Below are 56,827 nucleotides of genomic sequence, written 5' to 3'. Positions count from 1 at the left end.
GCTGGAAGCCGCGAAGGAACGCGATATACCGGTAGAGATCGACGCGTATGGCGTCGCGGAGTTCGACACGCAATTTCCGCGTTATCAGGTCGTGCTTCTCGGACCGCAAGTCAAATACATGTTAAACACGCTGTCAGAAAAGGCCGCCGCTCAGGGTATTCCGGTGCAACCCATCAACCCGATGGACTACGGAATGCAACGTGGCAATGAGGTACTGGACTATGCATTGTCGCTCATAGAAGCGGCGCATTAAAAAGGTGTTCTTATGAGTTCCTTATATCAATCAATGATTACGGTTATTGAGCAAAGCATTACGCCGCTGGCCGGTCGCCTCGGGCAACAGAAGTACGTTATCGCTATTCGCGACGGTTTTACCGCCGCACTGCCGTTTATGATCATCGGCTCGTTTATGCTGGTGTTTATCTTCCCGCCGTTTTCCGCCGACACCACCGTCGGTTTCGCCCGCGCGTGGCTCGATTTCTCCACCGAATACCGCGCGCAACTGATGCTGCCGTTTAACCTCAGCATGGGGGTAATGACCTTCTTTATCTCCGTCGGGATCGGCGCAAGTCTGGGTCGCCAGTTTAACCTTGACCCGGTGATGACCGGTCTACTGGCGTTTATGGCGTTCCTGCTGGTTGCCGCACCGTATGCAGATGGCAAAATCTCCACGCAGTATCTCTCCGGCCAGGGCATTTTCACCGCGCTGCTGACCTCGATTTACTCCACCCGCGTTTACGCCTGGCTTAAGCAGCACAACATCACCATTCGTCTGCCAAAAGAGGTGCCGACCGGCGTTGCCCGTTCGTTTGAAATCCTCATTCCGGTGCTGGTGATTATTGGTACGCTGCATCCGCTGAACCTGTTTATTGAAGCGCAAACCGGCATGATCCTGCCGCAGGCGATTATGCACGTGCTGGAACCGCTGGTCTCCGCGTCCGATTCCCTGCCTGCCATTCTGCTTTCCGTGCTGCTGTGCCAGATCTTCTGGTTCGCCGGTATCCACGGTTCGCTGATTGTCACCGGCATCATGAACCCGTTCTGGATGGCAAACCTCTCCGCCAACCAGGCCGCACTGGCTGCGGGCGCTGCGCTGCCGCACGTTTATCTGCAAGGTTTCTGGGATCACTACCTGCTGATTGGCGGCGTCGGTTCCACCCTACCGCTGGCGTTCCTGCTGCTGCGTAGCCGCGTCGCACATCTGCGCACCATCGGCAAAATGGGCGTCGTACCGAGCTTCTTTAACATCAACGAACCGATTCTGTTCGGCGCGCCGATCATCATGAACCCGATGCTGTTTGTGCCGTTTGTTTGTGTGCCGTTGGTGAACGCCGTGCTGGCTTACACCGCCACCAAAATGGGCCTGTTGGCGCAAGTGGTCTCCCTGACGCCGTGGACAACGCCTGCACCTATCGGTGCGTCCTGGGCGGCGAACTGGGCCTTTAGCCCGGTGGTGATGTGCCTGATTTGTATGGTGATGTCCGCCCTGATGTATCTGCCGTTCCTGCGTGCTTACGAGCATTCATTAATGAAAGCAGAAGAAGAAAAAGCGCAGAGCACCGCACCGATGACGGAAACCGTCCGCAGTAACTAAGCCGTAACGCATTAGCAGTAACGAAAAGGAGTCGGTAATGAAATACGTATTTCCCGCAAACTTCTGGTGGGGCAGCGCCAGCTCTGCGCTGCAAACCGAAGGGGAAAGCCAGCAAGGCGGTAAAAGCGCCACCACATGGGATGCCTGGTATGCCAGCCAGCCGTGGCGCTTTCACCAGCAGATTGGGCCGCAAGAGACCTCGACGTTTTATCGCCACTGGCGCCAGGACATCGCGCTGTTAAAGCAGCTCAAGCACAACAGCTTTCGCACCTCGATCAGTTGGTCACGGCTGATCCCGGATGGCGACGGTGAAGTGAACCCGCAAGCGGTGGCGTTCTACAACGAGGTCATCGACGAGCTGCTGGCGCAGGGTATTACGCCGTTTATCACGCTGTTTCACTTCGATATGCCGATGGTGATGCAGGAAAAAGGCGGCTGGGAAAGCCGGGAAGTGGTGCAGGCTTTCAGCCGCTACGCGCAAATCTGTTTCGAGCTGTTTGGTGATCGGGTACATCACTGGTTCACCTTTAACGAGCCGATTGTGCCGGTAGAAGGCGGTTATCTGTACGATTTCCATTACCCGAACGTGGTGGATTTTAAACGTGCGGCCACGGTGGCGTACCACACAGTTTTAGCGCATGCCAGCGCGGTAAGAGCGTTTCGCGCCGGGTTTTACGCCGGTGAGATTGGCATTGTCTTGAACCTGACGCCGTCCTATCCACGTTCGCAGCACCCGGCGGATGTGAAAGCGGCGCACCATGCCGATTTGCTGTTCAATCGCAGTTTTCTCGACCCGGTACTGCGCGGCGAGTATCCCGCTGATCTGGTGGCGCTGCTGAAAGAGTATGACCAGTTGCCCGCCTGCCAGCCGGACGATATCGCGCTGATTGCAGAAGGGAAAATCGACCTGCTCGGCATTAACTATTACCAGCCACGGCGGGTAAAGTGCCGGGACAGCGCGGTCAATCCCGATGCGCCGTTTATGCCGGAGTGGTTGTTTGATTATTACGAAATGCCAGGGCGCAAAATGAACCCGTATCGCGGGTGGGAAATTTATGAGCCGGGTATTTACGATATTCTCACCAACTTACGCGTCAATTACGGTAACCCACGCTGTTTTATTTCCGAAAACGGTATGGGCGTCGAGAACGAACAGCGTTTTATTGAAGATGGGCAAATAAACGATAGCTATCGTATTACGTTTGTTCGCGATCATCTTATCTGGCTTCATAAAGGTATTAGCGAAGGGTGTCATTGCCTTGGCTACCATATGTGGACATTTATTGATAACTGGTCATGGTGTAATGCCTACAAAAACCGCTACGGTTTTGTGCAATTAGATCTGGCAACGCAAAAACGTACCATTAAGAAAAGTGGAGAGTGGTTTGCCGCCACCGCTGAAAATAATGGTTTTACTCAGGATTAAATGACAATGATTGAACTCGAAGAAGCGGTAATGGAAATTATCGTCAATGCCGGACAGTCACGCAGCCTGTGCTTTGAAGCGCTGCGCGCGGCAAGGGCAGGCAATCTTGACGAAGCGCGCCAGTTGCTGAAGGAGGCGGATGGCTACTCGCGCCAGGCGCATCACATGCAAACTAAATTAATCGAACAGGATGCGGGCGAAGCCCGGCAACCGATGACATTAATTATGGTACACGCGCAGGATCATTTAATGACGTCATTATTAGCGCGTGAGTTATCTGAAGAGATAATTCAGCTTCACACTTTATATCAGCAATAATTAACGGAGAAATTGATTACGGTAAATCTTAATTAAGCTGTACCCGCATTTATAAAATAAAAGCAGTTCGTAATGGTGATGGCAATAATCTCTGCCCGGTCACCCGGGATGGTTATTGTCTGAGAATAACTTACTAAATTGAGATAACCATGAGAATTAATAAAAAACTTCCAGTGGCGCTGGCGGTTGCGGCCACCCTTTGCTCTGGTTCCGTCTTCGCACAAGAATTTACCCAAGAGCAAATCGATGCCATCGTCGCCAAGGCGGTGGATAAAGCGCTGGCGGAACGCCAGGCGAAAATGGACGCCGCGATTGATAAAAAAGCGGATGTGGTGGTGGAACCACAAAGCGCGGCGCAAACCCCGGATTTGGCGGTGCCCTACGGCGTGAAATTTAGCGGCTACGCCCGTTATGGCGCGCACTTCCAGTCTGGCGATCAGAAATATGTTGGCGTTGATGGCTCCTATAATGGCGCGTCGGCGATTGGTCGTCTGGGCAACGAAGGCAACGGCGGTGAATTCCAGCTCTCCAAAGCCTTTAAAGGTGACAATGGCGCTATCTGGGACGTCAACGTGATGTTCGATCACTGGGGCGACGAAGTTAACCTGAAAAAAGCCTATGCCGGGGTGACCAACCTGCTGGCATCCAACCCGAACGCCTACTTCTGGGCGGGACGTGATTTCCACCAGCGTCCACAACAGGGCATCAACGACTACTTCTGGATGAACCACGACGGCCAGGGCGCCGGGGTGAAAAACTTCGATATCGGCGGCGTGCAGTTTGATGTCGCGGCTGTTGGTTCGGTGGCATCCTGTAGCCCGGAAGTGCTGGAAGATGAAGCCAACCCGTCACGCATCACCTGTACTGGCGGCTCCAACGTCGGCGATAAAGGTAACTATGCGGTGACCTCCAAAATCCACGGCATGAAAGTCGGCCCGCTGGATCTGGAAATCTACGCTAACTACGGTTTTGATTCGAAAGCGATTGAAAGCGATGCCCGTCTGAAAGCCTGGCAAGGTGGCGCGGTGCTGAGCCATACCTACGACCACGGCATTAACAAACTGATCGCGCGCTACTCCGATAACGCGGATAATAGCGTATTCAACAAAACCGACGATCTGACGGCGATTTACGCCAGCTTCGAAGGCAGCTACAAATTCTCCCGCCAGACGCAGGTGGACTATCTGCTCGCGTACCACGACTACGACAACAGTGCCAACAAAGCGGATAACCGTCGCAACTATGGCGCGATTGTTCGCCCGATGCACTGGTGGAACGATGTGCACTCCACCTGGCTGGAACTGGGCTATCAACGCGTAGATTATGATGACGGCGGCGATAACCACGGCTGGAAAGCGACGCTGTCGCAGAACATCTCTATTGCCATGGGACCGGAGTTCCGCCCGATGCTGCGCTTCTACGTGACTGGCGGCGAAGTGGATAACAAACGCACCGCACGCGTGAATGGCACCAACGACTCCACGCTCGATTCGTTCAACATCGGCGCGATGTGGGAAGCCTGGTGGTAAGGTAACAAAACCGGAGGCGGTCCCCCCTCATGCCGCCTCCGGTTAAACTCTGTACATGTGTTATGATGCGCGGCCTTACGATAAGTCATCAGCATCACAGAGTTGGGTTAGCACATGGGTTCGAGCAAGAAAGGGATGTTTTACGTCCTGGCTGCCGCCGTTTTATGGGGCAGCTCCGGGGTTTGCGCGCAGTACATTATGCAGAAAAGTCATATCTCCTCGCCGTGGCTGACCATGACGCGACTGCTGTTCACCGGGGTAATTCTGCTTACGCTGTCATTTGTCCACAGCGACAAAATTTTCACTATCTGGAAAAACCGTAAAGACGCCGTTAGCCTGCTGATTTTCTCGCTGTTTGGCGCGCTAACCGTGCAGCTCACTTTCCTGCTGACGATTGAAAAATCCAACGCCGCCACCGCGACGGTACTGCAATTCCTCTCGCCGACGATTATCGTGGCGTGGTTCGCCCTGGTGCGCAAAGCGCGGCCAACAATGCCAGTGGCGCTGGCGATCATCACTTCGCTTATTGGTACTTTTTTACTGGTGACGCACGGCAATCTGACGTCGCTGTCTATTTCGCCTGAAGCGCTGCTGTGGGGCATTGTCTCGGCCTTTGCCGCCGCGTTTTACACAACCTATCCCTCAACGCTCATCGCCCGTTACGGCACGTTGCCGATTGTCGGCTGGAGTATGTTGCTGGCGGGATTGATGCTGACGCCGTTCTTTGGCGGGCAGGGAAATGATGTTGTGGTGAATGGCCGCCTGCTGATGGCCTTTTTCTACCTGGTGGTGATTGGCACCGCGCTGACGTTTAGCCTCTATCTGAAAGGCGCGCAGATGATTGGCGGGTCGAAAGCCAGCATTCTGAGCTGCGCCGAACCGCTGAGCAGCGCCCTGCTGTCGGTGGCGCTGCTCGGCGTGGCGTTTTCGCTGCCGGACTGGCTCGGCACGTTGCTGATTGTCTCGTCGGTATTGCTGATTTCCTGGGATTCGCGGCGCAAAATCCGCGCCGCCTGAACCGGGCTAGCCTTTCACCCGCACCTTCGCCGCCACCAGCATCGCCGTTAACAGCATCAGGCTGCCGGAAAGCACCAGTGGCGAGAGCAAACCGTAATGATCCAGCGCGAAGCCGCCAATCGCCGCGCCGCAGGTGTTGGCAAGCTGGATCACCGCCACCTGAATGGAACCGGCTTTTTCTGCCTGATCGGCAAGCGTGCGAGTGATCCACGTTGACCAGCCCACCGGGATCAGCGCGAAACCCAGCCCCCAGATAATGGCGATGCCCGCCGCAACCACCTTATCGCTACCCCACAGAATCAGCACCAGGGCGCTAATCGCCAGCGTTAACGGTGCCAGCGCTAACACCAGTTTTACTGAGCGTTTCATCACCACCGACGAGAACGACGTGCCGACAAAGCTGGCGATACCGAAGCTCAGTAGCACTAATGTCAGCCCATCGACATCAAACCCGGCGAGATTCATATAAACCGGGCGAATATAGGTGAAGAACGAGAACTGCCCGGCGAACACCATAAAAATGGCGATCATCCCGGCCAGTACACCGGGGCGTTTGAGCAGGCCGAACATGTTCTCGTGGTGCTCGGTTTTCCCCGGCAGCGACGGCAATGCCTGCCACACCCAGATGATGCAGACCGCGCCCATCAGCGCCGCGCCGTTAAACACATTGCGCCAGCCGATAATGCCGCCGAGAAAACTGCCGAGCGGGGCGGCGATCACCAGCGCAATCGACACCGCGCCAAAAATCACCGACAGCGCTTTTGGCACGACGCGCATCGGCACCAGCCGCATGGTCAGCGACGCCGACATCGCCCAGAAACCGCCGAGAGCCAGGCCAAGACAGGCGCGGCCCAGCAGCAGCAGGGTGAAGTTGGTGGCGAACGACACCAGCAAACAGGAAAGCGTAAGCAGCACCGCGAACGCGATCACCACATAGCGGCGGTCGGCGGCACGGATAACCGTGGTGATAAACAGGCTGGCGAACATGGCGACAAACGCCGTCACGGTGACGGTTTGCCCGGCCAGACCTTCCGAAACGCCCAGATCCAGCGCCATTGGCGTGAGCAGGCTGACCGGCAAAAACTCCACGGTAATCAGGCAGGCCACGCAAAACGCCACGGCGAAAACCGCCGACCAGTTCGGGCGGTTTACCGCATCCGTTGAAGAGGGCGTCACAGATTGCTCACTCATTGGTTACCTGCTTAGTTTTTATTCGTGAAAGTCGCGCAGTGTAACATTCAAAATGTGTGACGCAATTAACAATTTGGCAACTCTGTGGCGGCGATGAACGCAACCGCCTGGCCGAAAGCGCGCCCACCCATGTGTATATGGCGACGCAGAATCGCGGCATAACGGCGGCGGGTGTTATGCCGCGCCACCGGTGCCGTGCGCTATTTAACCCGTGCGTTACGCGCCGCCGTTGCCAGGCCAACAATCCACTCCTGGTGAGCATTGATCATCGGGTTTGGCACCGCGCTCGCCAGTTGCTGCGCCGGAACGCCGGTTTGCGATTCCTGGGTCAGGATGCGCACGCGGTTACCGGGTAAATCTTCAAACAACCAGGCGTGAAGCGCATCCAGCCGCGAATTTTCCGCCCTCCACCCAGCCATACCACGCGATACGCGCGGCTTGGCCTTCAAGCGGCGGAACATATTCACACACCTGCGCCTCGACCGGAAAACCAAAAGTGGTGAAACGAAAGCGGGCACTGGCGCTTAATAACGGGCCGCTCCCATCATGGAAACGGATATCTTGCGCGTTGCTGTAGTAAGTCGGCCACAGGCGGGTGTCATTGAGTTGCGCCCAGATATCGTGTGCCGTTAGCCCGGCGACAATGATTTCGTTGGAGGCAAAATTATCGGTGGTGCCTGGCAGGTAATCTTGCGGCCAGACAATGGCGCTTTGCGTCAGGGATTGCGTCATGGTGTACCTCGTCATGGATGAACGAGGCCACTTTGCGCCGCGCGGTGTTATAAATCTAATGACTATCGTTGATGAACATCATCACGCTACGTGATATCAATGCAGCCAGTGAACACCTTCTTCGGGCATAAATAGCGCGTTATAGCGTATTTGAAAGTTGTTGAGATCGGCTCTGTCCGGTTCCAGTTCGCGCAGAAACCCTTGCGCCAGACGGATTTGCACATCGGTGACAGGGGCTGCCAGCCGCGCTTTTTGCAGCAACCGGTGCCAGTAAACCAGGTTTTGTTCGCTACTGTCGACAATAGACACTTGCCAGATAAGTAACACCTGGGTGGCATTTTGCAGGTGCGCTTCGTCCGGGCGCGTCAGGTAGCTCAAGTATTCGTTACCGGCGCTTTTGCCCATCTGGTCGATCATCGATTCCACCGGCACGGGCTGAATGTTGAGTCGGTCGGTGAGGCGGCGAATCGCACGACGAGAATCAGAGGTTAATACCCTGAAACCAATCACAAAAACCACCACCAGCGTTGCCAACATCAACCAAACCATAACCGCTCCCGAAGCGCAAAAGAGGCTCATCATACGGGGAAATTAGCCGCTACGGACAGCCGTAAATGCGATAATCTTTATTATCGCTCTGGCTGGTCACTATCATGAATAACGATATCAGAAACCTCGATCTTAACCTGTTGAAAACGCTGGATGCCCTGCTTGATGAACGCAATGTCACGCGCGCTGCCGCCCGCCTTTCGCTGACGCAACCGGCGGTAAGTGGCATGTTGACGCGCCTGCGTGATTATTTTGCCGACCCGCTGTTTATCCGTGCGCCGCATGGCATGGTGCCCACGCCTCGGGCGCAGGCTTTGGCGGCGCCGGTCAAACAGATCCTGGCGGATATTGACCACTTGCTGAAACCCACCGCCTTTGACCCACTCAGCGCCACGTTTATCTGGACGCTGGCGGCGACGGACTACGCGCTGAAAGTGGTGATCGTGCCGTTTATTGCGGAGCTGAAAAAGCACGCGCCGGGGATCCGCATCCGCGTTGAACCCGTGGAGCCGCAGCGGCTGGTAAGCCAGCTTGAGCGCGGCGAATTGGATGCGGCGTTAATGACACCGCACAGCACGCCGGAAGCGCTGCACAGCCGGGCGCTGTTTGAGGAACGTTTTGTCTGCATGATGCGCGCCGACCATCCGGATGCGGCGCAAAACACGCTGACACTTGAACGCTTCTGCGCGCTGGAGCATGCGCTGGTAGCGTGGGATGGCGAACGTTTTCGCGGCGTGGCGGATAATGCGTTGGCCGCCATCGGCAAAAGCCGCCGCGTGGGCGTGTCGGTGAATAATTTCCTGATCCTGCCAGAGATATTAACCATCAGCGATATGATTGCCGTGGTGCCGCAGCGCCTTGCCAGCCTGACGCCGGGCATGTGTATACGTGAAGCGCCTTTGCCGATACCGGGATTTACCAAAACCCTGGCCTGGCACGAACGCAGCCACCGCGATCCGGCGCATCAGTGGCTACGCAACCTGCTGTTCGACATCAGCCAGCGTTAAGCGTGGCGATTACTCAAAGAACAGACCGAGTTTGTTAAACACGCCCGGATCGGTCTGGTGGCGGATAATCTGCACCACATCTTCCAGCTTATCGATCTGGCTTATCATCTGTTCCAGCCGCTGGTCATTCGCCACCTGGAGCCAGATGCGGCTCTGCTCGCCGCTTTGTAGCGGTAGACACAGAATGCCTTCCACGTTGAACGCGCGGCGGGCAAACAGCCCACAGACATGCGTCATCACGCCCGGATGGTTGCGCACGGTGAGTTCGAGAATGACGTTATCAGTTGTTTGCATGGCTTATTCCCCCACCATTTCTGTATTCGCCGCGCCCGGCGGCACCATCGGGTAAACTTTTTCTTGCGGGTCGATACGCACATGCACCAGCGCAGGCCCCGGACGAGATATAACCTCCTGCAACGCAGCCTGCGGGTCAGATTCAGCGTTTAAATCGCAGGTATGCAGGCCAAAGCCAGCGGCAATCTGCATGAAGTTGATCATACCGGGATACGTTGCGGCAAACACACCGGACTTGTAGAACAGGCTCTGTTGCTGATGCACCAGCCCCAGCGCTTCGTTATTCATCAGGATGATTTTCACATCCAGATTATTTTCCGCAGCGGTGGCCATCTCCTGGATGTTCATCATCAAACTGCCATCACCGGAAAAGCAGATGATTTTACGCTCCGGGTTCGCCAGCGCCGCGCCAATCGCCGCAGGCAGGCCAAAGCCCATGGTGCCCAGCCCGCCAGAAGTCAGCCACTGTCGCGGACGGTTCAGCGGGTAGGCTTGCGCCGTCCACATCTGATGCTGGCCGACATCGGTGGTGATAATCGCACTGTCATCCACGCAGGCAGCGACCGCATTGATCAAACCGTAATGGGTGAGCGGGTCGCCCGCTTGTGGGATCGCGCCGGGAAACTCTTTTTGCAGCTGCTCCACGGTGTTGCGCCAGGCGTGGCGGGAATGGGCTTCGACTTGCGGGATCAGCGCATCGAGCACTTCACCAACGTCGCCCTGAATTGCCACATGCGCCTGCTTCACTTTGCCTAACTCCGCACGGTCGATATCCACATGAATAATTTTGGCATTCGGGCAGAACTGTTCGGTTTTGCCAATCGCCCGATCATCAAAACGTGCGCCAAGCACCACCAGCAGATCCGCTTCCTGCAAAATATAATTGGTGCTGCGCGCACCGTGCATTCCCAGCATACCTAGCGACAACGGGTGCTGTTTCGGTAACATGCCGAGCGCCATCAGCGTCATGGTGGTGGGCATATTGGCTTTTTCTGCCAGGTGGCGGATTTGCTGCGGCGCGTTAATGACACCACCGCCCAGGTACAGCACCGGGCGCTCGGCGGCGTTGATCATCGCGGCGGCAGCGTGAACATCCTGGGCGTTCCAGGCGGGCGCTGGCGCTTTATGACCCGGTTCCGGCAGCTCGCTGAGGGTGATTTCCGCTGTCTGCACATCTTTAGGAATATCTATCCACACCGGGCCAGGGCGACCAGACTGCGCAATGCGAAACGCATCGCAAATCACCTGCGGCAGTTCGCTGATATCGCGGACCAAATAGTTGTGTTTCGTGATGGGGATAGAGATGCCGTAAGTGTCCACTTCCTGGAATGCATCGGTGCCAATCATCGAGGCCGGAACCTGGCCGGTGATGCAAATCAGCGGGATGGAATCGAGACGCGCGTCGGCAATGGCGGTCACCAGGTTGGTCGCCCCCGGCCCGCTACACGCCAGACAAACCGCCGGTTTGCCCTGCGTACGTGCCATGCCCTGCGCAATGAAGCCCGCGCCCTGCTCGTGACGCGCCAGCACATGGCGGATCTGTTTGCTTTGGCTTAGCGCGTCATATAACGGCAAAACAGTGCCGCCGGGGATGCCGGTAACGGTGGTGATGCCCTGACGCTCCAGTAAATGAACAATCAGCTGCGCGCCTGTGTAGCGCGTGGATTGCGATGTGCTGCCCGAACTTGCCATGCTCCAGTCCTTTTATTCTGAGCCGGCTTTCCAGGAGAGGCTTAAACGAAAAACCCCGCCCGGTTTGCGCCGGCGGGGTTTTGGAATCGTGTGTTGTTCCGGACCCTACGGCGCATTGCCGACGACCACCACCACACGCACGACGACCACCGCGGCGTTATGCGCGGTTTTTAGTAGGTTCATCGGTTTGGTGGAAGCGTTCATTAGGGGCCTGTCTGTTGTGTTATTAACGAGATTTATACAAACACAGGAATCATTCGCCGACAACTGCTTTTTACGCACCCGCAGAAAACTGCGCAGCCGATCACGTTTATTTGTCTGGCATCTGAAAACAAAAAACCCCGCCGGAGCGAGGTTTTTGTCAGCATTTTCGCGGTTGGTGGCCGCAAAACACACTGCGTTACGTCAACCACGCAACTATACGACGAATCCTGCGGATGCGCAATTTTCACGCGATTTTTCCCGCATTGAGTATGGATCAATGTATAAAATTCCGCCAATTAATACTGTATATATAAACAGTATTAATATATAATGACCTTGCGAACCAGCGTGAGGGGCCGCGTTCAACGGCGCAAGAATTCCTGGCTGAAACGGGTGGTGCCGTCAGTGCCTTAACCCCTCAAGAGCACACTGCGTTACGCCAACAACAAGGCTGACAACAGGTAGCGGAAAGGTACGTCAGCCGGTGCTCCTTGACCAGAGGAGAAAGCGTATGGGCGGAATGGAGATGTTTATACTGATCCTGAAACTCATTGTTGCCTTGTTGCAACTGCTTGAAGCTGTCCTGAAGTTTTTGCGGTAATTCAGGTTCAAGTCGCACCAAAGAGGGGCGGGAAACCGCCCCTCTTTTACACCTCTCACTCTGGCGCTGGCTCGCGTGTTTTCATTTGCTGTAGTTGGTTGTAAATATACGCCGTGTGGGCAATCGCCTGACGTGGAATGGCCTGCCCAATCTCGTATTGCATCAGCAGATGAACCAACTGCGGCGCGTCGATAACCGGAATGTTCAACGCGCGGGCGCTATCGAGAAGCCCGGATACCGCGTCTTTGCCCTGCTGTTTAAACAGAATATGCGGCAACGCGATGTTCTGCTGTTCATAACGCAGAAGAACCACCCGTGATGCGGCATCATTCAGCACCACATCCGCCAGCTTTAACACCTCCCCGGGCTGCGGTACGTCGACGGGCATCGGCGGCGGGCTCATCATCAGGCTTCTGCGGTACGATTTGATATGTGGATCGCCTTCGGTATCTTTGTTTTCCCGGCGCACCTCCTCAAGGCTCATCCTTTGCGTCTTGATAAACAGATATTTTTGCAGGCCGAAATCGAGCGCCGTCCAGACAGCAAGCAATATCAACATGTGGTGAAAGATGTCGCTAACCAGGTTACGCAGCACCTGCGGTAAGCGCATCAGCAGGCTTGCCGCCAGGTGGAGTATTTCGTTGATATGCGGATAAACCGCGCTGTAGCTGGCATAGACAATAGTTAAGAATTTCAGCAGGCTGCTCACCAACTCTGCAAGCTCTCTGGAGGAGAACATTTGCTGAATTTTTTGTAACGGGTTGAGGCGTTCAAATTTCGGCATCGCCGATTCGGGCGCGATGAGAAAGCCAAATTGCAGCCAGTTTCCTAATAACCTTGCTCCTATCGCCACGCCCAGAACAGGCGCCAGGAAAATACTCAACTCCACTGCCAGCAACTGCGTCAACCGCTTTGCCGCTGTAATAAATGGCAGCGTCATGAAGCTCAGCGCAACAACGAAGAGCTGTTGCAGGCGAGCGATTCCGCGCTCCATCATCATAAAAATGAATTCCATCGCCAGCGTGATCAGCAGCAGCAACGGCACTCCTTCATTTTTAAAAACATTCCCTTTCTTACGCTCATCACGGATTTTTTTCGGTGTAGGTTGCTCGTTTTTTTCCGCCATCGCTTAATCCACTTTCAGGTTAAGCGTGGAAGAAATCATCGGGACGACGCGCGCAGGTTGCAATAATTGCTGCTCAGCGAGATGCAGCAATGTCGGGATATACACCACCAGAAAGGACAAACCGATAATAATTTTTAACGGGATGGTCACGGTGGTGACCTGCATTTTCGGGCTGTAAAGGCTCAGAATCGCCACGCTAAATTCGATCATCAGCATCAGCACCGCAAAAGGCGCGCTGTAAATAACAATAAAAGAGAATATGTCTGCGAGAAAATCTAACCACTGTTTAAAGGTTACCGCTGTGTCAGTGAAGAAAAGTTTATCGATCGGCCAGAAGGTATAGCTGCGCCAGAGAATATCTATAAGATAAGCGAAACCGTGAAAATGAATAAAAATCAGTAAAAAAATACTTTTAAAGACATAGCCAAAAAATGATCCGTTGTTGGTTATTGCCGGATTAATTTGCTCACCCATTTGTCCGCCGCTCTGATTATCAAACAGAACCCCGACGCTTTCAAATAACCAGAAAGGCACAACCAACAGAAAGCCTAAAAAAATACCCAGCAACGACTCTTTTATCATCATGATAATAAACATGATGCCTTTGATATTGCCCAAATCGGCTTGCGCATAAAAGGTGGTCGCGGGAATAAAAGTAAACACCAGCGCGATACTGTAGAGCACCGCACCTCTGATCTCCTTGAAAGAGAAAGCAATAATAATAGCCATGCAGGGATAAATGCGCGCACAGGCACTCACCAGAGCCATTAACGCCTCTCCTAACCAGTCGAAAGAGACAAACGTCATTGCCAGGCTCTTATTTGGCTGATTAAGTCAAAACAGTTAATACTTAATTGCACTGTTTTTTGCAGCATCCAGTGACCGGAAAAAGCCAGAGTGACGCCAACAGCCACCATTTTCAATGCAAAAGGTAATGTTGCATCCTGTAATTGCATCACCGATTGCAGCAGCGCAATGATAATACCCGCCACCACTGCGGTCACCACCGGAGGAACCGATATCAACATTGCCAGCACTAATCCCTGCTTGAGCAGTTCGACAATATACATATTTATTCTCATCGCTAAATGTAGCTGTAAAATAACCCTTCGAGTAAACGACCCCACCCTTCAATTAAAACAAAAAGCAGTAACTTAAGTGGAACAGCAATAAACATTGGCGCCACCATCTGCATTCCCAGTGCCATCAGTACTGTCGATACAACGAGGTCTATCACTAAAAAAGGAATATAGATTAAAAAGCCAATTTTAAACCCGGACTGTAATTCCGAAAGGACAAACGCACTTAATATCAGCGCCGGGTTATCGCGCGTTATTGGGTTACTCGCCTGATCTTTCCACAGCTTTTTTGCCGCTTCCGTTAAACGAACATGGGTATCTACATCAATATTGCGCTGTAAAAAATTTTGCAGCGGCGCAATTACCGTCGGATAGTGAGCATAAATCGCGGCGACATCTATTTTGTCCGGTGAGATTTGTCGCACGCGCTGGGTCATCTCATTAAACACCGGCCCCATAATAAACAGCGTTGCGGCAAGCGAGATGCTGTAGATCACCATGTTGCCAGGCACCTGCTGTATGCCCAACGCGTTGCGAACGATCAGCAAGACAACGGAAATTTTAAGAAACGAGGTGGAGATAATCATCAGCAAGGGCAACAACGTCAGCGCCGCGATAAACAGCGCCAGCGCCGCGGGATTGATCTGCTGAATATCCATCAGAAATGCTCCATGCGGGTAATTTGCAGCCCCAGCACGCCTTCAACATCCACCAAAGTACCTTGCGCCAACGGGCGCTCGCCATAATAAATCGCCGCCTGACCGGGGGTAAAATCCGTGAATGTCAGTATCGAACCCGCCCGCAGCGACTGCAGCGCGTCGAGCGTTAACGTTAGCGTTCCGGCACGCAGCGTTACCCGCAGGGGAACAGAGGAAAGATCCGGCATTTCATGAGGTTGTGACGGGATCTCGCGCGGCAAAGACACCGGGGGAAGCGTCGCGTCCGGGTGCGGAAATGCCGTATCAACAGGGGTGAATTCCATTTCAATCTCCTTATGGGAAACAATCGTAAAGCAATGCGCCAGCGGGGCGCATTGCTGTAAAGAGAAACACTGTGTGCCGATTTGCAGTTGCCCTGATCCTGCCGGGTTAAAGAGCCGGTTTTCTGGCAGCACAATATCGCCAACGCGCAGTTGCCGTAACGCGGCTGCCGCAAGCTCCGTTGAGGCCAGGATCAACGGGAAAGAGAGTAAAAAATGCTTATTTTGCGGCGTAGGGGAAAAGTGCCACGCCGAATGCTGAAGCAAGCGAAGTAATGTTACCGGCGACAGGGCCATTAACCCTTTTTCGTGTCGCTCGCTGTTTTTTATTTCCATCCAACAATAAATTTCCGGCTCATGGCTTTCCTCAGCAGGTTGTAAGTAACCCACTATATTTTTAATTTCCTGACTGAGCGCGGCGTTATATACATCCCAGTACCACTGTGCCGAGGCATTATTATTTTCGGCTAATAACGGACAAAGCGATAACAGGTTCAGCAAAGGCTCCGCATTATAAAGGCGTAATTTACCGTATTGACTGGCAAAACAGATCGGTTTATTTGGCAGTCGTTCTCCCGCCTGCAACGGAAAGAGACGTAACTGCCCTTGCTGACCATGACATTGAAAATTCAATATCGGTTGTCGATCCAGATATTGCCGGGCAATGACCTCATCTTTACTGACAGGAGGAAATAACAGCGCAGTTTTATTCATCAATAATGACTCGTTGGCCAACACTAAATGGCATGCAGATATTCAAGGATAAAACGAAACTTTTCCTGCCGTTTTCTTTTCCCGACAACCAACTGAAAATGCGCAGCGACCTTATCGCACTGGCGCAGATAATCTGTTTCTTGCTGCTTAATTCGCAATATGGCGTCCTGCTGTTGTTGCACCATTCCCTGTTCTTTTTCAAGCCATTTTCGCATATCCATTAACGATAACACGCGCTGTGTATTTTTATCGTTCATCGCGGAAAAATATTCACGATTAAATTGAGAAATGTGTTGTGAATGCCTATTAAGCGCGTCGAGTTGTTGCGCCATTTTTACCTTTTCTCGCTGTTGTTTTAACCACGCCAATTCTGTTTTTACCGTCCGGTAATGATAAAGCGATAATAACTGGTGCAGTAGCATAGTTAATCTTAACGATTCATCTGCGCTGTTTTCATTCTCTTCGTTATAAAACACCTTGCGGACCCGGCGCATTTTCCACGACCTCACGTAATCGATTTAAGGTTATTTCAGGCGCGCGCGGCGCGCGTAATGATTGTTTGAGAATATTATCCAGTGCCGGTTTAACCGCAACCGCGTAATCGGTAAAGGGATCGCTGCCGGTCTGGTATTCTCCAAGGCGAATTAACATTTCGACATCGGCATAGGCCGTCATTAATTGCCTTATATGTGTGGCAATAGTTTGCTGTTCAGTTCCCGTAATAGCATTCATGACCCGGCTCAGGCTGGCAGCCACATCAATGGCCGGATAAAGCCCCTGTTCGGCCAGTTTGCGCGAAAGGATAATATGCCCGTCCACTAAAGAGCGCACTTCATCGGCAATAGGGTCTTGCATCGAATCTTGTTCAACCAGCACCGAATACAGCGCGGTGATGGTGCCTTGCCGGGTACGCCCACTGCGTTCAACCAGCCGCGAGAGCAAGTTGTAAACCGAAGGAGGAAAGCCATTGCGCCCCGGCGGTTCACCATTAGCAAGCCCGATTTCACGTTGTGCGCGGGCAAGACGTGTCAGTGAATCAACAATTAATAATGTGGATTCCCCTTGCTGGCGAAACCCTTCGGCGATGGCGGTGGCAGTAAACGCAGCGCGCACACGCTCCATGCTGCTGCGATCCGAGGTGGCACAAACCAGCACCGTGCGCTGGCGTAGCGCTTCATCAAGCTCCCTGTCCATAAACTCACGCAGCTCGCGCCCGCGTTCACCCGTCAGGCAAAACACGATAGTGTCGCAAGGGATGTTTCGCGCCAGCTCCGCCAGCAGCGTTGTTTTACCGCATCCCGCCCCGGCAAATATCCCCGCCCGCTGGCCTGCGCCCAGCGTCAGCAAACCGTCGATACTGCTTAGCCCGGTGTAGAGCGGCGTCTCAATACACAGGCGATCGGTCGCCAGCGTGACGTTATGCATCACCGGTACAGATCGCGCGGTTAAGGTGTCGACAAAAGCGGCCTGACCCTGCCCACCAAGAGCACGACCAAACCCATCAAATACGCACCCTTTCAGCGCTGGCGAGACCTGAATGCTGTGGGGCAAGCCTAAAGGATGGACCTCTGAACCTGGCTTAATGCCTTCCAGCGTATCCAGTGCGGCAAGTGAAACCTCTTGCGAATCAAAGCCAATCACTTCAGCCATAATCGGCTCGCCCGACGTGCGCGGCAAAAGACATAAGTCTCCTAACCGCGCGCCCGGAAGATGACACTGTAAAACGATGCCGCTGATCCCGGTCACATAGCCGACAATGTGTACCGGCTCTGTCTGCTCAAGCTGGCGTTGTGTGGCCTGCTGCCAACGGGCAAGTTCCTCTTGCCAGCCGTCGCTCACCAGGGCACCTCGAACCGCGTTTCACCCTGAAAGATCAGCTTTTCTTCGTTAATGGCGAGAAGTTTGATGCCATTAATCTCATCATTGATAAACACCCTCAGCCCTTTGTCGGTCACGATATAGGGGGATTCACCCTTTACCACAAGGGCAATGCGAAAAGGCAGCGGTGGCGGCGGCTGGACAATATCCACTGAGATTTGCGCAGCACTCTGGTACTGCCGGGCAAACTGTTGCAGTAACGTCTGCGTTTCAGCCTGTAACTTATCATCGCCGACCAGATGCAAAATGATGTCGTCACTGCCGGTTATCTCCAGATCGACGCGTTGCCCTAAGCCAGCCTGCTGAAGCAGTGACGCCAGGATTTCGCGGGTTTGCGCGGCGGATTCAAGAAACGTTTTCCGCGGTTTCGGCACCGGTGTTGAAATCGCTGTCGGTTGCTCGTCGTTACCGGAAAAACCGCCCAGCGCGAACGCACCTATCGCGAGGATGAAGCAAACCGCAGCCACGGCTTTATTCAGTCGACGGCGCGGTCTTTCAGCCACCGGCGCGTGTGAACCCGGCTGGCTGTCGGCTTGCGCAGCGGGAGTGCTTTCCGTTTCCCACGGCGTGTCGGACTGCGCCACACATAACCAAATCCCCGCCAGCGAGAAGGGCGTACCGGGTTCGAGGTTATCAATGTGTTCGACCCGCCGCCCTTCATTCGTCAGCACTGCGCCTTGCAGGGCTTCCACCTGCCAGCCGTTATCCGTCGCGCGTAGCTGGCAATGGTTTTGCGCAATCGCCGCGTCGTATAACACCATGTCCGCATCAGGTGCTGATCCAATTAACCACTGTGTACCGGTCAAGGGTAACAGTGCGCCGCTATTCAGGCCGCTAAGCACTCTCAGTTCATAGAGCACGCTATTTTCCCTCAATCTGCTGCATGTTCTGCGGGTTCATGGGTTTCTGTTTCAAGATCGATCCGCCCCTGGATCTGGACTTTTATCGATGGGATAAGCTCCGAAAAGGCGAGTATCGGAACAGATGTGGACGACTCCCGTAGCAGACCGGCAAGCGGGCCACGCAACTCAGGCTCGACGAGCAGCACGCAAGGGGCGTCTTCATCAGCGGGAAAGCACTGCGCTAAACGGGAAAGCAACGCCTCATGCATTACTGAAGAGAGCGTCATCGGCTGCGCATTCGCTGCGTTTAGTGCCTGGCGGAACACCGCTTCCGTGGCGGGTGCCAGTAACCAGCTATTCAGCGTTTCATTTTGGCTGTACTGGTAACAAATCTGCTCTCTCAGCGCGTGGCGAACCTGCTCGGTTAACACCATCAGGTTGGATTCATGGCGGCTATTTTTAATCAATGTCTCGGCAATCAGGCGCAGCGGTCGCAGGGTGATATGTTCAGCGGCCAGCCGCTGCAAAACCGCCGAAAACCAGGCGATGGGTAAACATCTTTCGAGTTCATCGGCCAGTTCAGGCTGCTCGCTTCGTAGCCAGTCGACCAGCGATTTGCTCTCTTGTAAGCCGACAAATTTCCACCCCGTTGACAGGATGGTTCGCTGCATCCTTGCGAGGATCAGATCGCCAGAAGTGCGCTTTTCGTTCTCATACTGAGATAAGCGGTGATCGTCAACGTCAAACCATCGCAAGCCTTGCTCTTCGCGCTCTTCAAGTCCGGGCGTACCGTCATTTTCAGCGACCAGCCCGGCATGGACGGCGCATTTGTTTGGGTCATACGTTGCGCGAATAACCGGCACTTCATAGACGCAGAAACGAAATTCATCGGGCGCCAGCTGCTCATTACCCTCAAGCTCGAATGAGGGTAGCGTGAGGCCATATTCAAAAACAGTGTCGTTGCGTAAGGCATACATGCGCTGGAGCAGTTGTTCAAACGCCGGCTGTTGCTGATGCTGTGGGTGAAATTGCATCAGGTAGGGGCGCAGCGGGAAAAAGCGGCGAACATTTTCATAACCCATTAATTCGGCTGAATGAGCTTGCTCAGTGCCGACAGTAGCGGGAATTGGCTGTCCGGCCATTTCCAGCCTGTGCTTTTCCTGCCGGGTAAGCAGGAAGGCTAAGGTCAGACACAGCAAACTCAAGGTGGTGAAAAGCATCGCTGGCATGCCTGGCACCACCGCAAACAGCGCCATAATGATGCCGCAATAGATCCAGGCTTTAGGGTGGCGCGTCAACTGCCAGATGATCTCACCGCCAATATTGACGCTGGAAGCCGCATTATCAGAATTGACGCGCGTAATAATAATGCCCGCCGCGAGCGAGATCAGCAGCGCCGGGATCTGCGCCACCAGGCCATCACCAATGCTTAAAATCGAGTAGATATGCATGGCGTCGGCGGCGGGCATGCCGTGCTGCAAAATGCCGACGGAAAAACCGCCGATCAAGTTAATAAAAACGATGATAATCCCGGAAATAGCGTCACCTTTGACGAATTTCATCGCCCCGTCCATCGCACCAAAAAGCTGGCTCTCTTTCGTCAGTTGTTCGCGGCGCACTCTCGCGTCTGCCGTATCAATCAGGCCCGAGCGTAAATCGCTATCAATGGCCATCTGCTTACCGGGCATCGCATCCAGATTAAAACGTGCCGACACCTCCGCAACGCGCTCAGCCCCTTTCGTAATGACCAGAAAGTTAACAAGCGTCAGGATCAAAAAGATAACCAATCCCACAGCCAGGTTGCCGCCGGCGACAAAATTACCAAAAGTTTCAACAACATGACCCGCATCATGTTGCAATAAAATCATGCGCGTCGTGGCGACAGATAACGCGAGGCGAAACATGGTTGTCAGCAATAAAACGGCCGGGAACGTCGAAAATGCCAGCGGGTGGGGCATAAATAATGCCTGGATGGCCAGTAACGTGGCAATACAGATATTCAGAGAGAGGGCGGTATCAATAATAAAAACCGGCAGCGGTAAAACCATCATAAAGACAATCGTCATGACAATAACCGCACCAATGAGTTCCGTCTGGTTAACCATTCGAACGGCCAGTTTCGTGAAAAGCATTCTCATGAAAACCACATATTTTCATATTGATCGAATAAGTGATTTTTATTAACCATGATAATCATCTCAATATTAGATAACGCATCAGCAATCGACATTTTTCAAACCAATCAAAAGGCAACACCTTTACGTTAGTGTTCCCAACCCATGAATCTGCACAAAAGAAAATACCTAAAAATGTATCACACATTGTAGAGAGCGTATTCCACCCACCCGCACACATAAAAACAGATCACTTATCTGAAGGTGTATTTGAAATATTCTGCAAACTAACCAGGCAGATTTTCACTTAATAGCCACTCATAAGTAAACAAGGAACAACTGGATAATATAAAAGGAATTTTTATGGGGAAGTTACCCATCAGTGTTAATAATGAATCAATGTATAAAAGTGCTTTCGATATAGATGGGTTAGTCGCAAACACCTCGACCAGACTCAAGAAATTTATCAGCCGTCGGGTTTACAATCAAAGTGATGTCGATGACCTTGTACAAATGACTTACCTTGAAGCGTTTCGCAATCAACATAAGTTTATTGGCGCGTCCAGTAAAGAAACCTGGTTATTTGGCATTGCGTCTAATCTGGTGCGAAATCATTTTAAAAAGACATTTAGTAAACCTGAGATGGTAGCGCTGGATGATGTCAACTTTTTAATTTCCGATCAGATATTCAATCCTGATTATATCAATGAACACAAAATACAACTTTCTGAAACCATTGCCATGGTCGATAAATTGCCGCTCAAAATGCAAAGCGTCATTTATCATATTATGGATTCAGACACCAGTTATCACGACGCCGCCGAGCAATTAGGTATTCCCATTGGAACAATACGATCCAGGCTCTCCAGAGTGCGAAAAATACTGAAAAATAATCAGGAAGAAGGGTAACTAATGGAAATGAAATTAGATGCACGAATTTTAAAACGTCTGCCTCGTGGGCTCAGGGTTGCGCAAAAAAGCGATATTGAAGCCATGACCATGATTTTTAATGAGACAGCAAATACCGGCGCTAATTCTCCCGTAACAAGGTCGATCACCGTTAAAGAATTGGGGTTTTATATCGAGCTTTATCAACAAGATAGATTACCGGTGTATGTGCTGGAACGCGAAGGTGAAATTATCGCGTGGTTATCAGTTAACCGCTTTAGCTGGGGAACGTTAGCTTGCCGACAAACCGGGGAAATCGCCTTATATGTGCGCGCGGATCGCTGCGGTAGCGGCCTTGGCGTGCACCTTGGGCTGGCGGCGTTGCTGCTCGGTCGTGAATATGGCTTTGAAACCCTGGTCGCCTGGATTATGGCTTCTAACCTTGCCAGCCAACGAATTGCCAAATATCTCGGCGGAGAGCAATGGGCTTTTTTACCCAGAATTGCCCGTTTCGGTGAACAACGCGCCAGCGTCATGCTGTTTGGTTTCAGGCCGGATCTGCGTCTTTATAAATAAACCAGGGATAATTGAAATGCTAAAAATGGATTCTGTGCGTAGCCAGTTAGACAGTAAATTTAAACAAGCCAGCAGTGATTTTCAGACCGCTGCAAAAAATATGAATGGCATGTCAATGGGCGACTGGCTGACGTTTCATCAGCATATGAAACAATATTCTTCAGCCACCTGGGCGGCAAACCAGGAAGTGACGCTCAATCACAATCTGGCTCGATCAATTATTAACGATGGACGATAAACTAACAGGTGATATGTATGAAATTATACTGGCGTGTTTTTTATTCGCCTGTTTCGTATTGCGCCATATTATATAAACGATGCGCAACACTAACCCTGATATTATTAACAGTTTTTATACATCAGCACGCCGTGGCGGCTGTGCCCGCCCTATTAAACAGTGGTGAATTCTCTTACCAAAACACGCCTGCACCGCTAAATAAAGTGCTGGAAGATTTTGCTCATGCCTTTTCGCTACGTTTGGTTATAGACCCCAAAATTTCGGCAGAGGTAAAAAATAAACTACGCGCGACGACGGCGCAGCAGTTTCTTGAACGCCTGGCGCTTGAATATAATCTTCAGTGGTTTATTTTCGAGGATAAATTATACGTCAGCAGTAAAACGGATCAGCAGTCGTTAAAGATTAAAGTGTCTGATGAGTCAATTGATAGCCTTAAAAAGGCCTTAACGGATATTGGTCTGCTGGATAAGCGATTTGGCTGGGGAGAATTGCCGGAGAGTGCTGAAATATTGATAAGCGGGCCAACCGAATATGTCAACCTGATAAAAATGTTTGCCGAGCAGCCTGATACCAGTAAAAACAAAGAGGGCGCTTTTGAAACCATGTTCTTTCCTTTACGTTTCGCGGAAGCGGCCGATATCCGGGTTGAATATCAAAATGAACAGATCACCATTCCGGGCGTCGGAACAATATTATCGCAGCTATTAGATACCAAAAAATCAGCGCCCCAACTGCAGCGGTACAATTATCCAGGAGCGCTTGATCTCAGTGATGACAAAAACCCGTTGACTAACCGATTAGGCGCGTCGTTTTCAGCGCTGGCGGATCGCGTTTCACTGGCGCCCGCACTGCCCGCGTCGACCGATGACAAGCCGAAAATCGTGGTCAGTACACGCAGCAATGCCATCCTCATTCAGGATAATCCGGCCAAAAGGAGTGAGTATGCGCAGCTTATTGAAAAGCTCGATGTTCCACTGAGATCGGTGGCCATCGACACCCTGGTTATCGACATGGATAACCGGCAGATCCTCAATACCGGCATGCCGGAAAAACGGTTAAGCCGCAGAGGCAGCGTTTACGATGAGGTTATTAACGGCAACAAATCTGTGCTTAACGCACAGGAGATGAAAAAATTTCAGGCTGAAATTCAGAAGATTGTCGAACAAGGCGGCGCGTCTTTAACCGCTCGTCCCTCACTGACTACGATGGAGAATTTTCCCGCAGTCTTTAATTTTAGCCATCAAAACCAACAAGCGACAAAAGATGAACCGCTCTCTGCTGCGTCCAACGGTACGGTATTGCAAATTACGCCCCGCGTTATCGCCAGTGACAAACAGGAAGCGCTGCAGATTAAAGTTAATATGTATAACAAACGGACAACGCCAGCGACGGAAGATAACAATAAGACGGGTAACCTCAGCACGCTGGTCACGGTTGATGAGGGTGATTCGTTAATCATTGGCGGTTTATCTGTACATGAAAAAAAACATACCGGCGTTAACTTGCGGGAAAGTGACAATCGGCAGCGGTTTATTATCATCACGCCGAAAATCATCCAAAAAGAGGCCAACAAAGAAAAAAGCAGGGTAATAAAAACCGCCTCAGAATATGGCAGTTCGTTTTCTAAAAAAATGTATAAGCAGATCTTCGAGGATATTACCAGACTATCCAGCGGCACTATTTCACCCGATTCATCGCCAGCTATCGATGATATAACCATCGAGGACGTCTGCGATATTAACTGGCCACTGACCGTTCTGGCTGGAAACGTTAAATCGCTGGCAACGCAGGAATATACCCTCTCTTCATCATTAATAAAAAACGCAGGGCAGCAGCCAGTTGTATTTCATGATACCGATTGTGATAACGATGAAAATCTCATGATCGTCCCTTACCCCAACGCGCCTATATCACCCGGCGCTTATATCGAAGTTTATATAGCCCGAAAGACCGAAACAGAGAAATAAACGCGTTCAAAGATCGTGAAGGAGCCCTGCGATGAAAATAAACCCATTACCACCTACCATTATTAGTACGTCGGTAGAAAACGGACAAAATCCGGTAATTGAGAAAAGAAATCGCCGTGAAATTCCTACCGGCTCGTTATATACCGGCCCGCAAAATAATAACGACGACCGCCCTGTCCGCCCGGATGCCCGCTCGCTGGTATTTACTCCCGACTCACGTGGTGAAGGTTATCCAGCTGTTGAGAAACAGATTGCCGGGCAGATAATCCGCCAACGCGAAGGGCAGACCAGCGAATCCGGCTTTACCGCCTCCTACGGCGCACCTTACGAGGCGCGAAAATCCCTCCTTGCTTACGGCCTTGCGGCGGCGGGCATTCACGATCCGGCCAGCCTGCCCGATGGCGGGCGCACACAGACGACAGCACTGCTGGATAAAGTCCGCGAGCAGTATGCCGCCTCCCCGCAGGCGCACTATGACGCGCTGGGCAACACGCGCACGCCTTCCATTCTGGTGGCAGCGGCGCGGGATTTTTTCGACCAGCAAATCAACATCGGTGCGCAGTACAAAACCAACACTCACGATGACGTTCCCGGGCTCGAAGGCAAGGCGCTGGCGCAGTACAGCGATCGCGATAAAGTGCAGTCACTGCGCCATTTTGCCAGGCAACCGCTGCGCACCGAGCAGAATGAACCCACCAACGCTGAGCTGGTGATGAAAGATATTGGTGCGCTGCTGGTGCTTGACGGCATTGCCGCAGAAGTGGGTGCGATGGCGGAGTTTTTCACTGAAAAAGCGGTGACCACGGAAGGCCGAAGCGCGCTGGCTACGCTGCGCAACACCTCTGAGCAGGCGACAGCCGACGTGACAATGGCTGGAGCAACCAGTACAGCGGCAGAGGTGGCGGTAACCGGCGAAGCCAGAGGAGTAATGGCAGGGGAAACCACGGCGGCGGCAGAGAGTACAGCAGCCGGGGAAACCGGATCAGCAGCGGCAGTAAACCGGCTGCGCCCGTCGCTGGCGGGCGATATCAGCCAGTACGCGGTAAAAGATGGCGAGGCGCTACTGAAGGAGAGCCGCGCCAGCGTCGGGGGGATTCATCAGGTGAAGGACGCGGCCGGAAATGACCGTTGGCTGCTGCGATACCGCGAGGGAGCAGGTGAAAACAAAGTGTACGAAGTCGGGCAGGATTTTCGGCCAGGCGAAGGGCGGGCGCGCATTATCGACCCGCAGACCCGCCAGCCGGTACTGACAGTGCATTCGGGTAATGGCGAGTGGCAGCGCAGCGCGTTACCCGGTGGAGTCAAACTGCATACCAACACCGAACCACAAACCAGCCTTGCTGCGTCAGCCGGAACCTCCGGCGGCAGTGCGCTTTCCTCTGCTCGCCAGGAAAAATTTTCACCGGTCAGCGAAGAGCTTCGCGAGTTATATATGAGGCCTGACGAAGGACAATACCGAGCCAGAACGCCAAAAGAGAGAGCAGCCGATGAAAAAATTCTCCTGAATTTGAATTCGGTAAAAAACAGGCAAGAGTCAGGTATCCTTGCGGAATATATTGAAGGGGGTGATGGCACTTACCGCACTATCAATAATCATCTGCGCCATATTAGCCCTTCAGCCGAAGGGGAAACGCTGGCAACAGAATTAAAAGCAGCCGTATCTAAACTAAATAATTATGACGCACCAGCATACCGGGCGGCGACAATTCCTGCGGGTACGTATGGCACCAAAATAAAAGTCAACGATGTAGTGACCGATACGGGGTTTATGTCCGCATCCGCATTACCACAGAACTCAATAAAATGGCTTGAGACATGGACTGGACAATTCAAAATGCAGTCTACTGAAAACGTGCTTTTTATTTTAGATAAAACCACACCGAAAAAAATGGCTGCCGGAGGAATGCTATCCGATCATATTTTAGTTACCCCCAACACCCCATTAAAAGTTAAAGAAATTCACGTCCTCGAAGGAAATGCATCACGCGACCCCATAACCATTGTCAGATTGAAAGATGCAGAACACCCTTTCAGGCATGATATTAAGAATATTTTTTCCGGAAATATTGAATTACCCGCCGTCGACGTGCCATTCCTGAAAAAATTAGGTATGCGTCATTAATTTGACGACCAGTAGTACGACATCTTTTTATTTATGCAAAAGAGGTGGTTATGAAAATCGATCCTGTATCAATTCCTGTATTTCCCCAGCCAATAACCCGCGAGGAAACTTCCGCCAAAAACAAACGCGAAATCCCCACCGGCTCGTTATATACCGGGACGGGAAATAATAATGATGACCGTGTCGCGCGCCCTGATGTCCGCACCCTGCGTTTTACCACCGATGCACGCGGTGAGGGTTACCCGACGCTGGAAAAACAGATTGCCGGGCAAATGATCCGCCAGCGCGAAGGCCAGAGCAGCGAATCCGGCTTTACCGCCTCCTATGGCGCGCCTTACGAGGCGCGAAAATCCCTTCTCGCTTATGGCCTTGCGGCAGCGGGCATTCACGATCCGGCTGACCTGCCCGCCGACTGGTACAAACAGCCCCGGGCACTGGCGGATTTGCAGGACAGCGTTCGCGGGCAGTATGCCGCCAGCGCCAGGACGCATTTTGATGCGCAGGGCAACGCGCGGGAACCGACGCTGCTGGTGGCGGCGGCGCGGGATTTTTTCGACCAGCAGATCAATACCGGCGCGCAGTACAAAACCAATACCCAGAACGATATCCCTGGCCTTGAAGGTAAGGCGCTGGCGCACTACAGCGACCAGGATAAGGTGCAGGCACTGCGCCATTTTGTCGGGCAGCCGCTGCGTACCGAACAGAATGAACCGTCGAATGCTGAGCTGTTTATGAAGGATATCGGCACGCTGCTGGTGCTGGACGGTCTTGCCGCCGATGCCAGTGCGATGGCGGAACTCTTCAGCGAGGAAGCGCTGTCCAGCGAAGGCGCTGCGCTTGCCGGAATGCGCAGCGCCCCGGAAGAGGTTCTGACGGAAGAAGCCGGGACGGAAGCGGGTATCGCGGCGGAGGTGAACCGCCTGCGCCCTTCGCTGGCAGGTGATATTCGCCAATACGCGTTGCAGGATGGCGAGACGCTGCTGAAAGAGAGCCAGGCCGGCGCGGGCGGGATTCACCAGGTGAAAGACGCCGCCGGGAATGACCGCTGGCTGCTGCGTTACCGCGCCGCAGAAGGGGAAAGCCAGGTGTACGAAGTCAGCCCGGATTTCCGCGCAGCCGAAGGCCGGGCGCGCATTATCGATCCAGCGACACGCAAACCGGTGCTCACGGTGGAATCCGCCGGCGGCGAGTGGCAGCGCAGCGGGTTGCCGGGCGGGATCAGCCCCCCATTTTTAAACGCACCTGCTCAGCAAATGTATGGCAACCCGCGCGCCGGGCTGGCTGAAGCGCGCCGTGATGCCGCACTTTCCCGCCCGACGCCGATGGATGTCGATTCGCAACCCGGCACCTCAACGTCCGGCAGCGTATCGCCAACCGATCGCCCGCTTGATTTAAGCCTGCCGCGATCGCGGCCAGATTCGCGCGCCTCCTCCCCGGTGACACTGGAAAGCAGCCTGCCGCCAACGCCTGCGACACCGGTATTCGATGCGACGGCAAGCCGTTCAGCATCACCGGCGTCGCCCTTCTCACCCGCGCTTTCAGAAGAGGTGTCCACAACCGGCCTCCCCCGCACGCCCGGCGCTTCACTGTTTGGGGAGGAGAGCAAAAGCCCCTCGCTTGCCGGCGCTTCGCCTGCGCGAAACACTGAGTCCCCCATTTCGGGTTTGAGTTCACGAAGCAGCTCCCCCGCGTCGGTGGTGACGTCCGGGGCGGAACACTCTCCTTATGCCGACAACGGGATTACGGTTAACCCATGGGCACCGAATATCCAGTTACCTTCTGGAAGCTATCTCAATGACCGGGGTTACATTGAGCGAGCTGATTTTACAAAGTTGTACCGGGTGGAGAAGAGTGATCGCGTGGTACGGCGCGGCGATCCGCAACAGGTAGGTTTTCGTGACGGGAATTACTTTGCCGGGGTAGAGAAAATGATGTCCGGCCCGGTGGTGTTTGTTGCGCGCACGCGGGAAGGCGCGGAGCGCTTCGGCCGGGGCGAGTTTGGCGGCGTTTTCCACCTTTATGAGATTGACGCCAAAGGGATTCCCGGTGTCTCACTGCGGGAAAACGTTGAGCATAATGAGCGCTATATGGAGCTGGCAAATACCACACCGCCGGGGTATATCGCCATGCTGCGTGAAAAGAACCGTCTGGAAAGATTTGGCGATTACGCCTGGTCATTCGATGAGGTCCATCTGGCCAATAACCTGGTGACGCCGGATAAAATCACCAAAATTTACTAACGTTGATTGCCTGGCAGAGCCATTACTTGTGCGGTAATGGCTCTTTTATTTCATAGTATTATCTATTTGCTGATCGTTTGGCGGAACACTCGCGTTGATAGCCGCGATAAAACTCTCGCTGAATGTCTGCCAACTCAGAGTAAAACTGCCGTGAGTGCTTTTCAGACACACCTCATCTTTGGCCTGCTGGCTATCGCTTACCAGCGACCAGCGCAGATCGGTATGTTGTGCTAAATAGTCCGCAGCTTGCGCATATTGCCGGGGATTAACGAATAACCGTGCTGCAATGCTTGTTTCTGTGTGCTTTTTCAGTTGGTTAAGTAAGGCTTCGAGGCGAGCTTTGCCAGGCTTTTTGGCAAACGCGAGTTCCAGTGCCTGCGCCAGCAACGCTTTTGCGACATCGACGGTGCAGCGGCGCATCTCTTCACGTTCTTTTTCCCAGTCATCAAGGATGACTCGCGCCTGTGCCCACAGCGCTGTCGAGACCTCTTCATAGGCCTGCTGACGAAGCTGTTCTGCGGTGAGTTGCGCCTGTTTTATTACCTCCCCGGCGCGAAGATGCGCGTTATCCATTACCGCGTCGGACAAGCAAAAGTTGGCGACATCCTCTTTGCGGATCACCGGTTGTCGCACCAGCGAAATACCGGCAAGCGGGCTGATTTTATGCATTGTCAGCATGGCTGTTTTCCCGTTGGCTTTCGCGCTGCATCCAGGCGAGAACCGCCACCCAGAGTGCGGAAAGTTTTTGTGGCGCAAGGGTGATGGCAACCTGCCGTTCGATCACTTCAACGTTTTCCTTCGGCAAAGAAAAACGCATTCGTGACCAGACAGGTTCGCCAACCCAGCCACGGAGCAAGATGATTCCGGTAATTTCCGGATCGGACGAGAGAGGTGGCATCCACAAGCCTGGTTTTAACCCCATAGCCAACCGGCGGCACCATTGCTGAGCATCTGGAGACAAAAAATGATAGACCGATGATGGGTCAGCCACGCAGACACAAAAAAGAGCTTCAAATAATAAAACGCGCTGGTGTTGTAATAGTTCAATGACGTTAATAAACGCCTCTGTGGGTTCAGGAATCGCCGTAGGTTTGACACCAAAAAGGTTATCAATCCAGAGCCTTTGGTGTGTTTCCGCATAAGTGATAACCGCGTGGATAATGTTTAGCTCTTCCGGCAACGGCCAACTGTGATGACGTTTATGACGCCAGCCATTGCGCCACCAGTGAATCCATCGCAGCATGAAAATCCCTTTAATGAAATTGATGTCATTTTTTCTGTATAAAGAAATAAAGCGACGCAAGTAAGCAGAGACCACCCAGAAAATACAATATCATGGTGTTTGGCTTTTTATTTTCCGGCGCAATACCTTGCGCTTTATATTCCTCTGTGGGGATAAAAGAAATAGACAATTTTTTATCATCGGCATCCACCATTCCCGGAATACTGCTGAGCGCCATTCGCCTGATAACGGGTTGTAATTTTTCCACACGAATATCCCGGTTATATTTAATAAATACCGCCGCTGAGGCAGGTTGTATTGGCTCGCCCGCTGAGATACGTTCAGGCAGAACAATATGTACTCTTGCCATAATAACGCCATCGATTTGCGATAACGTAAACTCAAGCTCCTGAGATAAGGCATAAATATAACGCACGCGTTCTTCAAGCGGTGATGAAATCATCCCTTCCTTACGAAAAACATCTCCCAGGCTAACATAGCTCTGGGAGGGCAATCCTGCGGAATGTAATATTTTCACAGCTTCAGGAAGATCGGACATAGATATCGAAACGGAATAACCCGTTTTATCCGAACGCTTTGCGGCCTCAATACCTTTGTCCTTGAGTTCTGCAACGATGGCGTTAGCCGCTGGCTCAGCAAGCCCCTGATATAACGCCAGTTCACCCTGGCACCCGGAGAGGAAGATGACCAGTAATAACAAGGTGATGGCGTTAATTGCTCTTATTAACATAATGGCTTTTATCGTTATTGCAGGTTAGTCATTCGCTCCACGCTGCTGGTCATTTTACTGATCATTTTCGAGACAAACTGGTTATTTAAATAATAGTTCGACATCGACCGGTTGGCTTTCAGTACATCAAAAGGATCATTGCTCCCGGAAGCCGATTTTAAATCTCGCCCCGCCTGCCTGGAGAGTTTTTCTAACATATCAGATAACTGGCGCAGGATAGATTTAGTATCGGTATTGCAATCATTTCGATCATTGCCCGGCCGGTGGTGGTTATTTGTACCGGAACAGTTATTCCCGTTATTGCCTGGTCGATTGCAACTATTCCAGTTATTATCAGGGCGGTTGCAACCATCCCAGTTATTATTTGGCTTATGACAGTTGTTGCTGGGTTTATTGCAGTTATTCCAGTCGTTGTTTGGCTTATTGCAATGATTCCAGTCGTTATCGGGTTTATGACAGTTTTTACCATCGTCTGGTTTACAGCAGGTATTATTATTTTCAGGCGGCTTAGGGGTAGAACCGCAGCGCGTTAACACATTATTGTTTTGCTGAAAAACAACCTGTGGGTTGCTTACCATATTTAAAGCTGCTCTGGTAATAAAACACATAGAATACTCCTTTATCGCACAGTGCTATTTTATTAACGCCATTCAATATTGAATAGCTTTACCCGCCTGCTGCATTGAGTTTTGCGCTTTTGTCGACGAATCGATTAACGAACTGGTAATACCGTTAACGGTATCGGTGATCATTTTGGCTGACTGCGCCTGGGCGTTCATCATGGTTGTCGCAGCGGAAACCATATCCAGTTGTCCCATGGACGCTAAAGACGCGCCCATCGAAGCTCCTCCGGCCATAACGTTTTCTCCTTATTGATGAGTAGTGACTTGGGGTTGTTACGATTTATTGGTGGCGCCTTTTTATAAAACTGTTCACTTTTCGCGAGACGTTTTTAACTGTTTAGCGCGCCATTTGCGGAGATCTGGTTAGCTGGCTTCCATTGCGCTGATCATGTTACATTTTGGTGACATTCCATCCACATGTGCCGCTATGACCCTCTCTGTATTTTGTATTCTGCTGTTCGCCGCGTTGCTGCATGCCAGCTGGAACGCGATAGTGAAAGCGGGCAGCGATAAGCTCTATTCGGCCATTGCCGTCAGTGGTTCCGCTGCATTAATCGCACTGATTTTGCTGCCTTTTTCTCCGCAGCCAACACTTGCCAGCGCACCTTATCTCATTGCCAGTTGCGCCTTGCAGGTGATCTACACGGTGCTGGTCGCCAAAACCTATCAGGTGGCGGATATGAGCCAGACCTACCCGCTGATGCGCGGCACCGCGCCGCTGCTGGTGGCGATAATCAGCGTGTTGTGGCTTGGCGATTCGCTCTCCAGCATGGCCTGGGGCGGGATTGCGGTGATCTGCCTGTCGATTCTCGGCATGGCGTTCAATGGCCGCAGCCAGTCGCGTAAAGGCATCTGGCTGGCGTTACTCAACTCCTGCTTTATCGCCGGTTATACACTGGTGGATGGCACCGGTGTGCGCCTCGCCGGGTCGGCGCTCGGTTACACGCTGTGGACATTCTTTATGAACGGCTTCTGCCTGCTGGTGTGGGCAATGCTGGCGCGCCGACAAGAAGTGACGCGTTATCTGGCGGCAAACTGGAAAAAAGGATTGCCCGGCGGCATCGGCACGATGGGTTCCTATGGGCTGGCGCTGTGGGCCATGACACAAGCGCCGCTGGCGATAGTGGCGGCACTGCGCGAAACCTCGATTCTCTTCGGCGCGCTGCTGGCATTTTTATTGCTCAATGAGAAAGTCGCCGGACTGCGAATCATCGCTGCCTGCGGTATTGCCGTCGGGGCAATTTTACTGCGTCTTGCATAAGACAAACTGGCAACAAAAGTTGCCGAAAATTGTTTACAAAACCTGCCTGGCGCAGCATCGCCTTTGCTGTGCCGCATAGTGGTTCTGTCATCTGTCTGTGATAGATTCCTCCCGCATAAAGGCTTAATTGCAGCCATATATTCTTTAATTCCCCAATTTTTTAAAGTAATCATCGAGATGAAAAGGCAAAGAAACGTCAATTTGCTGTTGATGCTGGTGCTTCTGGTCGCCGTCGGACAAATGGCGCAAACCATTTATATTCCGGCTATTGCCGATATGGCGCGCGATTTAAACGTGCGTGAAGGCGCGGTACAGAGCGTGATGGCGGCTTATCTGCTGACTTATGGCGTCTCGCAGCTGTTTTACGGCCCACTGGCGGACAGAATTGGGCGCAGGCCGGTGATCCTCGCCGGGATGACCATTTTTATGCTGGCGACGCTGATTGCTATCTCCACGCACAGCCTGACGGTGCTCATTCTGGCCAGCGCCTTGCAGGGCATTGGTACCGGCGTCGGTGGCGTGATGGCGCGAACCCTGCCGCGTGACCTTTATGCGGGTACGGAGCTGCGCCACGCCAACAGCCTGCTGAACATGGGGATTCTGGTCAGCCCGTTACTGGCTCCGCTGATTGGTGGCGTGCTGAACACGCTGGTGAACTGGCGCGCCTGTTTTATTTTCCTGCTGGCACTCTGTGCGTTTGTCACTTACAGCATGGCGCGCTGGATGCCGGAAACCCGCCCAACGGACGCGCCGCGTATCCGGCTTATCGCCAGCTATAAAACGCTATTCGGTAACGGCGCGTTTAACTGCTATCTGCTGATGTTGATTGGCGGTCTGGCAGGGATTGCGGTGTTTGAAGCCTGTTCCGGCGTATTGATGGGCGGCGTTCTTGGCCTCAACAGCATGACGGTCAGCGTACTGTTTATCCTGCCGATTCCGGCGGCGTTTTTCGGCGCATGGTTTGCCGGACGGCAGAATAAGCGCTTCACCACGCTGATGTGGCAGTCGGTGATTAGCTGTCTGGCGGCCGGTATTCTGATGTGGATCCCCGGTTTGCTGGGCGTGATGAACATCTGGACGCTGGTGGTTCCCGCCGCGCTATTCTTCTTTGGTGCCGGGATGCTGTTCCCGCTGGCAACCAGCGGTGCGATGGAGCCGTTCCCGTTTCTCGCCGGAACGGCAGGGGCGCTGGTCGGTGGCTTGCAGAATATCGGCTCCGGCGGGCTGGCGTGGCTTTCGTCACAACTGCCGCAGAATAGCCAGTTTAGCCTTGGGATGCTGATGACGCTGGCCGGGCTTTTGATCCTGTTGTGCTGGCTGCCGCTGGCGTCGCGTTTTGCTCGCCACGAACCGGCGATTTAACATCATGATGGCCCGGCTTCGCGTCGGGCTTGCAGCAATCTGGCGCGATCATCACCTTCAGTAATGGCTCCGGCGCGGGTCGCCATGCGCCCTCTTCACCGTCATAAAATTGCGTATCGGTGTTAATCGCGTAAGGGATTTTCACCTTGTTCAGCTCGCAAGCCATAAAACGGGCAAACGCCAGCTGCGACTCGGTTGGCGCGCTTTTCATTGACTCGCCGACTGCCCAACCGCCAACCCAACTGGTATGGCCCGTTTTCTGCTGCCAGCGTACAGCGGTGTTGATACGTGCACGAATGGCGGCTTTTTCCGCCGCCGTGCCGGATGTCCACGGGTATTTGCCGTTCGCTTTTAGCGGTCCCCAGGGAAAGATGTGCCATTCGGCGAGCAGGAAATTCTGGCTATGCGGCGGCAGCTTCAGCGAAGGCAGATCTTCAGGGGCGGCACGCATTCGCGGCGCGATAAAAATCATGCGCTGCGGATCGATATCATGCAGCGTTCTGACAACGTTTTCATAGGCGCGATTTAACGCAGACAGGTCGTGGTTAAGTTTATCGGCCGGTTCATAAATCACATCAAAACCGAGCGTCGGGTGGTCGGTACCAAAAAAGGTGCCGACGGTTTTCCACCACACCACCAGTTGCGCTTCATTTTTGGCGTCAGGATCGGCTTTAAAGCTATCCGCCTGGTAAGCAATAATCGGAATTACGCCATACGCTTCACAGGCTTCCACCAGTTTTCGCAGATGGATTAGACGCGCTTCGGTCATGTTATCGGCAACGCGAATACGCACATGGCGAATGCCCGCCTCGTAGAAATCACGCACCACCAGCGGGTCAAACTCACGAATTCCCCGGTCGGTACGCGCCCAATCGACATCCATCCCCACACCCAACTGCTGCGCGTAATGCGCCGCTGTCAGCGGAGTATCAGCGGCAAACGCAGAGGTTCCCGCCAGCAGCATAGCAACAGCAATCAGTGGCTTTAACACAGTTAACCTTGTGAAAATTGGGGGCGAATACATGTATTTAGCATGCTTTGCGGCAAAACGTAATAAATTCTCACCACGTCTGCACACTTGCACCGACGGCGTATTCCTGTTTTCTTTAACCATCCGCTTTCGATGATGAAGAACCGATGAAAAACGCCGACCTCCAGAAGCTCATCCAGCACGACCCGCTAGTGCAACGCCTTATTGATTTGCAAGAAACGCGCTGGTTTAACCCTAATACTACCTCGGTTGCCGAGGCTTTGCCGCATGTTGGTCTGACACCGCAAGATGTGAGCGACGCGCACGCCCGCCTGACCCGCTTTGCGTCTTTTATTGCGAAAGCGTTTCCGGAAACCGCTGCCAGCGGCGGCATCATTGAATCCGACGTGATACCGATCCCGGCAATGCAGCACCGTCTGGGGCAAACCATCACCGGTGAGCTATGGCTGAAAAAAGACAGCCACTTGCCGATTTCGGGATCTATCAAAGCGCGCGGCGGCATTTATGAAGTGCTGACCCATGCGGAAAAACTCGCTTTCGCCGCCGGTTTGCTGACGCCGCAAGACGATTACAGCCGCCTGCTCTCGCCGGAATTCACTCGCTTTTTTAGCCAGTACAGTATCGCCGTCGGTTCGACCGGCAACCTCGGGCTGTCGATTGGCATTATCAGTGCGCGCCTCGGTTTTCGCGTAACAGTACATATGTCTGCTGATGCCCGCGCCTGGAAAAAAGCCCTGCTGCGCTGCCATGGGGTGAACGTGGTGGAGTATGCCGAAGATTACGGTGTTGCCGTTGAGCAAGGGCGCCGCGCGGCACAAGCGGACGCGAACTGCTTTTTTATTGATGATGAAAACTCGCGCACGCTGTTCCTCGGCTATGCCGTCGCCGGGCAGCGCCTGAAAGATCAGTTTGCCCGCATCGGTAAAGTGGTCGATAAAGACCATCCGCTGTTTGTCTATCTTCCCTGCGGCGTTGGCGGCGGCCCTGGCGGTGTGGCGTTCGGCCTGAAGCTGGCGTTTGGTGATGATGTGCACTGTATTTTTGCCGAACCGACGCATTCGCCGTGCATGCTGCTTGGCATATACACCGGTCTGCATGACGGTATTGCGGTGCAGGATTTAGGCATTGATAACCAGACCGCCGCTGATGGGCTGGCCGTCGGGCGCGCGTCGGGTTTTGTTGGCCGCGCCATGGAACGCCTGCTGGACGGCTTTTATACCGTCGATGACCAAACACTTTATAACCTGCTGGGGTTACTGGCGCAGGAAGAGAACATTTTACTGGAACCGTCGGCGCTGGCAGGCATGCCGGGGCCGAAACAGATCAGTGAAGCGCGCGATTACCATCAGCTTCACGGCTTTAGCCAGGCGCAACTGGCGCAAGCCACCCATCTGGTGTGGGCGACGGGCGGCGGTATGGTTCCGGCAGAAGAGATGACGCAATACCTGGCGAACGCGCGCTGATTCAGCGGTGGTTGCGCATAAAAGACATTAACTCCATCGGTGAACGCCGCTGTTTAAGCAGGTCACGCATAACGCGCATATGCGGCGCGGTATGGTTGAAAAAGTGCAAGTAGCCGTGGCATAACGCACTTTTTCCCTGCACAAAGCGGTGCTTCGGGCAGTCGCCCTGGCAAAAGCGCAGCACATCGCAACGGCGGCAGTCATCGTGCAGGGTGTTTTTATTGCTCTGCCCCAAAACGACAGCCTCGTGGTTGAGATTCATCTCTTCAATTGGAATGGGGGGCAAGTTGTCAGGCTGACAGGCCGGGTAAACGTAGTGATAGCACTGGTATCGATCGCCGTTCGCGTCCAGCGCCAAGGCGTGACCGCAGGTTTCGCCGATGGGACAGATTTGCGACGGGTCACCACGCCAGACGCCGAGCGTTGAATCAAATAACTGAACATAAACCCGGCCAATATCCTCGCGTACCCAGCAATCAAAAACCGTGATCAGGAAACGCCCCCACGTCTCGCCGCTCACCGATTCCGCCGTTAAATTTCCCTGCTCATCCTGTTCCACCAGCGGGATAAACTGCAAAAACGGCGTACCGAGCGAGCGCAGGTACTGGTACAAGCGCTGCGGCTGCTGGCTGTTGAGGTTGTTAACGATGCAGAGCAGCTTGTATTCCACGCCGTGTTTCGCCAGCCGTTGAATCGCGTTGATGACGTTATGGTGTGACGGCGTGCCGCTACGGTTAACGCGGTAAGCGTTATACATCTCTGCCGGGCCATCAATAGAGATACCGACTAACCAGCCGTGCTCGCGAAAGAAGCGACACCAGGCATCGTTCAGCAAAATCCCGTTAGTTTGAAAGGCATTTTCGATTCGTTTGCCATTAGCGAACTTCGCCTGGAACGCAGCAACCCGACGAAAGAAATCCAACCCGCTGAGGGTGAGTTCACCACCTTGCCAGGCAAACGGCACGACATTGCCCGGTTGGGCGTCGATCTGCTGGCGAATAAACGCCTGCAGCGTGGCATCATCCATAACCTTTTGTTGCTGCTTTTCAATGTAACAGCAGTAGCGGCAGTGAAGAGTGCAGCGAGAACTGGCGGGCTTGGCCATAACGTGGCAGCCTGGCATGCGGTGTTCCTCAGAAAATCAGGAGTAATTGACGGATATGCGTTACAGCAAACAGTAATGCGAGGGAGAGCACCGCGAGGGAGATCAACAATTTGTCACGAACCGCGCCAGATAAGACGAAATCACTTTTGTTCACATCCATTAAGATACGTTTATGTGTGTAGCGCCAGAGCAGAAGCGCCACACACAGGAGTACCGCCAGCGAGATCCAAAACGGTAGCCCCGAATGCTGCCAGTTATGTCTGACCGCCAGCGCCATCAGCGCGCCGTAGCCGAACAACGTGCGCAGCCACGCCAGCGACGTGCGTTCCGGCTGCAGGCCGGGATCTTTTTCGCGGCGTGCTTTACGGTTATCCGCCATAGAAAACCAGCACCATCACCACCAGCGCAACCGCCAGCAGAATAACGCTTATCACCAGCAGCGCGCGGGTGTAAGGCAGATCCTCTTTCAGGCGCATCGCTTTTTCATTGCCCAGCCAGCGCAGATAGCCATACAACGCCAGCCCGCCTGCGAAGAGACACAGTAGCAGCGCCAGCACTTCGCGAATCAGCGGCGTGGCAAATTCCGGTGCTAACTGATCCAGACCCACACCGGCCGCCAGAAAACCAAGCGCCGTGCGGATCCATGCAAGGAAAGTACGTTCGTTCGCCAGTGAGAAGCGGTAGTCCGGCGCTTCGCCGACGCGGGAGATTTTCATGGAGGCTCCTTGTTGCTCTACTGGTCAACAAAGTAGCGGATACGGTGAATTTTTTCGACACGTTTCAGAGTAAGGACCGGCATCCTGACGATGCCGGTCGCGGGGATTAATGCAACTCAGGCCAGAACGCTTTATTGGCTTCGACTAAATCATCCAGAATGGCTTTAGCGACAGAAGCGCTGGGGACGGTTTTCGATAACGTGATCGCCTGCCATAACTTCTGATAAGAGCGCTGTTCCCAGGCATCGACCACCAGTTTTTCAACGGCAACCTGCTGGCTCATCAGCCCTTTCTGGAAATGGGGGATATCGCCAACCGTGAGCGGTTGCGGGCCGTTTTTACCCACCAGGCAGGGGATCTCCACCATCGCGTCAGCGTCAAAGTTATGGATCGCGCCGTTGTTCGGCACAATCAGCAGCATGCGCTCCTGAGTATTGAAGGCGATGGCGGTCGCTAGATCGACGATATACGACGCATGTTCGTCGATTTCCAGCTCACCGGCCGATGATTTACCCGCTTCGATAATGGCGCGACAGGAGCCAAACACCTGCTTTTCACGGTGATCCATCACTTCATTGGCGCGGGTACGTTCAGGATTGGAGTGCGCCACCACATAATCCGGGAAGAGGTAATACTTCAGATAGGTGTTCGGCATGGTATCCGGGTCAAGCGCCTGCACATCTTTCGCCTTAGCGAACGTATCGTTCCAGCTTGCTTCGGTATGTTCATCTTTTGCAGGTGGTACATAGCCGTTTTTCGCCACATATTCGCGTAATTTCTGCATCAAATCGTTGCCGTCCAAATCTTCAATCGATGTCCACCAGCCGAAGTGGTTGAGCCCGTAATAGCGCACCCGCATCTGTTTGCGATCCTGCAGACCCACAATCTGCGCCATGCGCCCTTCAATGCCGATGGGCATATCGCAGATATTGAGGATTTTGGCTTGTGGACGCAGGCGGCGCGTCGATTCCGCCACGATCGCGGCCGGGTTGGAGTAGTTCAGCATCCATGCGTTCGGGGAGTATTTTTCCATATAGTCCACCAGCTCCAGCACGCCGCCAATCGAGCGCATGCCGTAAGCAATGCCGCCAGGCCCACAGGTTTCCTGGCCGACAACACCGTGGCGCAACGGGATTTTTTCATCCTGTTCGCGCATTGGATATTTGCCGACGCGAATGTGCGCCATCACAAAGTCGACATCGGTAAAGGCCGCTTGCGGATCGGTGGTGTAGCTAAATTCAATATCCGGTGCCTGCTCCCGCAGGATGATTTTGCAGGCTTCAGCGATAGTTTCCTGGCGCGCGCCGTCATTGTCATAGAACTTCAGCGTCCGCAGCGGAAAACGATCGCGATTAGCCAGTAACATCAATACGATACCCGGCGTAAAGGTGCTGCCGCCACCGGCAATAACAACGGAGAATTTTTTCATGATACAGCCTCTGTCATGGTAGATGGTTCGGGGATTAAAGGGGTTTTCATTAACGATTCGATTTGGTCGCGCACCTGCGGGACATGCAGCCCGACAATCACCTGGATACCGTTGCCGCGACGCACCACACCGTGCGCACCCAGTGCTTTAAAGACGTCATCACTTTGCGTTTTCGCCATATCGATCAGCGCGATACGCAGCCTTGTGGCACAGTTATTCACGCTTTCAATATTTGCGCTGCCACCCAGCGCCTGCAGGAAACCGGCTGCCTGACCGAGTTGGGTATTCGCTGCCGCCGCCGTGGTTTGCCCGCGCGCGGCTTTGTAGTCGGCTTTGCTGTAGAGTTTAATTTCGCTCTCTTCCCGGCCCGGGGTTTTCAGGTTAAAGCGCACAATCAATGTGCGGAAAACCACGAAGTAGAGCGCGGTAAAGCACAGACCAATAGCGATTTGGGTGAACACCATCGCCGCATGGTTATGGAACATCGGGATCCAGTTTTGTGGCAGGAACTGGTCGAGCAACCCGCCGCCCATGTTGCCGACGACGCCGAAGCTGTACATCACCGTCGCCATGGACGCGGCGAGTACCGCGTGAACGGCGAACAGCAGCGGCGAGATAAACAGGAAGGTAAATTCCAGCGGTTCGGTAATGCCCACCAGTACAGCAGTGAGTGTGGCGGGGATCAGCAGGCCGGCAACTTTGACGCGGTTTTCCGGCGCAGCGGTGTACCACAATGCCAGCGCGATACCGACAGAACCGAAAACTTTCGAGTTACCGTGCAGCGCAAACCCACCTTCCGGAAACAAGGCTTTCAGCGGCTCGGTGCTCTGGCTGAATTCTTGTAAGTGCTGCGCCCAGTAAATCTGGATCCCGCCTTCCACCGCCGCCGGGCCGAAGATAAACGGACCATAGACAAAGTGGTGCAACCCGGTCGGGATCAGAATGCGTTCCAGGAAGGTATAAACCCACACGCCCAGCGCACCGGCAGAGCGTAAAAAGGCCTGTAAGGATTCAATGCCCAACTGCACTTTTGGCCAGCCGAGTAGGGTTAACCACGCGCAGGGGATCATCACCAGAAAGGCGATAATCACCACAAACGACGTCCCCTGGAAAATCCCCAGAAAGACCGGTAATGGCTTTTCAAAGAAACGGTTATGAATGGCGGTGACAATCCCGGAAATCACGATCGCGCCAATAATGCTGGTATCGAGTGTTTTAATTCCGGCGATCAGCGTAAGACCGCTGCCTGCGGTCGGTTCAGCGGAGAAATCCACGCCAAAGAAGTGACCCCAGGTCATCCCCATGGCGTTGATAAAGTAGTTCCAGGTTAAAAAGCTGATCAGCACCGCGAGGCAAGCGCGGCCCTGCGCTTGTTTTGCCAGGCCAATCGGTAAGCCAACGGCGAACAGCAGCGGCATATTGCGAAACACGGTCCAGCCACCCTCTTCGATAATATGCACAATCTGCGCGAAGAGGTTATCGGGCGCGGTTAAGGCTTCGCCGACGAAAAGCGGGTTGCGCAGCATAATAGCGATACCCACCACCATGCCCGCAAAGGGAAAAAGCAGCACCGGGGTAAACATTGCGCCGCCGAAACGTTGTATTTGACTGAGCATTTTTAAATCCTCATGAAACAACCTGTAGGGGAGAGGCCTTGTTATGTTTTGGTGGCCTGAAGTGAGCATATGAATTCACCTGCCAGCCGGCAGGAGACGCCGCTGCGTTCCGTGATCCCTTTCATGGTTTTATTTCGCCCCTTCAGGTCTACTTTTTGCGTTAAAAATGGACATCTTCAATGAGGTGACTCCCCTTATGAGGCATAAAGAGGTCTACAGGTGATCTATAAATCGATTGCTGAGCGGCTGCGTCTGCGGCTGAATTCATCGGATTACAACGTTGGTAGCCCCTTACCGGGTGAAAAAACGCTGGCGCAGGAATTTGGCGTAGCGCGAATGACAATCCGAAAAGCGGTTGATCTGCTGGTGGTGTGGGGGCTGGTGGTGCGCCGTCACGGCAGCGGTACTTTTGTCGCGCGTAAGGATGTGCACCACGAAACCACCAATCTTACCGGGCTGGTGGAGGTGCTGCGCCAGCAGGGCAAAGAGGTACACAGCAAAGTGCTGCTGTTTGAAGTGATGCCTGCGCCACCGGCGATAGCCAGCCAGTTACGCATCCAAATTAATGAACGCATCTACTTTTCGCGCCGGGTTCGCTATGTCGAGGGCAAACCGCTGATGCTGGAAGATAGCTATATGCCGGTGAAACTGTTCCGCACGCTCTCATTGGCGCACCTTGAAGGGTCAAAGTTTGATTACATTGAAAAAGAGTGCGGCATAACGATTAGTGGCAACTACGAAAGCCTGACGCCAGTACTGGCGGATAAGCAACTGGCGCAAACATTGAACATCCAGGAGCAAACGCCACTGCTGCGCATCACCTCCCTTTCCTACAGCGACAGTGGCGAGTTTCTTAACTACTCGGTGATGTTCCGTAACACCCGCGATTACCAAGTGGATTACCATTTGCGGCGTATCCACCCGGAAACGCCGTTAGCCCATACCCCAGAAGATCACCGCCAGTAATTGCGGTGTGATAATGCGCAGAAACATCACCAACGGATAGACCGTGGCATAGGAGAGTGCCGCTGCGCCGCTGGTCGGGTGCAGCGCATTAGCGAAGGCCAGCGCGGGCGGATCGGTCATCGACCCGGCCAGCATGCCGCACAAAGTCAGGTAGTTCATCTTCGCCAGCATCCGCGCCAGCAAACCGACGGTTATCAGCGGAACGGCGGTAATGAAAATGCCGTACCACATCCATTTCACCCCATCGCCGTGGGTCAGCGTGGCGATAAAATCCCCGCCGGATTTCAGCCCGACCACCGCCAGAAACAGCACAATACCCAGTTCCCGCAGCGCCAGGTTGGCGCTGGGCGGCATAAACCAATATAGCTTGCCGATACTACCGATACGCCCAAGGATAAGCGCCATAATCAGCGGCCCACCGGCCAGCCCCAATTTCAACGCCGCAGGGAAACCGGGAATAAACACCGGCACCGATCCCAATAACACGCCGAGGCCAATACCGATAAACACCGGCAACATCTGCACTTGTTGCAGTTTATGCTGCGCATTGCCGACCTCATTGGCGACGGCGTCAATCGCCGATGGCCTTCCTACGAGGTTGAGAATATCGCCGAACTGCAGGCTGGCGTCGCTGCTGGCCACCAGCTCAACCCCGGCGCGGTTAAGGCGCGAGATTACGACGTCGTAGCGCTCTTTAAAGTGCAGATCGCGGATTTTTTTCCCCAGCACTTTTTCGTTGGTCACCACCACGCGCTCTACCCGCAAATCCGTACCGCGCGTGGACAATGAGACATCGACTTCCTGGCCGATGACCACTTGTGCGTTATGCAGATCTTTCGGTAAACCGACCAGATGCAGCAAGTCTCCGGCTTCAATCAGCGTGCCCGGCGAAGGCACCATCAACAACTCACCGCGTTTTAGGCGCGAGCAGATGATTTTATCGCTGTTGAGGATGGGCACGTCCTGAATCGCCATCTTGTTGAGGTTCGGGTTTTCCACGCGAATATTGATGGTACGAATTAGCGATGTTCCGTTACTGAGCGTGGCGTCGTGCTTACGCGCTTCCTCATCCACATTGACACGGAACAGTACACGCAGTAACCACATGCTGAGCAAAATCCCGCAGATGCCGAACGGATAAGCCATCGCGTAGCTCATGCCCATCTGATCCAGCACCGGGCCTGCAATGCCCAAATCACGCAGAATTTGTTGCCCCGCGCCGAGCGCCGGGGTGTTGGTTACCGCGCCGGAGAAAATTCCCAGCACCACCGGCAGCGGAATAGCGAACAACTTATACAGAATGGCAGTGACCAGCCCGCCGAGAAGGACTATCAGAATAGCGAACAGATTCAGCCGCAGGCCGGAGACGCGTAGTGAGGCGAAGAAGCCCGGCCCGACCTGAATGCCAATGGTATAAACAAACAGGATCAGGCCGAACTCCTGCACAAATAACAGCATTGGGCTGCTTAACGGAATGCCCAGTTGATCAACAAAGTGGCCGACGATTATCCCACCGAACAGCACACCACCGATGCCAAACCCGATGCCGCGAATCTTCAGATTACCTATCCATAACCCGACGACAGCAACGAGTGCCAGAACGCTTACGGTTAACGCGATATCACTCATGATCTTTTCCCTGTACATGATGACTACAGGAATATTGGCAGAAGCTGTAATAACTGTATGGGTGATGCTGCACAAAGTGCAGGGATTTTCTCTGCTTCGTGATGCGGCGAAAATTGCACCAACAAATGACGCTTGCCCCGAATCAAAGCAGCGCTGTTCGCCTGTCTCTCCGCGTCAGGATGGGTTCAAACCCTATGCTTGCTAAGCATCTGCGTAATTCCAGCCGCAACAACAGGTTATGGCATAGTTAATGCAAAAGACCACTTTTGTTAACAACAGGGTGGCAGAATGACAAATACAACATTGACCAACGTGGTGGTAGCAAGCCCGAAAAAGTGGATGCAACTGGCGCGGGGCCTGTTGTGCATGGTTTCCATTTCCAGCCCGCAGTATGTCTGGGCGCTGCTGACGCGGCCGTTTATGGAAAAACTGCACGTACCGCTGGCGGAAATACAGCTCACCTTTTCGCTACTGATTATTCTGCAAACCTTCTTCTCCCCCTTTCAGGGACGGTTAATTGATAAGTTTGGCCCACGGCGGCTGATTGCCATCGGCACGGTGTTGAGCGGCGTAAGCTGGATGCTGACCGCCACCATCAGCAGCCTGACGGAACTCTATCTCTATTACGGCGTACTGGGCGGCCTTGGCACCGGCATTGTTTATATCGGCGTGGTTGGCCTGATGGTGCGATGGTTCCCGGAAAAACGCGGATTTGCCACAGGGATGGTGGCGGCGGGCTACGGTATGGGCGCGATCCTGACGACTTTCCCGGTGACGCAATCACTGGCCGCCAAAGGGCTGGAGAATACGCTGTGGCAATTTGGCCTGCTGATGGCGGTCATCGGGTTTCTCGCCAGCCAGGGGCTACGGGCACCGTACAGCAGCCGAACAGAAGACGTCACCAGTAATCTGAAGATGAGCGCCAGAAGTTTTGCGCCGAAAGAGATGCTGCGCAAGCCGCTGTTCTGGTTGATGTTTGCGATGATGACCATGATGTCGACCTCAGGACTGATGGTGACGTCGCAGATGGCTATTTTCGCTGAGGATTTCGGCATCACCACCGTCACGGTAATGGGCATGGCAGCGCTGCCGCTGGCAATGACCATCGACCGTTTTATGAATGGCTTAACGCGCCCGGTGTGCGGGTATATTTCGGATCGGATTGGGCGAGAAAACATGATGTTTATCGCTTTTGGCCTGGAAGGCTGCGCAATGGCGCTGTGGTTGCTGTGCAAAGACGATCCGCTGCTGTTTGTGCTGCTTTCCGGGGTGGTATTTTTCGGCTGGGGCGAGATTTTCTCCCTGTTTCCCGCTACGCTCACCGACACCTTCGGCACGCAGCATGCCACTTCGAATTACGGCTGGCTCTATATTTCTCAGGGGATTGGTTCGATTTTCGGCGGCCCGCTGGCGGCGCTGCTGTACCAGAAAACCGGTAGCTGGGATCTGGTGTTTGGCTGCGCCATTACACTGGATATTCTCTGTGCTTTGCTGGCATTTTTTGTGCTGAAACCCTGGCGTCACCGCTTCTTGCAGAGCGTGCGGGCATAAACAAAAAAGGCTCCGCGTGCGGAGCCTTTTCGTTATTAACCGTTAGCTGTTTAACGCCGGGCGGTTGCTGATGGCAATGCGCTGTGGCGCGGCACTTTCCGGCACATTACGCAGCAGATCGATATGCAACAGGCCGTTGGTGAAGGTCGCGCCGGAGACTTCCATATAGTCGGCCAGCGTAAAGCTCAGGCTAAACGGCTGGATCACCAGCCCCTGATGCAGCCATTTCGGCTCGTTAGCCGGTTTTTCCGGCGTACCTTTAACGGTTAAGCGCCCATTTTCCAGCTGGATATCCAGCTCTTCCTGGCGGAAACCGGCCAGCGCGAGGGTAATGCGGTAGTGATTGTCGTCGCCCTTCTCAATGTTGTAGGGCGGAAACGCCTGCTGCTCACTGGTGCTTTGCAGGGCGTTGGCCAGTTTGTCGAAGCCGATCCATTGACGCAGCAGCGGGGATAAATCGTAGTTACGCATTGTGTTTCTCCTTCTAAGAAGCGAGTGAATACCTGCGAGCGCGTAAGCTCACATATGCTCCCTGTCGGCGAGCATGTTTGGGACGGGCCGCCAGTCGCGACCCTGCATAATTAGTTAATTTCGATACGACGCGGTTTTTTCTCTTCCGGGATCACGCGTTCTAAATCGACATACAGCAGGCCGTTGACCAGATTGGCGCCTTTAACGTGGATATTTTCCGCCAACTGGAATTTGCGCTCGAAGTTGCGTTCGGCGATGCCCTGATAGAGGTAAGTGCGCTCTTTTTGTTCGTCAGTATGGGAACCTTTCACCACCAGCAGGTTGTCCTGGGCGGTGATTTCCAGCTCGCTTTCAGCGAAACCGGCCACAGCAATAGCGATGCGATAGTGGTTTTCATCCACTAACTCGACGTTGTACGGAGGGTAACCGCCATTGCTCTGGTTCTGGTTGTTTTCCAGCAGGTTAAACAGACGGTCAAAACCAATGGCTGAACGATAAAGCGGGGAAAGGTCGAAGTTACGCATAGTTAAAGCTCCTGAAATCAGCGAGATTTTTATGCCTTCCACAATGGACAGGCCAGTAACGTAGCCGAACACCCTTCCGGCATGTTCCCGGGCTACATTCCTAAAATATGGCTGAAGGAGAGGTTTTCAAGCCCACAATTCGGACTTTTTTTTGCACTTTCTGGCACAACGCATAGACTGGGGTTGCAGCACAAATGGTTAAAGTGCGAATGCCGCCACAGAGCGGAGCTCGAATGCTGTCGCTTTCTCGTTCGGGAGGCTATAACCCCCTGGATAGCATTCAAACAATAAACAACGATGACAAATCGAAAATGAAAACGATTCTGATAGTTTCTGCATTGCTCAGCGGGATGGTGTTGTCGGGATGTTCAAGCGTGATGTCGCATACTGGCGGCAAAGAGGGGACGTACCCCGGCACACGCGCCAGTTCGGCGATGCTGTCTGATGATGACACCGGCATTGGCACGAAATCACTGGTGGTGCTGGATATGCCCTTTACCGCCATCCTGGATACGCTGTTGCTGCCGTGGGATCTTTTCCGCCGCGATAATTCTCTTAAATCGCGGGTGGAACAGAGCGAGAAAGCCTCGCTGGCGACCGATTCGGTGATCCCCCCCGCGCCCATGCCGGCGCATTAAATTATCAGCCGGTTTCCGTCATCCATAGCTGGCGGAAACCATCCACCTCTTCCATCCAGGCAATCTGCTTACCATCCGGTGAAAACACGACCGCATCTGCCGATGGCGGGTTTGCATGATCGGCGCTCAAAAAGGTGATATCGCCATACTGCGCATCGCACATCGCGAGACGATTTTCCAGCACAAACCCCAGCGCCTCGCCGGAAGGGTGCCAGTTAAAAGCTGACTGAATTCCGTGTGTGGTATGCGTTAACTGGCGCGGTTCGCCGCCGTCCGGGCTTATCAGCCACAATTGCACAATGCCATTGTCGTCACGCATCAGAAAGGCGATTGCCGTGCCTTGCGGATTGCTGCGCACCCAGTGACGCGGCACATTCACTAATCCTGGGTAGCGGCGGTGATGGGTAAATGTCAGGCGTTTTTGCATCACACCTTTTGGCGGCGCGGGCAGAGTTTGTTCACTACCCGCCAGCGGCGCATCACCCGGTGTTTTCCAGCCCTGCTCATCGCCGGGAAGCGCAACAATAAACAGCTCCGGCACTTTTTCACCGCTGAGCGATAAGGTATCGCCGATAAACGCCAGACGCTGGTTGCCCACCCAACCCTCTTCATACGCTCGGTTTATCTCATCGCTGCCCGGTTGCGGCACGGGCGTTGTGCGGCTGACCAAAACACTCCAGTGGCTTCCGCCATATTCGCGTGGATGCGTACAAGGCGGCGTTACCGGGCCAAACGGCACCGAAACGCCGACATTGCGTAAATCCAGGGCCGGATCGCGTTCGTGCAATACATGGTCGTTATACGTGAAGCTCACAAGCTCCCCATTCGGGCTGAACACATGTACATGGGTGCCGCCGCGCAATGCACCGGGCGTGTAAGGCGCGGTAATGTCCAGCGCATCAAGATTACGGGCGATACCGTTTGCCGACACCACACCGCGCCGATGGTGAAAATCATACTGCCAGCTGGCGTCCGGGTTTTCCGGACCGTGGATAAAGACATACTCTTGCGCTGTCGGGTTCACCGTCACCACCCCGACATGCGCACCGTGTGTTGCGGTATACAGCACCTCAACGTCACCGTTGCGCACATTGACCCGCTCAATGGTTTTACCGGTAAACGATGCGCCAGAAGGGCGAACATCAAAAACCAGCCACTGGCTGTCCGCAGTCCAGGTGTTGATATTGGTAAGTTGATGATTGCGTGGGGCAAAGGTGAGCTGTTTCATGGAAAGACCCTGAAGCCATAATGTCTCCTCAGGGTATCGCAATGCGCGGGATCCGCCTACTCTGCACTTCACGGTCTCTTCACAGACACGGTTTAGCCTTCCTCGCTCGACACAGGAGGAAATGATGCAACATTTTGACGTGGCAATAATCGGTCTTGGGCCAGCAGGCGCGGCGCTGGCGCGACAGTTAGCCGGGAACCTCTGCGTTATCGCGCTGGATAAAAAGCAGCAGCAAGGCAATCGCGGCTTTAAAAAACCTTGCGGTGGGCTGCTGGCACCCGATGCGCAGCGGGCGTTTATCCGTGCAGGTATTACGCTTCCGGTGCAGGTGATGGCCGATCCGCAGATTTTTAGCGTGCGTACGGTCGATGTGCAAAGCGGCATTACGCGAAACTATCAGCGCAGCTATCTGAATATCGATCGTCACGCGTTTGATTTGTGGATGAAATCGTTGATTCCACCCTCGGTCAATGTTTACCACGATGCGCTGTGCCGAAAAATCTGGCGCGAAAACGATCTCTGGCATCTGACATTTTGCGCCGAAGGTGCGGAATCCACTGTGACATGCCGTTATCTGGTGGGCGCAGACGGCGCAAACTCAATGGTGAGACGGGCGCTCTACCCGGCGCATGACATTCGTAAATATGTCGCGCTGCAACAGTGGTTTAAAGACCGACATCCACAGCCGTTCTACTCCTGTGTTTTTGATAACGCGACCACCGATTGTTACGCGTGGAGCATCAGCAAAGAGGGTTACTTTATTTTTGGCGGCGCGTTTGCGTTGAAAAACAGCCGTGAAAATTTTGAGGCGCTGAAAACGCGGCTGGAAGCGTTCGACTTTCGCTTCGGCGAAGTGGTAAAAAGCGAGAAATGTACGGTGTTATGCCCGTCGCGCTGGGGCGATTTTGTCTGTGGAGAAGATAATGCGTTTTTGATTGGTGAAGCGGCCGGTTTTATCAGCGCCAGCTCGCTCGAAGGCATCAGCTATGCGCTGGATAGCGCCGAAATACTCAGCGGCGTGCTTTGTAGTACGCCGGACAATGCGAATACCCTCTATCGCCGAAAAACGCGGGGATTACGCGTAAAACTGCTGGGAAAAATCATCAAAAACCGCATTCTGACCACACCATGGTTACGCAAATGGATCATGCAAAGCGGTGTTGCGCATATCCCACTGACTGCAGAAAAACCGACAACCGCAGCAAGGGCATAACGCCCTTGCGCATGTTGCGGCTTAGTTCAGGGCAAATTTCTCAATCGCGTAGGCAACGCCGTCTTCCAGGTTTGATTTGGTGACAAAATTCGCCGCCTCTTTCACCGCCGGAATGGCGTTATCCATCGCCACGCCAACGCCGGCGTATTCAATCATCGCGATGTCATTTTCCTGATCGCCAATCGCCATGATCTCCTCTTGTTTGATATTCAGCGCATCGGCCAGCGATTTGACGCCGGTGCCTTTGTTCACGCGTTTATCGAGGATTTCGAGAAAGTACGGCGCGCTCTTCAGCACGGTATATTTCTCTTTCACTTCCTGCGGAATACGGGCAATGGCCTGATCGAGAATGGTTGGTTCATCAATCATCATCACTTTCAGCAACTGGATTGCCGGATCCATTTTTTCCGCTTCACAGAACACCAGCGGAATGGTGGCGACATACGATTCATGCACGGTGTAGTAGCTGATGTCGCGGTTAGCGGTGTAGAGCGTAGTGCGATCCAGCGCGTGAAAGTGCGAGCCCACTTCGCGGGAGAGTTTTTCCAGATAGCGATAATCATCATAGCTCAGCGCAGTTTGCGCGACAGTGCTGCCATCGCGGGCATTCTGTACCAGTGCGCCGTTATAGGTAATGCAATAATCTCCTTCCCGTTCCATATGCAGCTCTTTCATGTAGCTGTGTACGCCCGCGTAAGGCCGACCGGTAGTCAGCACCACGTTAATACCGCGTTCGCGCGCAGCGGCGATCGCGTTTTTAACTGCAGGAGAGATGGTGTGGTCCGGCAGCAGCAGCGTGCCGTCCATATCGATTGCAATAAGTTTAATAGCCATGAGATCCCCAGATGAGATATTTCCAGGCTCATGCTAACGCGATTCCGCTCAAAAAACAGCACGGAGATGGCGGGAAAAGGGGGATAGAAACGGGGCGGGAAGTGCCTCTTTTAAATTTTCCCCTCTCCGGATGGAGAGGGGAAACAGCGGATCAGATATCGATATTCGCCGCTTTGAGGGCGTTCTCTTCGATAAAGGCGCGGCGCGGTTCAACCGCATCGCCCATCAGCGTGGTGAACAACTGGTCTGCAGCAATCGCGTCTTTGACGGTTACGCGCAGCATACGGCGGCTGTCCGGATCCATAGTGGTTTCCCACAGCTGATCCGGGTTCATTTCGCCCAGACCTTTATAACGCTGGATAGCGAGACCACGGCGTGACTCTTTCACCAGCCAGTCCAGCGCTTGCTCGAAGCTGGCAACCGGCTGACGGCGCTCGCCGCGTTCAATAAAGGCGTCTTCTTCAATCAGACCACGCAGTTTTTCACCCAACGCGCAGAGACGACGGTATTCGCCACCGATAACAAACTCGTTATCCAGCGGATAATCCGTGTCGACGCCATGCGTACGCACGCGGATAATCGGCTCGAAGTGATTCAGCTCGCTATTAACACGCACATCGTACTTCCACTGGCTACCGTGCTGCTCTTTTTCGTTAAGCTCAGTAACCAGGGCATTGACCCAGCGCGTCACTTTCTGTTCGTCGGAAAGGTCAGCTTCGGCCAGCGTCGGTTGATACACCAGCTCTTTCAGCAGCGCGCGCGGGAAACGGCGCTCCATGCGACCAATCATTTTCTGCACCGCGTTGTACTCAGCGACCAGTTTTTCCAGCGGTTCACCGGCTAACGCAGGCGCGCTGGCGTTGGTATGCAGGGTGGCGCCATCAAGGGCGATTGCGATCTGGTACTGATCCATCGCTTCATCATCTTTGATGTACTGCTCTTGCTTACCTTTTTTCACTTTGTACAACGGCGGCTGTGCAATGTAGACATGGCCGCGCTCAACAATTTCCGGCATCTGACGGTAGAAGAAGGTCAGCAGCAGCGTACGGATGTGCGAACCATCGACGTCCGCATCGGTCATGATGATGATGCTGTGATAACGCAGTTTATCCGGGTTGTACTCATCGCGGCCAATGCCGCAGCCCAACGCCGTGATAAGCGTCGCCACTTCCTGCGAAGAGAGCATCTTATCGAAACGCGCTTTCTCAACGTTCAGGATTTTGCCTTTCAGCGGCAGAATCGCCTGGTTTTTACGGTTACGGCCCTGCTTCGCAGAACCGCCCGCGGAGTCCCCTTCCACCAGGTAGAGTTCGGACAACGCCGGGTCGCGTTCCTGGCAATCCGCCAGTTTGCCTGGCAAGCCGGCAAGATCCAGCGCGCCTTTACGGCGGGTCATTTCACGCGCTTTACGTGCCGCTTCACGCGCACGTGCTGCGTCGATAATTTTGCCTACCACGATTTTCGCGTCGGACGGGTTTTCCAGCAGGTATTCATTGAGCAGTTCGTTCATCTGCTGTTCTACCGCCGATTTCACCTCAGAAGAGACCAGTTTATCTTTGGTCTGCGAGGAGAATTTCGGGTCCGGCACTTTTACAGACACGACCGCAATCAGACCTTCACGGGCATCATCGCCTGTGGCGCTGACTTTGGCTTTCTTGCTGTAGCCCTCTTTATCCATATAGGCATTAAGCGTACGGGTCATCGCCGCGCGGAAACCTGCAAGGTGAGTACCGCCATCGCGCTGCGGAATGTTGTTGGTAAAGCAGTAGATGTTCTCCTGGAAACCATCGTTCCATTGCAGGGCAACTTCGACGCCGATACCGTCTTTTTCGGTGGAGAAATAGAAGATATTCGGGTGGATCGGCGTTTTGTTCTTGTTGAGGTATTCAACAAACGCCTTGATGCCGCCTTCATAATGGAAGTGATCTTCTTTGCCGTCGCGCTTATCGCGCAGGCGGATAGACACGCCAGAGTTCAGGAATGACAGCTCACGCAGGCGCTTCGCCAGAATCTCATATTCGAATTCAGTCACGTTGGTGAAGGTTTCATAGCTCGGCCAGAAACGCACCATCGTCCCGGTTTTTTCGGTGTCACCGGTAACTGCCAGCGGTGCCTGCGGAACGCCGTGCTCATAAATCTGGCGGTGAACTTTGTTATCGCGCTGGATAACCAGTTCCAGCTTCTGCGACAGGGCGTTAACCACGGAAACACCCACGCCGTGCAAGCCGCCGGAAACTTTATAGGAGTTATCGTCGAACTTACCGCCTGCGTGCAGAACGGTCATGATCACTTCCGCAGCGGAAACTCCCTCTTCAGGGTGAATACCGGTAGGAATACCACGACCATCATCCTGTACGGAGACAGAGTTATCGCTATGAATAGTGACGATAATATCTTTACAGTACCCTGCGAGCGCTTCGTCGATAGCGTTATCTACCACCTCGAATACCATGTGGTGCAGACCGGTGCCGTCATCCGTATCGCCGATATACATACCCGGGCGCTTACGCACCGCATCCAGCCCTTTCAGGACTTTGATACTGGAGGAGTCATAAGAATTCGACATCAACGTTTCTCGCTCATTTAATCTTGGGTTAATCCGTTATTTTACCCTTTTCCACGGTGAACATCTTCGAATTTTTGTCCGACATGTCCATCACGTGATCAGCGCTAATAGCGCTGACGAAAACCTGTGACTGCGTCGCTTTTAAGCGGCTGGCTAACAGCCCGCGCTTCGCGTCATCAAGTTCTGAGGCAAAATCATCTATCAGGTATAAACAGCGTCGTCCGCTCTCGCGCGTTAAAAACTCGCCCTGCGCCAGACGCAGCGCGCACATCAGGAGTTTTAGCTGCCCGCGCGACAGCGTGTCTTCTACCGGCGCGCCGTCCGCACGAATGCGGAAATCCGCCTTGTGCGGGCCGTGCGCGGTGTAGGTCAGCATGCGGTCGCGCTCAAAATTGCGCTCCAGCACGTCGCCGTAGTCCGTCTCTTTCTCCCATCCGCGCTGAAAAGAGAAAGTCAGAGAAAACTCCGGCAAAAATTGTTGGCAGGTATCCGCCATATCTTCAGCGATAGCGGTGCTGTATTCCGCACGCCAGCGGCTGATTTGCTCGGCCAGCGGGATAAGTTCTTTGTCCCACGGACGAAGCTGCGCGTAGTGGCTCACCTGGCGCAACGCGGCGTTACGCTGTTTCAGCAAACGCTTGAGATTGCTCCAGGCGGTGAAAAAACCGGTTTCGTTGTGGAAGCATCCCCAGTCAAGGAACGCTCTACGGTATTTGGGGCCGCCGTTAAGTAAAGTAAATCCCTCAGGCGTGATCAGCTGCATCGGCATCAGCAGCGCCAGTTCCGCGACTTTGTGGCCGTCGGTGCCGTCAATGCGCACTTTGCTGTCGCCGAGTTTGTCTTTAGTCAGGCCTATTGCCGTTTCCCGCTCTTCGCCCTGTAACCGCCCGTGCAGAACAAAAGATTCCTGCTCATGGCGGATCACGCGACCGATTTGCAAACTGCGAAACGCCCGCCCATGTCCGAGCGTATAGATCGCTTCCAGCACGCTGGTTTTGCCGCTGCCGTTAGCACCAACCAGAAAATTAAAACCAGGGGAGAGCGCGAGATCCGCATTCTCAATGTTACGGAAGTCTTTAATAAGAAGGCGGGTCAGTGACATAGTTCAGAGCATCAGTCCAGGGGCATGAGTATCGCAGCCAGTTCGTCTACCGCCAGCGCACAGAAAGCGGAGCGTACACGAAGTACGTGAGCATTTCGAGCACTGCCGGAAGGCGAAATGGCAAGTAAACCAGCCCCTTTTAATCACTACAAACGCATGGGCATAACAACATAGGCTGCGCTTTGGCTCGCCGCATCCTCAATCTGCACACTCGAAACCGAATCCGTCAGCAGAATGCGCACATTTTCACATTTCAGCGCATTCAGTACGTCCAGCACGTAGCTGACGTTAAAGCCGATTTCCATTTCGCTCCCGCCGTAGGTGACGTCGAGAAACTCTTCCGCTTCTTCCTGCTCCGGGTTGTTGGCGGTGATTTTGATTTGGTTCTCACTGACATACAGACGCACGCCGCGGAATTTCTCGTTAGAGAGGATCGCCGCGCGGGCAAATGCCTGTTTCAGCGAATCGCAGCCCGCTTCGAGAGTTTTATCCGGGTTTTTCGGCAATACGCGGCGATAATCCGGGAAACGGCCATCAACCAGCTTGGAGGTAAAAATGAAATCGCCAACGTGCGCACGGATGTTATTGCTGCCAATCTGCACGCACAGCGGCGTATCACCGCCGTCGAGCATACGCATCAGCTCAATCACCCCTTTACGCGGCACGATCACCGAATGGTTCGGTAACGCCTGACCAATCGGCATTGAGCAGACCGCCAGACGGTGGCCGTCAGTGGCAACCGTGCGCAACTCTTCGCCTTCGGTTTCAAACAGCATCCCGTTTAAGTAGTAACGTACATCCTGATGCGCCATCGAAAACTGTGTCGCTTCGATCAGGCGTTTCATGGTGGCCTGCGGGAGCGTGAACTCCACTTCGCTTTGCCAGTCGTCCAGATTCGGGAAATCTGCAGCAGGCAGTGTAGAAAGAGAGAAACGGCTGCGTCCGGAACGGATCAGCATACGTTCGCCTTCCAGCTGCACAGCGATTTCGGCGCCTTCCGGCAGACCGCGACAGATGTCGAAGAATTTACGCGCCGGTACGGTGGTCGCTCCCTGTTCATGCGGCTGGACTAACGCAAGGCGCGCCACCATCTCCATTTCGAGATCGGTACCGGTCAGCGACAACGCGCCTTCAGTAACCTGCAGCAGCAGATTACCGAGGATAGGCAATGTCGGACGTCCGCCCAGCGGGCCGCTTACCTGTTGCAGCGGCTTTAATAAGTGTTCACGTTCAACGGTAAATTTCATAGCGTCACGAAGATAATGTTCTGATTAAATTGGAAAAATCTTCTTTGATATCATGGCTTTCTTCACGCAACTGCTCAATCTTACGGCAGGCGTGCAGCACGGTAGTATGGTCGCGACCACCAAATGCATCGCCGATTTCCGGCAGACTGTGGTTGGTCAACTCCTTTGCCAGCGCCATCGCCATCTGACGCGGGCGGGCTACCGAACGGGATCGACGCTTCGACAGCAGATCCGCTACCTTGATCTTGTAATACTCCGCCACCGTCTTTTGAATATTGTCGATGGTGACCAGTTTTTCCTGCAACGCCAGCAAATCGCGCAGCGCCTCACGGACAAAATCGATAGTAATCGCGCGGCCAGTAAAGTTGGCGTTGGCGATAACGCGGTTCAGCGCCCCTTCCAGTTCACGCACGTTAGAGCGCAGGCGCTTAGCAATAAAGAAGGCCACTTCACCCGGCAGACGAATATCGTTTTCGTCGGCCTTTTTCATCAGGATCGCGACGCGAGTTTCCAGCTCCGGCGGCTCGATCGCCACCGTTAACCCCCAGCCGAAGCGGGATTTCAGACGATCCTCAACGCCGTTGATCTCTTTTGGATAACGATCCGACGTCAAAATGATCTGCTGATTGCCTTCAAGCAAGGCGTTAAAGGTGTGGAAAAACTCTTCCTGGGATCGTTCTTTATTGGCAAAGAATTGAATATCGTCGATCAGCAGGGCGTCAACGGAGCGGTAGTAGCGTTTAAACTCTTCGATCGCATTGTTTTGCAGGGCTTTTACCATGTCCTGGACAAAGCGCTCGGAGTGCATATACACCACTTTCGCGTTGGGCTTTCGCGCCACAATGCCGTTACCCACCGCATGCAACAAGTGCGTTTTACCGAGACCGGTTCCGCCATATAAAAACAATGGGTTATACGCACCGCCGGGGTTATCGGCAACCTGACGAGCCGCCGCACGAGCCAGCTGGTTAGACTTACCTTCAACGAAGTTATCAAAGGTATGTTTCACGTTTACGTTTGAGCGGTAGGTCGGTTCTGCTGGCGCCGGGACATTATCCCAACCAGGGCGAGCCGCAGGTGCCGCACGCTGTACAACCACTTGCGCCGCCTGCGCGGGCGCAGCGACAACGGCTGGTTCTTTCAGGGTCTGGCTAACCGGGCGGGTGCCCACTTCAAAACGCAACTGCGGAACATCCGTGCCGCAGAAATCATTCAGCAGCCCGTTGATATTATTAAGGTATTTGTCCCTAACCCAGTCGAGGACAAAACGGTTTGGCGCATACAAAGCCAGCGTGTTATCGCTCAGTTCCGCCTGCAATGGGCGTATCCACATACTAAATTCTGTGGCTGGTAACTCATCCTGCAATCGGGCAAGACACTGCTGCCAAAGCGAAAGTGACAC

55 protein-coding genes, 1 pseudogene and 1 other annotated feature (1 of these 57 cut by a window edge) are annotated in these 56,827 nt (G+C 53.6%); of the genes and pseudogenes, 21 read left to right on the top strand and 35 right to left on the bottom strand.

Features of this window, described 5'->3' with window-relative positions; genetic code table 11:
* The 6 genes from C813_RS23110 to C813_RS23075 form a co-directional block, all read left to right on the top strand.
* Positions 1-253 carry the 3' portion of a PTS sugar transporter subunit IIB gene (locus C813_RS23110; protein WP_017458127.1) on the top strand. The gene continues 62 nt to the left of window position 1, outside the view, so the window shows 253 of its 315 coding nt (coding positions 63-315); its start codon lies beyond the left edge, outside the window; it ends in the stop codon at positions 251-253.
* Between the two features lie 12 nt (positions 254-265).
* On the top strand, positions 266-1,594 hold the full coding sequence (locus C813_RS23105; RefSeq protein WP_017458126.1) for a PTS cellobiose transporter subunit IIC: 1,329 nt from the start codon (positions 266-268) through the stop codon (positions 1,592-1,594).
* Positions 1,595-1,631: 37 nt separating this feature from the next.
* A complete protein-coding gene (locus C813_RS23095; protein ID WP_017458125.1) occupies positions 1,632-3,020 on the top strand; it encodes a glycoside hydrolase family 1 protein in 1,389 nt (462 codons plus the stop codon).
* 6 nt (positions 3,021-3,026) lie between these two features.
* The gene (locus C813_RS23090; RefSeq protein WP_025263791.1) at positions 3,027-3,338 is read left to right on the top strand and encodes a PTS lactose/cellobiose transporter subunit IIA; all 312 of its coding nucleotides are present in this window, start codon (positions 3,027-3,029) and stop codon (positions 3,336-3,338) included.
* Positions 3,339-3,487: 149 nt separating this feature from the next.
* Positions 3,488-4,867, top strand: a complete 1,380-nt coding sequence (locus C813_RS23085; protein WP_017458123.1) for a carbohydrate porin — start codon at positions 3,488-3,490, stop codon at positions 4,865-4,867.
* Between the two features lie 114 nt (positions 4,868-4,981).
* Positions 4,982-5,884 carry an EamA family transporter gene (locus tag C813_RS23075; RefSeq protein ID WP_017458122.1) on the top strand — a complete coding sequence of 301 codons (903 nt, stop codon included), beginning with the start codon at positions 4,982-4,984 and terminating at the stop codon, positions 5,882-5,884.
* A gap of 6 nt (positions 5,885-5,890) precedes the next feature.
* On the opposite strand, the gene nepI is transcribed toward C813_RS23075, so the two are convergent.
* The 3 genes and pseudogenes from nepI to C813_RS23060 all read right to left on the bottom strand — a co-directional run bounded on the left by nepI (position 5,891) and on the right by C813_RS23060 (position 8,356).
* Positions 5,891-7,075: a purine ribonucleoside efflux pump NepI gene (gene nepI / locus C813_RS23070; protein WP_017458121.1), complete on the bottom strand. Its 1,185-nt coding sequence runs from the start codon at positions 7,073-7,075 to the stop codon at positions 5,891-5,893.
* Between the two features lie 200 nt (positions 7,076-7,275).
* Positions 7,276-7,807: pseudogene (locus tag C813_RS23065) on the bottom strand (SRPBCC domain-containing protein).
* Positions 7,808-7,903: 96 nt separating this feature from the next.
* Positions 7,904-8,356: a DUF1198 domain-containing protein gene (locus C813_RS23060; RefSeq protein ID WP_017458120.1), complete on the bottom strand. Its 453-nt coding sequence runs from the start codon at positions 8,354-8,356 to the stop codon at positions 7,904-7,906.
* A 104-nt stretch (positions 8,357-8,460) separates the two neighbouring features.
* On the opposite strand from C813_RS23060, the gene C813_RS23050 reads away from it, so the two are divergent.
* Positions 8,461-9,363, top strand: coding sequence for a LysR family transcriptional regulator (locus tag C813_RS23050; protein WP_017458119.1), 903 nt, complete (start codon positions 8,461-8,463; stop codon positions 9,361-9,363).
* A 9-nt stretch (positions 9,364-9,372) separates the two neighbouring features.
* Here C813_RS23050 and ilvN read toward each other — a convergent pair whose 3' ends face one another.
* The 3 genes from ilvN to ivbL form a co-directional block, all read right to left on the bottom strand.
* The gene (gene ilvN, locus C813_RS23045) at positions 9,373-9,657 is read right to left on the bottom strand and encodes an acetolactate synthase small subunit (RefSeq protein ID WP_017458118.1); all 285 of its coding nucleotides are present in this window, start codon (positions 9,655-9,657) and stop codon (positions 9,373-9,375) included.
* 3 nt (positions 9,658-9,660) lie between these two features.
* On the bottom strand, positions 9,661-11,349 hold the full coding sequence (ilvB, locus tag C813_RS23040) for an acetolactate synthase large subunit (protein WP_017458117.1): 1,689 nt from the start codon (positions 11,347-11,349) through the stop codon (positions 9,661-9,663).
* Positions 11,350-11,454: 105 nt separating this feature from the next.
* On the bottom strand, positions 11,455-11,553 hold the full coding sequence (ivbL, locus tag C813_RS47055; RefSeq protein ID WP_139164763.1) for an ilvB operon leader peptide IvbL: 99 nt from the start codon (positions 11,551-11,553) through the stop codon (positions 11,455-11,457).
* Between the two features lie 511 nt (positions 11,554-12,064).
* Here ivbL and tisB point away from each other — a divergent pair.
* The gene (gene tisB / locus C813_RS47675; RefSeq protein ID WP_017458115.1) at positions 12,065-12,154 is read left to right on the top strand and encodes a type I toxin-antitoxin system toxin TisB; all 90 of its coding nucleotides are present in this window, start codon (positions 12,065-12,067) and stop codon (positions 12,152-12,154) included.
* A gap of 55 nt (positions 12,155-12,209) precedes the next feature.
* Here tisB and C813_RS23025 read toward each other — a convergent pair whose 3' ends face one another.
* Genes C813_RS23025 through sctV form a run of 9 tightly spaced genes read right to left on the bottom strand, consistent with a single transcriptional unit; the run spans position 12,210 to position 20,910 of the window.
* Positions 12,210-13,280 carry an EscU/YscU/HrcU family type III secretion system export apparatus switch protein gene (locus tag C813_RS23025; protein ID WP_017458114.1) on the bottom strand — a complete coding sequence of 357 codons (1,071 nt, stop codon included), beginning with the start codon at positions 13,278-13,280 and terminating at the stop codon, positions 12,210-12,212.
* A 3-nt stretch (positions 13,281-13,283) separates the two neighbouring features.
* Positions 13,284-14,087, bottom strand: a complete 804-nt coding sequence (gene sctT / locus C813_RS23020; protein ID WP_025263790.1) for a type III secretion system export apparatus subunit SctT — start codon at positions 14,085-14,087, stop codon at positions 13,284-13,286.
* On the bottom strand, positions 14,084-14,350 hold the full coding sequence (gene sctS, locus C813_RS23010) for a type III secretion system export apparatus subunit SctS (protein ID WP_017458112.1): 267 nt from the start codon (positions 14,348-14,350) through the stop codon (positions 14,084-14,086). Before sctS ends, sctT begins: the two co-directional genes overlap by 4 nt.
* A gap of 14 nt (positions 14,351-14,364) precedes the next feature.
* The gene (sctR, locus tag C813_RS22730) at positions 14,365-15,018 is read right to left on the bottom strand and encodes a type III secretion system export apparatus subunit SctR (RefSeq protein WP_017458111.1); all 654 of its coding nucleotides are present in this window, start codon (positions 15,016-15,018) and stop codon (positions 14,365-14,367) included.
* Positions 15,018-16,052: a FliM/FliN family flagellar motor switch protein gene (locus C813_RS22725; RefSeq protein WP_017458110.1), complete on the bottom strand. Its 1,035-nt coding sequence runs from the start codon at positions 16,050-16,052 to the stop codon at positions 15,018-15,020. The genes sctR and C813_RS22725 overlap by 1 nt, the downstream gene beginning before the upstream one ends.
* A gap of 23 nt (positions 16,053-16,075) precedes the next feature.
* Complete coding sequence (locus C813_RS22570; RefSeq protein WP_238593044.1) at positions 16,076-16,528, bottom strand: hypothetical protein; 453 nt, start codon at positions 16,526-16,528, stop codon at positions 16,076-16,078.
* A complete protein-coding gene (locus tag C813_RS22015) occupies positions 16,518-17,894 on the bottom strand; it encodes a FliI/YscN family ATPase (protein WP_407656256.1) in 1,377 nt (458 codons plus the stop codon). The genes C813_RS22570 and C813_RS22015 overlap by 11 nt, the downstream gene beginning before the upstream one ends.
* Positions 17,888-18,790: an FHA domain-containing protein gene (locus C813_RS21055; protein WP_017458107.1), complete on the bottom strand. Its 903-nt coding sequence runs from the start codon at positions 18,788-18,790 to the stop codon at positions 17,888-17,890. The genes C813_RS22015 and C813_RS21055 overlap by 7 nt, the downstream gene beginning before the upstream one ends.
* A gap of 11 nt (positions 18,791-18,801) precedes the next feature.
* Positions 18,802-20,910: a type III secretion system export apparatus subunit SctV gene (sctV, locus tag C813_RS20015; RefSeq protein WP_025263789.1), complete on the bottom strand. Its 2,109-nt coding sequence runs from the start codon at positions 20,908-20,910 to the stop codon at positions 18,802-18,804.
* A 339-nt stretch (positions 20,911-21,249) separates the two neighbouring features.
* Between sctV and C813_RS19925 the strand changes: the two genes are divergently transcribed.
* The 6 genes from C813_RS19925 to C813_RS13635 are packed head-to-tail and all read left to right on the top strand — an operon-like array spanning position 21,250 to position 28,917.
* The gene (locus C813_RS19925; protein ID WP_017458104.1) at positions 21,250-21,795 is read left to right on the top strand and encodes an RNA polymerase sigma factor; all 546 of its coding nucleotides are present in this window, start codon (positions 21,250-21,252) and stop codon (positions 21,793-21,795) included.
* A 3-nt stretch (positions 21,796-21,798) separates the two neighbouring features.
* Positions 21,799-22,350, top strand: coding sequence for a GNAT family N-acetyltransferase (locus tag C813_RS16920; protein ID WP_017458103.1), 552 nt, complete (start codon positions 21,799-21,801; stop codon positions 22,348-22,350).
* Positions 22,351-22,366: 16 nt separating this feature from the next.
* Entirely contained in the window at positions 22,367-22,588 is a 222-nt protein-coding gene (locus C813_RS15875; protein WP_017458102.1) for a hypothetical protein, read from the top strand.
* A gap of 17 nt (positions 22,589-22,605) precedes the next feature.
* Entirely contained in the window at positions 22,606-24,555 is a 1,950-nt protein-coding gene (locus C813_RS14955) for a secretin N-terminal domain-containing protein (protein WP_017458101.1), read from the top strand.
* Between the two features lie 31 nt (positions 24,556-24,586).
* On the top strand, positions 24,587-26,677 hold the full coding sequence (locus C813_RS14815) for a hypothetical protein (protein ID WP_017458100.1): 2,091 nt from the start codon (positions 24,587-24,589) through the stop codon (positions 26,675-26,677).
* Between the two features lie 50 nt (positions 26,678-26,727).
* Entirely contained in the window at positions 26,728-28,917 is a 2,190-nt protein-coding gene (locus C813_RS13635) for a hypothetical protein (protein WP_017458099.1), read from the top strand.
* 45 nt (positions 28,918-28,962) lie between these two features.
* On the opposite strand, the gene C813_RS12975 is transcribed toward C813_RS13635, so the two are convergent.
* From C813_RS12975 to C813_RS11670, 5 genes are read right to left on the bottom strand one after another with little or no spacing between them, the layout of a single operon-like run.
* Positions 28,963-29,595 (bottom strand): HrpE/YscL family type III secretion apparatus protein, encoded by a 633-nt coding sequence (locus C813_RS12975; protein WP_017458098.1) that lies wholly within the window; start codon positions 29,593-29,595, stop codon positions 28,963-28,965.
* On the bottom strand, positions 29,579-30,160 hold the full coding sequence (locus tag C813_RS12835) for a hypothetical protein (protein ID WP_017458097.1): 582 nt from the start codon (positions 30,158-30,160) through the stop codon (positions 29,579-29,581). The genes C813_RS12975 and C813_RS12835 overlap by 17 nt, the downstream gene beginning before the upstream one ends.
* Positions 30,161-30,185: 25 nt before the next feature.
* Positions 30,186-30,890, bottom strand: coding sequence for a type III secretion system inner membrane ring lipoprotein SctJ (gene sctJ, locus C813_RS12830; RefSeq protein ID WP_025263788.1), 705 nt, complete (start codon positions 30,888-30,890; stop codon positions 30,186-30,188).
* 14 nt (positions 30,891-30,904) lie between these two features.
* Positions 30,905-31,498, bottom strand: coding sequence for an EscI/YscI/HrpB family type III secretion system inner rod protein (locus C813_RS12500; protein WP_017458095.1), 594 nt, complete (start codon positions 31,496-31,498; stop codon positions 30,905-30,907).
* A gap of 42 nt (positions 31,499-31,540) precedes the next feature.
* Positions 31,541-31,747, bottom strand: coding sequence for a hypothetical protein (locus C813_RS11670; RefSeq protein WP_025263787.1), 207 nt, complete (start codon positions 31,745-31,747; stop codon positions 31,541-31,543).
* Between the two features lie 193 nt (positions 31,748-31,940).
* Between C813_RS11670 and C813_RS11665 the strand changes: the two genes are divergently transcribed.
* The gene (locus C813_RS11665) at positions 31,941-32,774 is read left to right on the top strand and encodes a DMT family transporter (protein WP_017458093.1); all 834 of its coding nucleotides are present in this window, start codon (positions 31,941-31,943) and stop codon (positions 32,772-32,774) included.
* Positions 32,775-32,951: 177 nt separating this feature from the next.
* Positions 32,952-34,136 carry a multidrug efflux MFS transporter EmrD gene (emrD, locus tag C813_RS11640; RefSeq protein ID WP_017458092.1) on the top strand — a complete coding sequence of 395 codons (1,185 nt, stop codon included), beginning with the start codon at positions 32,952-32,954 and terminating at the stop codon, positions 34,134-34,136.
* Here the strand turns inward: emrD and C813_RS46120 are convergent.
* On the bottom strand, positions 34,039-35,127 hold the full coding sequence (locus tag C813_RS46120; RefSeq protein ID WP_170829939.1) for a cellulase family glycosylhydrolase: 1,089 nt from the start codon (positions 35,125-35,127) through the stop codon (positions 34,039-34,041). The two genes, emrD and C813_RS46120, sit on opposite strands and share 98 nt — an antisense overlap.
* A 146-nt stretch (positions 35,128-35,273) precedes the next feature.
* Here C813_RS46120 and dsdA point away from each other — a divergent pair, with 146 nt between their 5' ends.
* A complete protein-coding gene (dsdA, locus tag C813_RS08565; RefSeq protein ID WP_017458090.1) occupies positions 35,274-36,590 on the top strand; it encodes a D-serine ammonia-lyase in 1,317 nt (438 codons plus the stop codon).
* Between the two features lies 1 nt (position 36,591).
* Here dsdA and C813_RS07520 read toward each other — a convergent pair whose 3' ends face one another.
* The 5 genes from C813_RS07520 to C813_RS05960 form a co-directional block, all read right to left on the bottom strand.
* Positions 36,592-37,713, bottom strand: coding sequence for an anaerobic sulfatase maturase (locus C813_RS07520; protein WP_017458089.1), 1,122 nt, complete (start codon positions 37,711-37,713; stop codon positions 36,592-36,594).
* Between the two features lie 10 nt (positions 37,714-37,723).
* Positions 37,724-38,074 (bottom strand): DUF202 domain-containing protein, encoded by a 351-nt coding sequence (locus C813_RS06660; protein WP_017458088.1) that lies wholly within the window; start codon positions 38,072-38,074, stop codon positions 37,724-37,726.
* On the bottom strand, positions 38,064-38,411 hold the full coding sequence (locus tag C813_RS06565) for a YidH family protein (RefSeq protein ID WP_017458087.1): 348 nt from the start codon (positions 38,409-38,411) through the stop codon (positions 38,064-38,066). The genes C813_RS06660 and C813_RS06565 overlap by 11 nt, the downstream gene beginning before the upstream one ends.
* Before the next feature lie 106 nt (positions 38,412-38,517).
* Positions 38,518-39,840 (bottom strand): 6-phospho-alpha-glucosidase, encoded by a 1,323-nt coding sequence (locus C813_RS06055; protein ID WP_017458086.1) that lies wholly within the window; start codon positions 39,838-39,840, stop codon positions 38,518-38,520.
* On the bottom strand, positions 39,837-41,456 hold the full coding sequence (locus C813_RS05960) for an alpha-glucoside-specific PTS transporter subunit IIBC (protein ID WP_017458085.1): 1,620 nt from the start codon (positions 41,454-41,456) through the stop codon (positions 39,837-39,839). The genes C813_RS06055 and C813_RS05960 overlap by 4 nt, the downstream gene beginning before the upstream one ends.
* A 219-nt stretch (positions 41,457-41,675) precedes the next feature.
* Between C813_RS05960 and C813_RS05525 the strand changes: the two genes are divergently transcribed.
* Complete coding sequence (locus C813_RS05525; RefSeq protein WP_017458084.1) at positions 41,676-42,422, top strand: GntR family transcriptional regulator; 747 nt, start codon at positions 41,676-41,678, stop codon at positions 42,420-42,422.
* Here the strand turns inward: C813_RS05525 and C813_RS04365 are convergent.
* Positions 42,390-44,051, bottom strand: a complete 1,662-nt coding sequence (locus tag C813_RS04365) for a putative transporter (protein ID WP_017458083.1) — start codon at positions 44,049-44,051, stop codon at positions 42,390-42,392. The two genes, C813_RS05525 and C813_RS04365, sit on opposite strands and share 33 nt — an antisense overlap.
* Positions 44,052-44,339: 288 nt before the next feature.
* On the opposite strand from C813_RS04365, the gene oxlT reads away from it, so the two are divergent.
* A complete protein-coding gene (gene oxlT / locus C813_RS03895; RefSeq protein WP_017458082.1) occupies positions 44,340-45,602 on the top strand; it encodes an oxalate/formate MFS antiporter in 1,263 nt (420 codons plus the stop codon).
* A 42-nt stretch (positions 45,603-45,644) separates the two neighbouring features.
* On the opposite strand, the gene ibpB is transcribed toward oxlT, so the two are convergent.
* Together ibpB and ibpA are read right to left on the bottom strand one after the other, a co-directional pair.
* Positions 45,645-46,073, bottom strand: coding sequence for a small heat shock chaperone IbpB (ibpB, locus tag C813_RS03495; RefSeq protein ID WP_017458081.1), 429 nt, complete (start codon positions 46,071-46,073; stop codon positions 45,645-45,647).
* A 110-nt stretch (positions 46,074-46,183) separates the two neighbouring features.
* Positions 46,184-46,597, bottom strand: a complete 414-nt coding sequence (gene ibpA, locus C813_RS03390) for a small heat shock chaperone IbpA (RefSeq protein ID WP_017458080.1) — start codon at positions 46,595-46,597, stop codon at positions 46,184-46,186.
* Positions 46,591-46,666 (bottom strand) — a sequence feature (ROSE (Repression Of Heat Shock gene Expression) occurs in the 5'-region of heat shock genes and acts as an RNA thermometer to modulate expression.). It overlaps the preceding gene by 7 nt.
* Positions 46,667-46,908: 242 nt before the next feature.
* Between ibpA and C813_RS02785 the strand changes: the two genes are divergently transcribed.
* The gene (locus C813_RS02785) at positions 46,909-47,235 is read left to right on the top strand and encodes a YceK/YidQ family lipoprotein (RefSeq protein WP_025263785.1); all 327 of its coding nucleotides are present in this window, start codon (positions 46,909-46,911) and stop codon (positions 47,233-47,235) included.
* Positions 47,236-47,239: 4 nt separating this feature from the next.
* Here the strand turns inward: C813_RS02785 and C813_RS02460 are convergent, their stop codons facing one another.
* Complete coding sequence (locus C813_RS02460) at positions 47,240-48,463, bottom strand: DUF3748 domain-containing protein (protein ID WP_017458078.1); 1,224 nt, start codon at positions 48,461-48,463, stop codon at positions 47,240-47,242.
* A gap of 124 nt (positions 48,464-48,587) precedes the next feature.
* Here C813_RS02460 and C813_RS02310 point away from each other — a divergent pair, with 124 nt between their 5' ends.
* Positions 48,588-49,676 (top strand): FAD-binding protein, encoded by a 1,089-nt coding sequence (locus C813_RS02310; protein WP_017458077.1) that lies wholly within the window; start codon positions 48,588-48,590, stop codon positions 49,674-49,676.
* A 21-nt stretch (positions 49,677-49,697) separates the two neighbouring features.
* Here the strand turns inward: C813_RS02310 and yidA are convergent, their stop codons facing one another.
* The 5 genes from yidA to dnaA all read right to left on the bottom strand — a co-directional run bounded on the left by yidA (position 49,698) and on the right by dnaA (position 56,827).
* Positions 49,698-50,510, bottom strand: coding sequence for a sugar-phosphatase (yidA, locus tag C813_RS02290; RefSeq protein WP_017458076.1), 813 nt, complete (start codon positions 50,508-50,510; stop codon positions 49,698-49,700).
* Positions 50,511-50,661: 151 nt separating this feature from the next.
* On the bottom strand, positions 50,662-53,076 hold the full coding sequence (gyrB, locus tag C813_RS02240) for a DNA topoisomerase (ATP-hydrolyzing) subunit B (protein WP_017458075.1): 2,415 nt from the start codon (positions 53,074-53,076) through the stop codon (positions 50,662-50,664).
* Between the two features lie 28 nt (positions 53,077-53,104).
* A complete protein-coding gene (recF, locus tag C813_RS01770) occupies positions 53,105-54,178 on the bottom strand; it encodes a DNA replication/repair protein RecF (protein WP_017458074.1) in 1,074 nt (357 codons plus the stop codon).
* 146 nt (positions 54,179-54,324) lie between these two features.
* Positions 54,325-55,425: a DNA polymerase III subunit beta gene (gene dnaN / locus C813_RS00390; protein WP_017458073.1), complete on the bottom strand. Its 1,101-nt coding sequence runs from the start codon at positions 55,423-55,425 to the stop codon at positions 54,325-54,327.
* A 4-nt stretch (positions 55,426-55,429) separates the two neighbouring features.
* Complete coding sequence (gene dnaA / locus C813_RS00005; protein ID WP_017458072.1) at positions 55,430-56,827, bottom strand: chromosomal replication initiator protein DnaA; 1,398 nt, start codon at positions 56,825-56,827, stop codon at positions 55,430-55,432.

It is taken from the genome of Kosakonia sacchari SP1, assembly GCF_000300455.3.
GTDB lineage: Bacteria > Pseudomonadota > Gammaproteobacteria > Enterobacterales > Enterobacteriaceae > Kosakonia > Kosakonia sacchari.
This window is presented reverse-complemented; position numbering and strand designations above follow the sequence as displayed.

What these genes read in the sequence shown, in the direction of transcription:
- C813_RS06565 (WP_017458087.1), bottom strand. Translation starts at nt 38,411, where the DNA reads ATGAAAATCTCCCGCGTCGGCGAAGCGCCGGACTACCGCTTCTCACTG.
- ilvB (WP_017458117.1), bottom strand. Translation starts at nt 11,349, where the DNA reads ATGGCAAGTTCGGGCAGCACATCGCAATCCACGCGCTACACAGGCGCG.
- ilvN (WP_017458118.1), bottom strand. Translation starts at nt 9,657, where the DNA reads ATGCAAACAACTGATAACGTCATTCTCGAACTCACCGTGCGCAACCAT.
- C813_RS04365 (WP_017458083.1), bottom strand. Translation starts at nt 44,051, where the DNA reads ATGAGTGATATCGCGTTAACCGTAAGCGTTCTGGCACTCGTTGCTGTC.
- dsdA (WP_017458090.1), top strand. Translation starts at nt 35,274, where the DNA reads ATGAAAAACGCCGACCTCCAGAAGCTCATCCAGCACGACCCGCTAGTG.
- C813_RS22725 (WP_017458110.1), bottom strand. Translation starts at nt 16,052, where the DNA reads ATGAATAAAACTGCGCTGTTATTTCCTCCTGTCAGTAAAGATGAGGTC.
- C813_RS11670 (WP_025263787.1), bottom strand. Translation starts at nt 31,747, where the DNA reads ATGGCCGGAGGAGCTTCGATGGGCGCGTCTTTAGCGTCCATGGGACAA.
- ibpA (WP_017458080.1), bottom strand. Translation starts at nt 46,597, where the DNA reads ATGCGTAACTTCGACCTTTCCCCGCTTTATCGTTCAGCCATTGGTTTT.
- gyrB (WP_017458075.1), bottom strand. Translation starts at nt 53,076, where the DNA reads ATGTCGAATTCTTATGACTCCTCCAGTATCAAAGTCCTGAAAGGGCTG.
- C813_RS23025 (WP_017458114.1), bottom strand. Translation starts at nt 13,280, where the DNA reads ATGGCGGAAAAAAACGAGCAACCTACACCGAAAAAAATCCGTGATGAG.
- ivbL (WP_139164763.1), bottom strand. Translation starts at nt 11,553, where the DNA reads ATGAACGCTTCCACCAAACCGATGAACCTACTAAAAACCGCGCATAAC.
- C813_RS14815 (WP_017458100.1), top strand. Translation starts at nt 24,587, where the DNA reads ATGAAAATAAACCCATTACCACCTACCATTATTAGTACGTCGGTAGAA.
- C813_RS15875 (WP_017458102.1), top strand. Translation starts at nt 22,367, where the DNA reads ATGCTAAAAATGGATTCTGTGCGTAGCCAGTTAGACAGTAAATTTAAA.
- C813_RS19925 (WP_017458104.1), top strand. Translation starts at nt 21,250, where the DNA reads ATGGGGAAGTTACCCATCAGTGTTAATAATGAATCAATGTATAAAAGT.
- C813_RS14955 (WP_017458101.1), top strand. Translation starts at nt 22,606, where the DNA reads ATGAAATTATACTGGCGTGTTTTTTATTCGCCTGTTTCGTATTGCGCC.
- sctR (WP_017458111.1), bottom strand. Translation starts at nt 15,018, where the DNA reads ATGGATATTCAGCAGATCAATCCCGCGGCGCTGGCGCTGTTTATCGCG.
- C813_RS12835 (WP_017458097.1), bottom strand. Translation starts at nt 30,160, where the DNA reads ATGCTGCGATGGATTCACTGGTGGCGCAATGGCTGGCGTCATAAACGT.
- C813_RS23090 (WP_025263791.1), top strand. Translation starts at nt 3,027, where the DNA reads ATGATTGAACTCGAAGAAGCGGTAATGGAAATTATCGTCAATGCCGGA.
- oxlT (WP_017458082.1), top strand. Translation starts at nt 44,340, where the DNA reads ATGACAAATACAACATTGACCAACGTGGTGGTAGCAAGCCCGAAAAAG.
- nepI (WP_017458121.1), bottom strand. Translation starts at nt 7,075, where the DNA reads ATGAGTGAGCAATCTGTGACGCCCTCTTCAACGGATGCGGTAAACCGC.
- recF (WP_017458074.1), bottom strand. Translation starts at nt 54,178, where the DNA reads ATGTCACTGACCCGCCTTCTTATTAAAGACTTCCGTAACATTGAGAAT.
- C813_RS23060 (WP_017458120.1), bottom strand. Translation starts at nt 8,356, where the DNA reads ATGGTTTGGTTGATGTTGGCAACGCTGGTGGTGGTTTTTGTGATTGGT.
- C813_RS06660 (WP_017458088.1), bottom strand. Translation starts at nt 38,074, where the DNA reads ATGGCGGATAACCGTAAAGCACGCCGCGAAAAAGATCCCGGCCTGCAG.
- C813_RS23085 (WP_017458123.1), top strand. Translation starts at nt 3,488, where the DNA reads ATGAGAATTAATAAAAAACTTCCAGTGGCGCTGGCGGTTGCGGCCACC.
- C813_RS11665 (WP_017458093.1), top strand. Translation starts at nt 31,941, where the DNA reads ATGACCCTCTCTGTATTTTGTATTCTGCTGTTCGCCGCGTTGCTGCAT.
- dnaN (WP_017458073.1), bottom strand. Translation starts at nt 55,425, where the DNA reads ATGAAATTTACCGTTGAACGTGAACACTTATTAAAGCCGCTGCAACAG.
- C813_RS02460 (WP_017458078.1), bottom strand. Translation starts at nt 48,463, where the DNA reads ATGAAACAGCTCACCTTTGCCCCACGCAATCATCAACTTACCAATATC.
- C813_RS06055 (WP_017458086.1), bottom strand. Translation starts at nt 39,840, where the DNA reads ATGAAAAAATTCTCCGTTGTTATTGCCGGTGGCGGCAGCACCTTTACG.
- C813_RS23050 (WP_017458119.1), top strand. Translation starts at nt 8,461, where the DNA reads ATGAATAACGATATCAGAAACCTCGATCTTAACCTGTTGAAAACGCTG.
- sctJ (WP_025263788.1), bottom strand. Translation starts at nt 30,890, where the DNA reads ATGTTAATAAGAGCAATTAACGCCATCACCTTGTTATTACTGGTCATC.
- C813_RS12975 (WP_017458098.1), bottom strand. Translation starts at nt 29,595, where the DNA reads ATGCTGACAATGCATAAAATCAGCCCGCTTGCCGGTATTTCGCTGGTG.
- sctV (WP_025263789.1), bottom strand. Translation starts at nt 20,910, where the DNA reads ATGAGAATGCTTTTCACGAAACTGGCCGTTCGAATGGTTAACCAGACG.
- emrD (WP_017458092.1), top strand. Translation starts at nt 32,952, where the DNA reads ATGAAAAGGCAAAGAAACGTCAATTTGCTGTTGATGCTGGTGCTTCTG.
- sctS (WP_017458112.1), bottom strand. Translation starts at nt 14,350, where the DNA reads ATGTATATTGTCGAACTGCTCAAGCAGGGATTAGTGCTGGCAATGTTG.
- C813_RS23105 (WP_017458126.1), top strand. Translation starts at nt 266, where the DNA reads ATGAGTTCCTTATATCAATCAATGATTACGGTTATTGAGCAAAGCATT.
- C813_RS23075 (WP_017458122.1), top strand. Translation starts at nt 4,982, where the DNA reads ATGGGTTCGAGCAAGAAAGGGATGTTTTACGTCCTGGCTGCCGCCGTT.
- C813_RS02785 (WP_025263785.1), top strand. Translation starts at nt 46,909, where the DNA reads ATGAAAACGATTCTGATAGTTTCTGCATTGCTCAGCGGGATGGTGTTG.
- C813_RS05960 (WP_017458085.1), bottom strand. Translation starts at nt 41,456, where the DNA reads ATGCTCAGTCAAATACAACGTTTCGGCGGCGCAATGTTTACCCCGGTG.
- ibpB (WP_017458081.1), bottom strand. Translation starts at nt 46,073, where the DNA reads ATGCGTAACTACGATTTATCCCCGCTGCTGCGTCAATGGATCGGCTTC.
- C813_RS16920 (WP_017458103.1), top strand. Translation starts at nt 21,799, where the DNA reads ATGGAAATGAAATTAGATGCACGAATTTTAAAACGTCTGCCTCGTGGG.
- C813_RS12500 (WP_017458095.1), bottom strand. Translation starts at nt 31,498, where the DNA reads ATGTGTTTTATTACCAGAGCAGCTTTAAATATGGTAAGCAACCCACAG.
- C813_RS07520 (WP_017458089.1), bottom strand. Translation starts at nt 37,713, where the DNA reads ATGCCAGGCTGCCACGTTATGGCCAAGCCCGCCAGTTCTCGCTGCACT.
- C813_RS23095 (WP_017458125.1), top strand. Translation starts at nt 1,632, where the DNA reads ATGAAATACGTATTTCCCGCAAACTTCTGGTGGGGCAGCGCCAGCTCT.
- sctT (WP_025263790.1), bottom strand. Translation starts at nt 14,087, where the DNA reads ATGACGTTTGTCTCTTTCGACTGGTTAGGAGAGGCGTTAATGGCTCTG.
- C813_RS02310 (WP_017458077.1), top strand. Translation starts at nt 48,588, where the DNA reads ATGCAACATTTTGACGTGGCAATAATCGGTCTTGGGCCAGCAGGCGCG.
- yidA (WP_017458076.1), bottom strand. Translation starts at nt 50,510, where the DNA reads ATGGCTATTAAACTTATTGCAATCGATATGGACGGCACGCTGCTGCTG.
- C813_RS13635 (WP_017458099.1), top strand. Translation starts at nt 26,728, where the DNA reads ATGAAAATCGATCCTGTATCAATTCCTGTATTTCCCCAGCCAATAACC.
- tisB (WP_017458115.1), top strand. Translation starts at nt 12,065, where the DNA reads ATGGGCGGAATGGAGATGTTTATACTGATCCTGAAACTCATTGTTGCC.